This is a genomic window from Bacillus sp. HMA207 (genome assembly GCF_003402455.1).
Taxonomy (GTDB): Bacteria; Bacillota; Bacilli; order Bacillales; family Bacillaceae_G; genus Bacillus_A; species Bacillus_A cereus.
The window spans coordinates 3800210-3857880 of record NZ_BEZT01000001.1; the positions used below are offsets into that span (position 1 = coordinate 3800210).

A 57671-nucleotide genomic window follows, 5' to 3' on the forward strand; every position below is an offset into this window, starting at 1 on the left:
TGCTTTTATTGTAGTATGGACTTCTATTATATTTTATACGCAAATATATAAGCGAACTAATGACTCCAAGAAAAGAGCCAACCATCGCACCACTAGTAATAACAGCATTACTCTTATCCCATGATACTAGTATGTAAGCAATTATTAACATAAAAAACACACGTACAAATTGCTCAATGACCTGTGATCCCCCTGTTGGTTTCATATCACCGAAACCTTGAAAATACCCTCTATACACCGCCATGTATGGCGCAATGAGTAATGCTAATGAAGTGATAAGCAACGGCATTCTAGTTTCTTGTCCACCAAGCATATTTGCAATTTCAATAGAAAATAATACAATGACTAAACAGCCGAAAACGCCAAATGCTATCCCAATAATTGACGCTGATTTAAATAATTTCGCAATTTCCTTTTGCTTATTTTTTTCGTTCAACTCTGCAATTAGTTTCGAAATTGCAAGTGGAACTCCGGCTACCGATAATGTAAGAGCAATCATATATACAGGAAAAACAAGGCGGAAAATACCGAGCACTTCATCTCCTGCAATATTTTGTAATGGAATTTGAAAAAAACTACCCAGCAATTTCGACAAAAAAGTTGTAATGGTTAAAATTGCTGCTCCTTTTACAAATGTTTTATTCATATTTTTTCTCTTTTCTTTTATACATATACTCTCAAACATATTGTTTTAAACGATAGGAATTCACTTTATCCCATTGGTTATCATAACAAATTTATTATAGGTTGAATACTTGGTTTTTTTTTCAAAATAGAAAAGAGAACCCATTTAAGCCTGTCTCTTCACAATATTTTTTCTAATTCCTTCCATTATATATGTACACACTATAACCGTTTCTGTTACGCAAAAAGAGCCCTTCCTCTCTATCACTGCGATACATATTACTAAAAACATTATAAAAATATCCCACAACTCTACATTATAATTTATGTAAGATTGTGAGATATTCTAATTACCATCTAAACACTTAAAATTTTCAATTGCTCTTTCTGTTCATCGCTTGCCATTACTGCGATTGTTTTTTCAATACTCGGATGTACTTGCTCAAGCTTTACACTTGCTCCTACTTTATTTGATTGCTCAACAAAATTTAATAATGCCATAGCTCCTGATACATCCATATAACGCACATCTTTCATACGTAAAACAACCGGTGACTTCACATCTTGTAAAGTAGAGAAAATACGATCTACTGATAGGAAAGAGAGCGGTCCTTGAATTGTGTACGTTTCTTCTTTTTCTTTTACGATAGAAGTTTTGCGTTCTTTACATTTCACCATATATATGATGAACGAAAGAATAATACCGAATGCAACAGCAATCATTAAATCGAACTTCACCGTTACAATCATCGTTACGAGCATAACAACGACATCACCTTTAGGAGCGACATGCATCTTTTTCATGCTTCCCCAATCGAACATTCCAATACCAGTTAAAATTAAAATACCTGATAATACAGCAAGTGGAATATATTGTACGACCGAACCAAGACCCATAATAAAAATAAATAAGATAACACTATGCATACATGCCGAAAGTGCCGTTTTACCGCCACTTCTTATATTCACGATAGACCTTACAGTCGCACCTGCACCTGCTAATCCGCCAAACAATCCGCTCATCATATTACCGATACCTTGTCCGACCAGTTCTTTATTACTTTTATGACGTGTACCTGTCACATTGTCCATTACGACCGATGTTAACAACGAGTCAATCGATCCTAATAAAGCAATACTAATCGCTGGCAAAATAAGTGCTGCTATTCCTGTTCCACTTAAAGATGGAATATGAAGCGTAGGCATCGCTTCTGGAATGGTTCCAATCTTTTCAATTACTTTATTTAGTGAAAGATTTCCGATAATCGGTAACTTTACTGTAAGTCCTTCGAGTAAGGAAGAAAATAAAGGAAGCAAAGCTGTCACACCGACTAGTGCTACTAAACTAGACGGAATCGCCTTAATCCATTTACCAGAAACAATCATTACAATAATCGTTAACACAACAAGTAAAAAACTATTTTGTACGTGCTTTATTTCGCCTAAAATAATGATTAATGCAATACCATTCATAAATCCCGAAACGACAGGATACGGAATATATCGAACGTAAGAACCGAGCTTACATACACCGAATAAAATTTGAAATAACCCTGCCATCATAAAGGCAATAAAACTTGCCTCTAACCCGTGCGTCGCAATAACTCCTGTTGCAATAACGGTAATTGGTCCAGTTGGTCCTGTTACTTGCCCAGGTGTCCCGCCAAATAACGCTGCGAATAAACCTGCAAAAATCGCACCATACAATCCAACAAGCGCTCCCTCAGACGTTCCTGTCGCAGCAATACCAAATGCAATCGCAAGTGGTAACGCAACAATCGCAACAGTAAATCCTGCTAAACATTCCTTTGCTATTTTTTGAAACATAAAAAAACCACCTTTGTATAAAGTCCATGTTCCATTGTACACCTAAAAAGATACATTCGTTAGCTCACTTTTTACATTCTCGTGACGTAAACGTATTCAACGAAAAGTTTTCCCCTTATCTTTGGAAACAATTGCAACTATGCTATAATGAACAAATTAAATCTTTTACTATATACTTGGAGGCACTATGCTAACTTTTGAAGAAAAATTATCGATTATTGAATCTTTCCCAGAACTAGAAAGAAAGAACGTATCATTAAAACGTGTAAACTTCCACTTTGAAGAAAGTCGTTTAGATAAAAAGAACGTTGTATTTCATTTACACCCAAATGGAAATGGATTTGTATATGCAAGCGGTATTAAAGGTTATAAAACAGATGATAAAGGCATGGTTAACATCCGTGAGTTTTCAGCAGAGGAGTTACGTTCAGTAATTGAGAAATCAATTGACCTTCTATCACAAGAAGAAGTAGTAGCACCTGTAGAACCTGCGAAAGAAGAAGAATGGCAGAACGAAGATGGTCATATTCTTACTCTTATTTCAGAGGATGACATGTGGAACGTGTACGCTGGTGTAAACTTAGACGGTACATTCAACTCTTATCCAGAAGCTGCGGAATACCTTGATGAAGAAGGCTTTTCACGCAAATAAAAATAGAAACCTATTTTATTCAACGACTTTTATAGTAATCAAAGAAGACACTTAAGGTGTCTTTTTTTGTTATATAAACTCCTTTCTCACACTATCTCTATTAATTTTCATAAAATGATTCAGAGGAGGTTTATATGAATACAACTGCTAAATTAATAACTTGGAAAGAACATGGCGATATGATTATTCTAGAATGTGAATTAAATGGAAAACGCTTCGAGATATCAACATATAAACAACGAATATATAATGCACACCTTTTATCAGCTGACGTTTATATTCGTTTAGACTCATCTGATAATATAATTGGAATAAATATTTATAAAAAGTAAGAAAAGCCCCCTATTCGTAGGCGGGCTTCATCTTTATTACACAATATTAGAGTATACTCTCTTTTTTTTCATACAGTTTATGTAATTATACATATTCATCAAAAAATACACTAAATGAATATTACATGTAGTAAAATATAACTTGTGGGCACGTTCTATAAAGCAGATTCTTTTAAAAGGCGTAACATATCAATTATTATAGGGGATGTGGCGTCACTTCGATATTGATCTCAAATCTCTTGTCTTTTGTGAACTAACAATCTAGTGTATATAGACGATTCTGCTTTATAGTGTGTGTTTACACTCATAACAAAGGGGTAATGGTAATACGGATAGATTCCGATTCGTATGAAATGAAATGGTTCAAGTCGGAGAAAGGCACCTTAGGGTGTCTTTTCTTTTTGTATTACATTCACTTTGTGTTTCCACCTTATTTCAAATGCGCTAATTAACCTTCACCAAGAAGAAATGAGAATTAACAAAGATATTGTTTCTTCTGTTTAATACAGAAGAATGCAGGATACCCCATAGATATGGGGCATCCTGCATTTTCTATTTTTTCGCACCTTTCAACGACTCCCTCAGTACAAACTTCTGCAACTTCCCGCTCGCATTACGAGGGAGTTCATCTACAAATAAATAATGACGCGGACGTTTATAATCTGCTAGTTCATCACTTTCTTTGCAATACGTTTCTAAATCAGCTTCTGTTATTGTTTCATCTTTCTTCACAATAACTGCCACAACACGCTCTCCCCATAATTCATCTGGCTCACCAAGTACCGCCACATCTAATATACCTGGATGACTATGAAGGAAATCTTCAATTTCACGAGGATAAATATTTACGCCACCGCTAATTACCATATCATCAACGCGATCAGCAACGAATAAATAACCGTCTTTATCAAAATAGCCTAGATCACCAGAATGATACCATCCTTTATACATCGATTTTTTATTCGCTTCTTCACGATTATGATAGCCAGCCATCATAGTTGGGCCGCGTAAAATAATTTCTCCCACTTCATAAGGAGGTAATACATCATCTGGTTCTGCCGGTGCATCCTCGTTCGGTTTCACAATACGAACTTCATGGCTAAAACATGGCGTGCCTGCTGAACCAGCTTTCGTAATTTGATCCTCCTCTACGAGAAATGCAACAACTGGCCCCATTTCTGTCATTCCGTATATTTGAACAAGATCAATATAAAGACGTTCTTTACATTCCTTCACTAACGCCGGTGCCATTGCTGCTCCGCCATATATACCGATTTTCATTGACGTTAAATCATACTGAGCTAAATCTTTTTGCAACAACATATTCCACATCGTCGGCGCTGCAAAGAACGTCGTAATCTTTTCTTCTTGAATCGTATGTAATACTGTTTCTGTATCAAAATGATGCAAAATAACATTCTTTCCGCCAACTTGAATGCGTGGTATGATTCCGGCATTTAATTCACCACAGTGATATAAAGGCGCCACGACAAGCCCAACACTATCTCTATTATATTTAAGGAAATACGTACAAATCATACTATGCTCAGTCATTTCGCGATGACGATGTAATACGCCTTTCGGATGCCCAGTCGTACCGCTCGTATAAAGCATTGAACAATAATCCATTTCATCAATTTCGATATTTACTTTCTCAGAAGATGCTTCATTCACTTTTTCATGGTAGGAACTTGCATAGGAAGGTTTATCGTTTTCTATAGACCAAAAAGATGTATTTGGAAAATCTCTTTCAATTATAGCAACAGTTGACTCAACTGCTTTTTCAAAGACAACGACTTTCGAGGATGCGTCCTGAAGAATATAAGATACTTCTTTCGCCTTTAAGCGGAAATTAATCGGGTTAAAAATCGCACCAATTTTCGCACAGGCTAAGTAAACGTTTACAAATTCATGGCAATTATATAAGTAAACAGATACCGTATCTCCCTTTCTTACTCCTTCTTCTAATAGAGCGTGCGCTGTTTTATTTATTTGTTCCTCCCACTGTTTATACGTCCAGCGAATATTTTTTTCAGGTTCCACTAACGCCTCTTTATTTGGATACTTACCAACTGATAAATCAAAAATTCTCCCTATCGTCATATACATGCCAACAATTTCCCCCTTTTCTCTTTCATAAATCTATCATTTCGTCCATAAGTAGACATTGTCCTCTAATGATTTGACTAATTTTTCTGATTATTATCGACATAGTTTTACATACGGTACCGCTAGACGGTAAATGAAATTATATCGGCGATTTTTCGAATATATCAACTTACCGACAAAAACTGACAAGATATAATCGGACCGCCCGTTACTGCAGGATAAAAAAGAGGTTGTTCCGACTCGGAACAACCTCTTTCTTCTTATGCAAATAGCTCTTCTAAAATTTTCAGTTTATCTTCTGTATATTTCACAAAGCCATCGTTATATGATTTTGGATCTTTCGGATTTGCGAAGTGAGTAATTGCTCCCGTCTTCGGATGAACAAATTTACTTGATGCACCACAACCAAGTCCGATAATTGATTGTACTTCTTCCATAATGACAATGTTGTAAATACTTTCTTGCGTCGGCATTGCATAACCAACGTTCTCTAAGTTACCTAAAATATTCTTTTGACGATATAGGTAATATGGTACGTAATTATGCTTTTGCGTCCACTCTTCTGCTTCGTGCATCATCGCTGTAATTTCTTCGCGACCTGCTACTTTATATTTACGTTTGTTTTGCGTCATTTCAGAAGCACGTTTAAATGATAACGTATGAACTGTTAATGATTCTGGCATTAACTTTTCTGTTTCATCTAACGTATGCTTGAAGATATCTAACCCTTCACCAGGAAGACCAATAATTAAGTCCATATTAATATTGTTCATTCCCATTTCACGAGCTAAATGGTATTTCTCAATTGTTTCTTCTACAGTATGATGACGTCCAATTGCTTTTAGTGTCTCTTGATGGTATGACTGTGGATTAATACTAATACGGTCAATGTTCCATTTATTTAACACTTCTAGCTTTGCTGGCGTGATCGTATCTGGGCGACCTGCCTCAACTGTTACTTCACGCACATTTTTCACATCTGGGAACGCTTCATACATTTCTTCATACAGCATATCCATCTCTTCTGCTGTAATACTTGTAGGTGTACCGCCGCCGTAATAAATCGTCGTAACTTTTACACCTTTTTCTTTTAAAAACTTACCAATTTCACGAACTTCATAATGTAAACCACCTAAGAACGAATCAACAGATCCTTGGCGTCCATTAATTGCATAAGCCGGGAATGTACAGTATGCACATTTCGTTGGGCAGAACGGAATACCGATATAAATACTTACTTCTTCTTTCAAACGGTATAAATCCGGAACAACTGCTAATTGGCAATCAACAATGCGCTGAAGAAGTTCAATTTTCTCTTCATGAATTAAATAACTTTCACGAAGTTCTTGATGCGCTTCTTCTTTTGACATACCATTTTGAAGCATTTTGTGAAGAAGTTTCGTCGGACGTACTCCCGTTAAAATACCCCAGCTTTGTTCAATACCAGTTAACTGCTGAAGAACAGAAAGATATACATAAGAAACAACGTGCTTCACTTGCTTCATACGCTCTTTTTCATCTGTGAAAGCAGATAAATCTTTCGAGAATGTTTCTTCATACACATTTCCTGTGCTAACATCCGTCAATTGAGCAGATGCTTTCACATTATCCTCAATGTGTATATCAACGATCAGATTTGCTTCCTCTTGTTCAAATCCAATCGTACTATCTTCAAAAAATAAGCCGCCAATATTTTGTAGCGGACGTAAAAAACGATCATCTTGTAACGTTTTAATTGAAATTAACAACATTATCACCTTTTCATTTGCAAACTCTCTTTAGTTTACTTGAAGGGCGTTTACAGGTCAATACAGAAGGTTTTACCTGTTTCTCTTACATTTTTTCAAATAATTCTTTTTATGAATATTGCTCATGTATATAGACATCATGATTTTCTCTTGTTAAAATTTATTAGTGTTAAAATCGATACATAGTGAAAATACAATATAAAAAGGAGGACTGTTAACACTAGATTCCACAATCTAATGTGTTAAAAACAAATATGAAAAAGAAATTTTATAGTGTTTTAACTCTCTCTCTTGCATTACAAACTGTTCTTGCACCTACTTATTCATTTGCAGAGAGTGCTGAAAAATCTGCCGAAGTATATACGGAGGATCAAGTTTTTAAAAGTATTAAAGAACATGTTAATGAGCATAGTACTCATGAAGAAGATATCGAGGTTACTGGCCAATTCCTACTATACACTTCAAAAAAACATTCATTATATACCGCGAATGATTTAAAAAACAAATCGAATATCGAGATTACAGAACAAGTCGTAACGGCGACAAAGAAAAAAGGAAATGCTTATTACATAACGACGTCAACTGGCGCTGGATGGATAGATAACAATGATAATAGCTTAGAAGTTCAAGAGATTCATAAACTATCTAACCAAAAATTAATCGTAAAAGAAGAAGCTTCCATACATGCACTTCCGTTCCAATCGTTTAAAGAAGAAGGAAAACTAGAGCCACAAGTCATAACTCCTACTGAACAAGCTGGAAATTGGTTTAAAGTCCAAATAAATGAAACAGCAAAATGGATTTATGCACCTTCTGCTACATTTGAAGGTACAAAAGCTTCATTATTAAAAAACAGTCGTACTGCTAAAAATAGTTTATTGAGATCGCCAGAAGCTCTACAAACAAACAATATTTATGGCGTTACATTTAAAGAAATGATTGTCCCAAAAGGAAATGACGATATTCGCCCTGGCTACCCGATGGTGCCTAAATATATTACGATTCACGAAACGGCTAATACAGCGAAAGGTGCTAATGCTCTGAATCATGCAAAATTCTTAGATAATCAAGCACGCGGAACAGCTGATCGCGCTGCATCTTGGCATTTCACAGTAGATGATAAAGAAATTTATCAACATCTTCCAGTAAATGAAGTTGGATGGCATGCTGGAAATAAAACTGGAAACTATGAATCTATCGGAATTGAAATTGCCGTTAATCAAGATGGAAACTATGAAAAAGCGGTAGAAAATGCACGTAAATTGGCAGCTTATTTAATGAACGACTTAAATATTTCTCTAGATAAGGTCCAAAAACACCAATTTTGGTCAGGAAAAAACTGCCCTGCGTTTATGATTCAACGCGGACAATGGGATGCTTTCTTAAAAGGAACTGAAACATACTATAAGGAAAACCAAAAAAATCCCGTAACTGATGACATTACAGGTGGATGGTATGAACAAGACATTCGTCAATTAGCAGCTAGAGGCATTATGCAAGGAGAAGGGAACGGCAAGTACTTCCCAGAACGTCTTGTAACGCGTGCTGAATTTGCTACATTAATTACTCGTGCTTTACAATTACCAAGTGGAAATGCTAATTTCACAGACTTAGAACAAGTACACCCATCTTTAAGAGACGGTATTAATCGTGCAGCAAGCGCAGGCATAATCCGCGGACGTGGTGATAATACATTTGATCCAAATACTACAATTACACGCGAAGAAGCTGTTATTATGATCGATCGTTCTCTAAAACACGCTGGTATTTTTGCAAAACAAGTTGAACTACCATTCGTAGACCAAAACTTAATTTACGCTAAAGAAGAAGTACAAAGAGTGTATGGATATGGAATTGTAAAAGGTAATGAATTTAATCAATTCGTACCAAAAGGACCATCACAACGTGCTCACGCAGCTGCATTTATAAACAGAATGCTTAGCGTAATTGAAGCTTAACATATTTATCATTCCATATAGATATTTTCATTTTATCTGTATTCACTTAAAAGGCATCAGAGATTATATATCTCTGATGCCTTTTATACATCCGTTAACTATTTTTAGCCATGAATCTTAAACGTATTCCTAGTAACAGAAGCATAAAACCGATGAATGGAACGTAATTCGTATTGTGTCCTGTAGCTGGAAGTTGTTGATTATTAGAAGAACCTTGTCCTTTTTCTGGTAAATTAGGTTTTTCTACTCCCTCACCTGGCTTCTCTGTTCCTTCACCTGGTTTTTCTGTTCCCTCACCTGGCTTCTCTGTTCCTTCACCTGGTTTTTCTGTTCCTTCACCTGGCTTTTCTGTTCCTTCACCTGGTTTTTCTGTTCCTTCACCTGGCTTTTCTGTTCCTTCACCTGGTTTTTCTGTTCCTTCACCTGGTTTTTCTGTTCCTTCACCTGGTTTTTCTGTTCCTTCACCTGGTTTTTCCGGACCTTTTTCTGTATCTTTTTTATTTGTAATTTGAAGTTTTACAAATTCAATTTTTTCATTAGAAATCGTAAATTTCATTTCCTTATCGGATAAAGTATATCCTTCTGGCGCTTGGATTTCTTTTAAAATATAATCTCCTGGTTCTAACTTCTGAGAAATTGCTTTACCGCTCTTATTTGTTGTTAATGTGTCAATTTTTGTTTCGTCTTTCCAAATTTCAAACACTGCGCCTGCTAATATTTTATTTGTATTATTAGCGTCTACCTTTGTAATTTCTAATTGACCTGTAATTTCTTCTTTCACTTTTTCATTCATAACTTCTTGTTTTACTACTTCATTTGCTACAACATTTACTTCTACTGTTACTTCTAACGCTCTATAACCTTCTGGTGCTTTCGTTTCTTCTAACGTATACTTTCCTGGCACTAAGCTTTCGAATTTCACAACACCGTCTTTACTCGTTGTTTTCGCTTCTCCAACTACTTGACCAGCTTCGTTCTTTAATTTAAATTCCGCACCTTCTAAAACTTTTCCACTCTCTGCATCCTTTTTGATTACTTGTAAGCTTCCTAGTTCTTTTGCGTTTTCTATTTGTACTTCTACTACTTTATTTGCTTCCACAACGACTTCAATTTCTTCTTTTAGTAGTTTATATCCTTGTGGTGCTTTCATTTCTTTTAATGTGTACTTTCCTGGTTCTAATTTCTGAGAAATTACTTTACCAGTTTTATCTGTTCGTAATGTATCTACTTTCTTACCATCTTTATACACTTCGAATTCTGCACCTGATAACAATTTCGTTTTATCATTCGCATCTACTTTTACAATTTCGAATTGACCAAGGCTCTTACCGTTCGTTACTTTTACATCAATAACTTTTTCACCGTCAACTGTTACATGAATTATTTGTTTTGTTAACTCATAACCTTCTGGTGCTTTTGTTTCTTCTAACATATATTCACCTGGCACAAGTCCGTCTACTTTAACCGTTCCAGACTTATCTGTTGTAATTCCTTCTTTTACAACATTTCCTTTCGCATCTTTCAATGTAAATTCTGCGCCTACTAAGCGTTTCGTTTGATCTTTATCATCCATTTTAATAATTTGTAGAGAACCTAAGATTTTTTCGTTTTCTGCCTCTACTTTTACTACTTCTTTCTCATTTTGAATTGTTACTTTCCATTCTTTATTTGAAAGTTTGTAGCCCGCTGGTGCTTTCGTTTCTTTCACTGTGTATTCACCTAGCGGTAATTTCGGTGACATCACTTTTCCACTCTCATCTGTTTTCAGTTCCGCTACCTTTTTACCATCTTTATACACTTCGAATTCTGCACCTGATAACAATTTCGTTTTATCATTCGCATCTACTTTCACGATTTCGAATTGACCCATTACTTTTTCATTCATGACTTCTTGTTTTACTACTTCGTTCGCTACAACGTTCACTTCTACTGTCACTTCTAGCGCTTTATAACCTTCCGGCGCTTTCGTTTCCTCTAACGTGTACTTTCCTGGCACTAAGCTTTCGAATTTCACAACACCGTCTTTATTCGTTGTTTTCGCTTCTCCAACTACTTGACCAGCTTCATTTTTCAGTTTAAATTCTGCACCTGCTAGAACTTTTCCACTCTCCGAATCCTTTTTGATTACTTGTAAGCTTCCTAGTTCTTTTGCGTTTTCTACTTGTACTTCTACTACTTTGTTTGCTTCCACAACGACTTCAATTTCTTCTTTTAGCAATTTATATCCTTGTGGTGCTTTCGTTTCTTTTAATGTGTATGTTCCTGGTTCTAATTTCTGAGAAATTACTTTACCAGTTTTATCTGTTCGTAACGTATCTACTTTCTTGCTGTCTTTATACACTTCGAATTCTGCGTCTGATAATACTTTCGTTTTATCTTCCGCATCTACTTTCACAATTTCGAATTGACCTGTTACTTTTTCGGGGATCTTTTTATTCACCACATCTACAGTCACTACTTTATTAGCCTTTACATCAACAGAAACTGAACTAGATGATAATTCATATCCTTTCGGTGCTTCTACTTCTTTTAATGTATAGCTTCCAACTGGAAGTTGTTTCGATAAGGCTTCGCCTTTATCACCTGTAACAATTGTTTCCACAACATTACCATCTTTATCGATAACATCAAATTTTGCACCTGGCAGAAGTTGACCAGATTCACTATCTTTTTTCAATAATTTAAATTGGCCATTCTCTACTTTTTTCGTATTCTTCATAACAAGTTCAATTACGTTTGTATTATCAATTGTTACTTTGACTGGTGTATCAACTTTTATATATCCTTCTGGTGCATTTATTTCTTTTACAAAATAGTCACCAAGTGGTAAATCTTTAACTTCCGCAATACCCTTTTCGTTTGTTGTAACAGTAGCCACAACGTTATTATCTTTGTCTATAACATCAAATTTTGCGTCTTTTAAAACAATGTTTTCATCGTTTTCATCAACTTTTTTAATTTGTAAATGTCCTTTTTCAGCTGCTGGTTTATTCCATTTTGGCCAGTTAAATTTAAAGTTATGAACCTCAAAACCATCTCTTTGGTGTAATCCTCCAACATAGGCTTGTCCATTAATAGAACCACCTTTTGTTTCTACAACTGCATTAGGTGCAAACACACTACCTACTACACCATAACCTTTAGTTGTTATCTTTGTAGCATTAGGAAATACCCAAATTACCTTACTAGCTAACTCAGTAAAAGATGAATTAGGGTCATATGCTTGAGATGTATTAATTAAATCCGTCGCCATCCCAGTATTTCTTGTATCATACAAAATTGCACCGCCACCAAAACTCACTTCTTCTGCATCTGAATAAATAACAATAAAATCTTTATTCTCTACATTCGGAAGAAAAACGTCTTTTACATCGAATGCTTTCTTTCCCGTCTGACCTGAAGAGACATAAATATTAGGGTTGTTTGCATCTTCACCGATTCCAAAGCTCATATTAGGTTTTGGCTTATCAGTGTGTAGTTTACTTGCATCCCCAATTACACCATCAACGTCTTTTCTAAATTCTTTAAACTTAGCATCAATCTCCGCTTGCTCTTTATAAGAGATACGGTCATACGATGTTTTCATTGCGCCATCTGGGTCACCGTCTTTTGTCATCGCCACTGTTCCATCTTGAATAATTACCTGTCCTGCTCCAGCTTTCGTAAATTGACCGCCTAGTAATAATGATGGATATCCTTCATCTACCCAAGTTGCTCCAGCTAAGTTATTTGCTCCAGTTGCAGCCGCTACGACTGTATAACTTGATGCGTTCATATTTTTCTGAACAGCCATCGCACCTTCAATATCCGCACTCGTTGCACTATGATCTCCAAAAATGATGGCGTTGTAATAAGATACATCACCTAAACCTTTTAATTCTGTTGTAGCTGCCTCTGCTTTAAATGGTAAATGGATTAAAAAATTCATACATATTAGTAATACAACTATTAAACTACTACTTAACTTTTTAATTTTTTGATTAAATGATTTCCTCAAGAAATTCATTCCCCCTTTTAAACTTCCTAAAACCACAAAAAGAAGTACATTTCATATGTACCAGGTCTTACTCACATTAACTTAAAATAATCCATTTAAATACAACAAAGGAACGCTACAACTACTTAATAAAATTACTACAATTCATTTTTGAAATAATACGTGAACTAAACTGTCATGCGGAAATACTTTTACGTATGGGAGCCCAATAAAATTAATCTGAAGAATATTTCATGTGGTGTAACTATTTTGACAACATCATCCACTTTACATTAGTTTTCTGAAGGATTCAAGTGAATTGTATGAATCCCATACACAATTCACAATTTAAAACGTTTCTATTCCTTTTAATAAGCTCAACAAAAAAACGTAGCCAAAAAGCTACGTTTTTCTTTCATCGTTTCGGTGTATTTTTATGATTCTTCAAAAACGGAAGCGGGAATTGCTTACGGAAATGCTCTTTAATCATATACTCTACACCGTTTTCGCTATTTGAACGTGTAATCCAATCTGCTGCTTGCTTTAATTCTACAGGCGAGTTCCCCATCGCTACCCCAAGTCCCACGTTTTCAATAACCTCTAAATCTTCCATACTATCTCCAATCGCAACCATTTCATTTAGCGAAATATTTAAATGCTCTCCAAGCAATTGTAGTCCACGTAATTTTGATACATTTTGCGGTAAAATTTCTATTCGTTTTGAATCACATTCAACATACTCTACATCTTGGAACGCTTTTCTTAATGTGTTCAGTCCTCTTTCTTTTTCACCTTTACTTTGGAAAATAACATCAATTTTTGGCGCTGCTACCGGATGGTCACGAAGCGCGTCACCTAACGAATCTACAAATTGAACTGGATAAAATAACGGATCTGCGCTTGATAATACAGTGCGCGCAATTAAGTTTGGTGTATTTCTCTCACGATTTCCTATCGAAAACCGTTCATGAGAAATGCGTACGTTACAATCAAAGTGCTCTAACACTTGCACAATATTAAAAGTCTTCTCTTCAGATAATCTTCTTTGAACGTACGGCTTATCTAACGTTGCTGAAACGAAAGCACCACCATGTGTCACTAATATAGAATCTAATTTTAACGCCTTTGCTACTTTATGAGCGGATTGAAAATTACGACTCGTAAATAACGTAACGTATACATCTTTTCTTTTCACAAATTCAATTGTTTCTCTTAATCCTTTTGCAATTTTTCCATTGTTGTATAGTAGTGTCCCATCTATATTAAGAGCTAGTAAGCGATAAATCATGTCGCACTCCCCCTCTTCGCTGTTGTACTCTATCCATAATTTATGAAATAAATGTAGCAAATAGAACGAGTTAGAATTACTACTGAAAATTTGGTTTACTATATACATATACACTTAGCAAAGGAGATAGTACAATGCAGGCACCTCCTTCTTTTTATGAAGGCGATACGTTAGAAGTCGCAAAAAAATTACTCGGGCAAAAACTTGTTCATATTGTAGACGGAATAAAGCGAAGCGGAATCATTGTAGAAGTAGAAGCATATAAAGGCCCAGATGATAAGGCCGCACATAGTTACGGAGGCAGACGGACAGATCGCACAGAAGTTATGTTTGGTGCACCAGGGCATGCTTACGTATATTTAATTTACGGTATGTATCATTGCTTTAACGTTATTACAGCGCCAGTGGGCACCCCGCAAGGTGTTCTCATTCGAGCCCTTGAGCCAGTAGATGGAATAGCAGAAATAAAACTAGCGCGCTACAATAAGACCGAAATTACAAAAGCGCAATATAAAAACTTAACAAACGGTCCTGGCAAACTATGCCGTGCACTCGGAATTACTTTAAAAGAACGCGGCGTATCGTTACAAAATGATACGTTACATATTGAATTAGTTCCAAAAGAAGAACACATATCATCACAATATAAAATAACAGCAGGACCTCGTATTAATATCGACTATGCAGAAGAAGCTGTACATTATCCGTGGCGTTTTTATTATGAGGGGCATCCGTTTGTTTCAAAGAAATAAGCGATATCAACGATTTTTCAAATATATCTATCGTAACTTACAATATATCAACGATTTTTCGAATATATCTATCGTAACTTACAATATATCAACGATTTTTCGAATATATCTATCGTAACTTACAATATATCAACGGTTCGACAAGAAATATCGATTTATCGACAAATAATAACATTACGAATAAAAGAAGACTGTTCCAAAATGGAACAGTCTTTCCCTCTTACTCTGCACCTTCCGCAGTTGCAATATTATCCTCTAAATTTTCTCTTGATAATTCAGCCGCCATAAAATCAGCTGTTTCTGGAAGTGCTAAATGCATATGAGCTTTTTGACAAATTTGGATCGTACAGTTTTCTATAACATAGTCGAAAACATGTCCGCCCCCGCTTCTTTCATCATCAATGTAATGTAAGTGGAATCCAGCTACCCCAATACCTTGTGCGTAATCTGGTGTCCAAAATCCAGCAAGCGTACCTTCTGTATTTTCAAATGAAAAGATTGGTTGTGATTTCGTCACTTCAACGAGCGGTGTATACGGTTTTTCTTGTCTTGGAACAGTTCTCGTCCTTACTTCACGGAACGTACCGTCCATTCGAATACCGTAAAACAAGTTTTTACTTGGCATTAATTCATGTAATAACGCTTCAACTTCTTCACGATTCATCGGACGCTCTACCGTATAACTCATTTCTTTTTCAAAAAACGTTACAGTCGCAAATGGCGTTGTTTCTTCTGGCTCTACTTTTTCTGCTGAACCGTCTGAACGTAAATGATAAAATTCATTATCAAATGCAATCATTTCACCATCTAATTGATCAAATGTGCCGATGCCGAAATCACCATGTTTTTTCAAATCTTCAAAGCTAATTACACCATCATATATACCATCTAATAGCGCAAGCATTGTAGATGTTTGATATACTTCATTACTCGTTTTCGTTTTTTTCGCATCAATATCAATTAATTGCGCAACAGTCATCTCAAATCTGCCTCCATTAGTTTAATTGGTTTGGTAATAATTTTTCGCTTAATTTAATGTTGTCACGATAGTCAATTGGAATATCAATAATGACAGGACCATCTGCTGCTAGCGCGGATTTTAACACACCTTCTAATTCATCAGGCGTGTTAACACGAAGACCTAACGCCCCGAAACTTTCCGCATATTTCACAAGATCAACATCGCCAAACTCTGTAGCTGATGTTCTGCCGTATTTCATCATTTGTTGGAATGCAACCATATCATATGTGCCGTCTCTCCAAACAAGATGGACGATTGGAGAATTTAAACGTACCGCCGTTTCTAACTCCATCGCAGAGAATAAGAAACCACCGTCACCTGATACGGAAACTACTTTTTTACCTGGTTCTACTAAAGTAGCTGCGATTGCCCAAGGAAGTGCAACACCTAGCGTTTGCATGCCGTTACTAAATAATAATCTACGTGGTTCATAAGAACGGAAACATCTCGCCATCCAAATAGAATGGGAACCGATGTCACATGTAACGGTTGTATCGTCACTAATTAAAGAACGAAGTGTACGAATCACTTGAAGTGGATGCGTAACACCTTCTGAAGGACGATTTGGAACTTCTGCTTGTTCTGATAATTTTGCGCGTAATCGTTCTAATACCGCTTCTGATTTCGTACTTAATACAAGTTTCGGTAATTTCTCCGCGATGCTATTTACCGTTAAGGCAATATCACCAATTAATTCACGCTCTGGTTGGTAATCATGGTCGATATCTGCTTGATGGTCGTCAAGATGAATAATCGTTCTGTCGCCAAGTTTATTCCAAAACTTTGGATCATACTCGATTGGATCATAACCGATAGAAATCACAAGGTCTGCTTCTTCTAGTAAAATATCACCTGGTTGGTTACGGAATAATCCAACGCGGCCGAAGAAATGATCTTCTAACTCACGTGAAATCGCACCAGCTGCTTGATATGTTTCAACGACAGGAAGTTCTGTATCCGCAATTAATTTACGAACAGCTTTCGTCACTTCATTTGTGCTCGCTCTCATACCGAGTAAAATAACTGGTAATTTCGCTGATTTTATTTTGTCTACTACATATGTAATATCATTTGTGGGAGCGATTCCAAGTTGTGGCTTAGAAAGCGCACCGATAGACTCTACAGTTGTTTCCGCAGTCATAACGTCTTGCGGAAGACTTACTAAAGTAGCTCCCGGATTTGTGGAAGTCGCACTTCGGAATGCATTTGATAATGCTTCTGGCACATTATCAGGATGCTCTACTTCTACGCTATATTTTGTGATTGGTTCGAATAGTGCAGCATTATCCATAGATTGATGTGTACGTTTTAATCGATCCGTACGCGGAACTGCACCAGCTAAAGCAACAACGGGATCACTCTCCGCATTCGCAGTAACAAGACCTGTCGCTAAATTTGATGTCCCTGGTCCTGAAGTTACAAGACATACGCCCGGTTTTCCTGTTAATCTACCAATAGCAGCTGCCATAAATGCTGCATTTTGTTCATGACGACAAACAATTAACTCTGGTCCTCTTTCTTGCAATACATCAAATACAGAGTCAATCTTTGCTCCTGGAATACCGAAAACATGTGTAACACCTTGTTTAATTAAACAATCAACAACAAGATCTGCTCCCTTTGTTTTTGTCTTCACGTCGTTTGCTTTTACACCTGTACTCAAAACTAATCATCCCTTTATTTCATAATGTGTGTAATAAAGATTTTAATTTCACCTAGTTAATTAATGTGGTGAAATATCATTTATCATTATATTACAAATGCATTATTTTTCCAACAATATGAATTCGACATTATTTTGACAAGATTTAAAGAATGCGCTTACAACCTTTTGTTTATCTTAAAATAACATTTTTATATCTCTTCTAAAAATGTACAAAAATACTTCCACCTATTCACATTATTAACAAATTTATAGTACCTTGCAAAGAACAATAGTAAGTGATATATTTGTAAATAATGTAATACCCATTATTTGGAATGTTATTCACGATTAGTATATCTCCTTTCAAAAAGTAGATATAGATTGTGTGTGCTGTTTAGAAAAAAGATAGGATTTTCAGCCATAATTCATCATTTTATAAAGGAAAGTGATTGTTATGAACAAAAGTGAATTTTTAGAGCAACTTAGTTCTTCCCTACGGAATATGCCTAATTTAGAAAAGGAGGATATTATCTCGGAGTACGAAACTCATTTTATTAGTGGTAAACAAGATGGAATATCTGAAGAGGAAATTTCTAAAAAGCTAGGAAACCCTAAAACTATCGCTAAAGAACTTAATATTTCATATGTAATAAGTAACGCTGACAATAGGCGCAGCCTAAAAAATATTATGACAGCACTGTTTTCTGTTATGAGCTTAAGTGTTTTAAACTTTATATGTATCATTATCGCCTTTTTCGTATTACTCTTTCTATTACCACTTCTTCTAGCACTTATAATTGCTACACCATTATTAATTATTTCACCTATCTTATTAATAGGATTAGGATTCTTTAAAGGGTTTCATCAAATCAGTTATTCCGATGTTTATAATGTATTTATAGCTTTTTGCATCGGCTTACTAATATCCGTCATATCTTATCAAATGATAAAACATATATACTCACTTTTAGTTAAGTATTTAAAATGGAATTTAGCTATTTTACAAAGATACTAATCAATGTAAAAGGAGATTAATATGAAAAAGTATATTTTATACCTACTCACGTTACTTACAATTTTATTTCTATCAGCTTGTTCAAACAGTGTACAACCTAGGGAAGAAAACGATGTACAATCTATTAAAGATGTTGCTATTAAAGTTCCAGAAAATATATTTAGTTCCTCAAAGAAAAATGAAACTATTAATGAAGACGAAATGAAGCAAAATATAAAAACTTATTTAGATTATAGCGGAGAGTTATACGAAAACATCGTTCCACTTTCGTCAGCCATGTCTGACGAGAAGGTTACTGAGTCCGACCGGGATAAATTACAAAAACTAATAGATTTAGCTCAACAAAACGATGCGAACTTCCATCATTTTATTAGTAACAATACGATTCCTGCTGATTACAAACAGCCTTCGAAGGAAATTCATAATTATATTTCAGCATCTACAGCACTTTCAGTAGAATTAGATCAGGAAATAGAAAAATTCGCTCAAGATGGTAACTTATTCAAAACTGATTTCTCTTTTACAAAGCGCTTTGAGAAAGTTAATGGTAGGAAGCAAAAAGAAATTGAAGAGTTTTTGAAGGAGAAAAACATTAAAACGGAGTATTTCAAAAAATAACAAACAAAAAAGACGTGTGTAGAGATAATAAACTTGTTTACTTCTTATAGGGCTAACGAAGTAGTTTAATGGAAGAAGAATTTATAGTGAGTGTTATAATAATCAATAACTTAAGCAAAGGGGGCAGCATTTTTGCACAAACTCAATGCATTAATACCAGAGCTATCAGTTTCAGATATGGAGGAAAGTTTAAATTTCTATTCGGAAATTCTCCTGTTTAAAATTGAATATCAAAGACCAGAGGATAAGTTTGCTTTACTGTCTTTAAATGACTGCCAGATTATGATTGAAGAAGTAAATGGTCATTGGAGTACTGGGGAGTTATCTTATCCCTACGGAAGAGGAATCAATTTTCAAATTATCATAAATGATATTGATTCACTATATGATAGTTTGAAAAAGAACGAGTATCCAATTAAATTTGATATTCAAGAGAATTGGTATAGAGCTGATACTAAATTAAAGGGACAAAAAGAATTTTTAATTATGGATCCTGATGGTTATCTATTAAGATTTGTTCAAAATTTAGTTGAAAAAGATGTTGAGGCAGATTAAGCTATGTAAAACAGGATAAAAATTTAGTAAATGGAGCAAGCTACTTTTTTTCAATAAGCGGCATTAGTTGAAGAAAAATTAACCAACTTTATTATTTTTATAAATTAAAGGCTACAACAATTAAATTTAGTTTTAAATAAATTTAAAACCACCTACAAGTTAATTTTAATAGGTGGCTATTACATTTCTTATACTAAAATTAAACACCTTTATTGTCACTGAAAAAGACGCCCCTATACTAGGAGCGTCTTCTCTCATTACGCTTGTTGTTGCGCGCTATATAATTCTTCAAGTGGCTTCATGATAATTTTGTTAACGTCACCGATTACAACGTTTAGGCGTTGCTCAGTTTCCATTAGTTTTGTAATTTTAGCATCTTGTTGAATGCGAGCTACAACTTCTTGTGCTTGTTGGTTGTCTTCTTCAGTGATTTCTTGGCCTTGCATCATTTTTTGTTGTAGGCTAAGTTGCATTGTACGGAACTCATCGAATAAGTTCTTTGAAGCTGTGTCAGCTTGAACTGCTGCGTAGCTCTCTTTTAAAGTTTTGAAGTCTTCGTTTTCAGCGATTGCTTTTTGTAATTCATATGCAACATCATGAATGTTCTTTGTCATTTTATTTTTCCTCCTTTAGAAGGCTAGCGCTTTTCACTCGCACTGCCTTTTACGTGCATTTACATACGCACCTCTTCTTACCATATCAAACTATGCAAGAGATGTGAAGAAATTTCACTTTTATTTCTATGTACTCACCTTATTATCTAAGAAACAATAGTAACAATCCTTGTACGAGCCCGATCATTCCGCCTAATAACGCTCCTAAATACGTAATCATTTTCAATTCATTTTTCGTAATAGACAGAACTAAGTCTTCTAATCTTTCTGTTGAGAATGTAGACACTTCTTGCTGGACAATTTCCGCAAGGTGTAGATTATTTAGTATACTCTCTACATTTTCTGTTCCCCACTTTAAGCCTTTCGCTACTGCACTTGGAACCACTTTTTCAATAATTGTTTCTCGAACTGGTTCACATACTTGCTGAACAGATTGATTTAAAAACTTACTCACTGTTTCCTCTACTTTAACTGCTGACAGCACGGAGCTTACAATCATTTCTTTCTCCACAAATGCTTCTAATTCTTTTACATCTCTTCCTTTTAACTTTTCCCACTCTTTTTGTAGTACGTCAGTTAAAAGCTGCTTTGTAGCATCTTGCCCTAAAAACTTAATAACTTCTGGCTGCACACGATCCACAACACTTACATTTCCTAAAAACATCCCAACTAAGTTAAGTAGCGTTCCACGAGAAGCAAAGAAATCATCAATCATTTTTGAAAGACGCGCTTTCCCTTCTTCACTTTCAAAAAAGCTAATTCCTCGCTCTAAAATAAACGCCGAGGCATTCGGAATCGCATTCTCTATCTTTTCATGTACAGAATGAGGTAAAGCCTGTTCCCATGTATATGTATAATACTCTGCTAAAAATGCATGAATTTTTTCTGTAATCACATATTCGATTTTTCGAGTCGCTTCTTCTTCTACATGCGCTACATTCCATTTTTCTAACATATATCGCAGTGATTGTTCATTCGTAATTACTTTATCCACTTCCACTTGCGCCCAGTGGATTAAACCTTTTTGAAACTCTTCATTTGTTAGCTTTTTTCCGATTCCTTCTGGTGTTAACAAATGTTCTACAACCATTTTTCCTAATTGAACAGCAAGTTCATCACGACGCTTCGGAATTAACCCTGGTGTAAATGGAACTTGAAACTTTCCGATATAAATAGGACGATGAGGACGAAATAACATTTTTATCGCTAAATGATTCGTGTATCCCCCAATAATTGCTCCGAGCCCTGTCGTCGTTAACATATTTAACCATATATTCATTACAATCAACCTTTCACTTCTCCAAAACTATAGCATATCATCATACGGACAAAAGTATAATGGTATAAAAACGTATTTGCAATATATAGCTTCGCCTATTATGCAAATAGTAGTAAAGGAGTGATTTCGTTGGTTCTCGGCCTTTTAACTTCTAAACTTCATTATGAGCAAACGTATTACACCGAAATCGCTAAACGCGCTCGGCTTTATCATAATGTCGTTGCCCAGTTTACGCCATTTTGTATTGATTCTAAAACAGACCTTGTTTCTGGTCTTATTTACGATACAGATACAGGAAAATGGAAAGAGCAAACATTCCCTATTCCTTCTTATATATATGATCGTTATTCTTTTCACGAGGAAACAGACTTTGAAAAAGCAAAATCAATTATTCACTCTTTGCACAACCGTCCTTCCACTACCTTTTTAAATAACACACTTATTAACTTAAGTGAACTACATGATTTATTTCTCACTAATAAAAAACTGTCTCCTTATATACCCAAATTTGAAGTGGCAACGATACAAAACATTTTCAAACTGTTGTTAAAAACTAAAGATATTATTATACGCCCCACTAATATACATTCTAAAGATAACTTATATCGAGTCGCTTACAAAAATAAAACGTTTCATATCGATACAGTAAATGAAAAATACCATACTTCTCTTCCAATCAAGCGGACAGATGAATTTATATCTTGGTGTAAATCTAACATACGTTCATCACGCTACATAGTGCATACCATGCTACAACCACCAAATCAATTAACATACCCACTCCACATTCGAACCATTTTGCAAAAAAACAAAGAACAAACTTGGAATATTATCGGTCAATTTATACAAAAAAGTTCATTTCCTAATCAACTTTTACCCTCAGCAACAGACGATGATTCATTGCATTCATTTTCAAAAATTAAATACGTACTATCTAGTACAGGTGTGCAACTATTGCAAGACGCTTTACACGACATTATAAATGAAGTATTCCAAACACTAGATCAGTCTTATTCTTCATTATTCGAACTAGAACTTTCCACAATTATGGATCAAAAAGGCGCAATTTGGCTTATGTATGTCAACACGATTCCTCCTTACGAACAATACATTCGTCATAGTGATTCATTAGCTGAAAAGATATTTCACGGACCACTTAAATTCAGTCGCTTTACACCATAATGAAAGGAGGTAAACCTATTTTGAAAGAGCATATATATACATTAAATATTTCAGATGACCATCCAAATAGCATTACTTTACCTTACGTTTTTTCTATTACACCGCCTATTACATCTCTCTCCTTCGGCATACGTCATATTGCAAGTGAAGAGGTGAAAATTCATTATTCCTTTACTCGCGAAATTATTATCGGAAAGCATATTGCCGAAAAACTTTTACTGCCTCAATCAACTACTATTCATGCATTTACACAAAACCAAACAATTATTTTCGGACCATTAATCGGCATTTTTACAACTGGCTTTAATGATGATTCTTCTAACCCTTTAGGAAATCGTTCAATTGCTCTGAGTGAGTTGTTAACACCACCATTCTCATTACGACCGTTCGTATTCGTCTTTGGCGTTCAACATATACACTGGGAAGAAGAAACGATTGAAGGATATTTCTTTCAAGAGAAACAATGGATAAAGAAAAAAGTCCCTTTACCAAATGTCATTTACGATCGCTTACCGAATCGGCAAGCGGAAAATTATAAACCAATTGTCAGGGCAAAAAGAAAATTAGAACAAGACTACTGCATTCCATGGTTTAACCCAGGTTTTTTCAATAAATGGGAAGTTCATCAACTTCTTACGAAAGACGAATCAATTAAACCCTTATTACCAAATACAGAAGCATTTCAGCATTTTGAACAAGTAGAACGGTTTCTTGGCACGTATAAATCAGTGTACATGAAACCAATACACGGGAGCTTTGGTAGAAATATTCATCAAATATTTTATTCTCAAACAGAGAATTGCTACTACTGTCGTTATCGCGAAAATGAAGAAAATAAACTGAGAAAGTATCAATCATTAGAAACGCTTCTAAACCATGTATTAAAAGGACATGATTTAAAAAAGTTTATCGTACAGCAAGGTATTTCGTTACTTCGCTTCGATGGGCAACCTGTTGATTTCCGCATTCATACAAATAAAAACCATTTCGGTAATTGGATAGTTAGTGCAATCGTCGCCAAAATCGCCGGCAAAGGCAGTTTAACAACGCACGTAAATAGTGGCGGTGATACAAAATTATTACAAGAGCTTTTTCCAGATTCAACGAAACAAGTTCAAATTGAAAATAAATTAAAACATACTGCCTTACAAATAAGTTACGCGCTCGATGAACAAGTAACTGGAAATATTGGAGAAATCGGTTTTGATATCGGTTTAGACACAAAGGAAAATCCGTGGCTCTTTGAAGCCAACTCTAAACCTGGGCGAACTGTATTCCAAGATAAAAAATTAAAAGAGCAAAGTGAACTGACGCGCCAGTTATTTTACGAATATGCCGTCTACTTAACTGAACATTCTTTACGTGATACAAAAGAAAAAATGTCTCAAATAAAATCAGGGGCTTCATCAAACACCGAACATATCCCTTCTCCTATGATTCACTCACAAATACAAAAACAAAAACTTCCACCTAGATAATAAGGTGGAAGTTTTCTATTTACACAAGTTTTACTACAACCTCAGTTTCCACGTTACATACTCTGCAATAAAAAATATGATTGCAATATTCATTTGAATTATTATGCGTTAAACCATCTACTGCACTTAATAATTCTTGATCCATATAGGCACTATAATCGTCTATGTAATCTACAGACTTCCCATAATCTTGGAGTATACTTTGGCAATTTTGACAAGAATATGTTTGTGATTCTAATGCGTTGCAAAGCGGGCAAATTCCCATCATGATTCCTCCATACGTTATCGTTTATAAGCCTCTCTTTTTTAGAGTGAAGAGAGCAACCTATCCAGACATAGGAGCGCCCACTCCATCCCTACTTAAAAATAGAACTATGAAGTTGCTACCGATTTCATTTTTATTTCAATAAATCATAAATAAGAAGCTAATAATTAGCCTACAAGTAGCAGGCTACAATGAAAAAATTATATTTAATATCCTCCTTAGTTTGGCCTGTTTTCTTAAAAATACAACGATTACTCTTATTTCATAATTTACGAAATCAATACGTTTTTTTGACAAAATTTACAAATTATTATTTTGTATATCTTTCTAGGTAACATCCATACTATGAGTACAAACTTAATTACCGATGGATTAGCGCCAACCGGGGCGATAATCTGGTTCAACTCCAGCTAGTCCAACCAAAAAAACTTTTATAACTCTAAGGAGGATATATTCCTATGGCAAACCAAAATTCTTCAAATCAATTAGTAGTACCAGGTGCAACAGCTGCAATCGATCAAATGAAGTACGAAATCGCTCAAGAATTTGGTGTACAATTAGGAGCAGATTCTACGGCTCGCGCTAACGGTTCAGTTGGTGGAGAAATCACAAAACGTCTAGTTGCAATGGCTGAGCAAAGCCTTGGCGGATTCCACAAATAAATATATATGGCAAAAAGGTCTCAAGGCATATGCCTTGAGACCTTCCTTAATTTATTGCAACATTTGTAAAAACTTCTTCGTGCGCTCTTCTTTTGGATTTGTAAATACTTCTTCTGGTGTACCTTGTTCGACAACGACACCACCATCCATGAAAATAACACGGTTCGCAATTTGATGTGCAAAACGCATTTCGTGCGTTACAATAACCATCGTCATGCCCTCTTTAGCAAGTTCTTTCATTACTTTCAGAACTTCTTGAACGAGTTCAGGATCAAGCGCTGACGTCGGCTCATCAAATAGTAACACTTCCGGCTCCATCGCAAGTGCGCGCGCAATTCCAACGCGCTGTTGTTGTCCGCCTGATAATTGGAACGGATACAAATCCACTTTATCTGCTAAACCAACTTTTTCAAGGAAATAGTTTGCTTTTTTCTTCGCTTCTTCTTTCCCCATCTTTTTCACTGTAACGAGCCCTTCCATTACATTTTGAAGTGCTGTTAAATGCGGGAATAAATTATGGTGCTGGAATACCATACCTGTTTGCGTACGAAGATTAACAATATCTTTCTTCGTTACTTTTTGAGAGAAGTTAAGCTCTTTATTACCGATACGAATATTACCAGCGTTTGGCGTTTCTAATACATTGAGACAACGTAAGAATGTCGTTTTACCAGATCCAGACGGCCCAATAATAACAACAACCTCGCCCTTCTCAACTGTTAAATCTATATGCTTTAGTACGGTATTATCTCCGAAACTTTTTTGTAAGTGCTGAATTGAAATCATAAAAACAAAAACTCCTTTTGTAAAAGGATTATTTTAATGTGTAGCGTTCTGAACGCTTTTCTAACATCTGTTGTACGATTGATAATAAGAAACAAATAACCCAATAAATAAGACCTGCTTCAAAATAAACAATTAAAAACTCGTAGTTCATCGCCGCAATTTCCTGCGCTTTTCGGAACATTTCTGTTACTAAAATTAACGATGCTAATGAAGTATCCTTCACTAAGCTAATAAATGTATTCGAAAGCGGCGGGATTGATACGCGCGTTGCTTGTGGTAAAATAACACGTTTTAATGCTTGTGGATATGTCATCCCAATTGTATAAGCTGCTTCCCACTGCCCTTTCGGAATGGAAAGGATAGAAGCACGAATAATTTCAGATGCATATGCACCGACATTTAATGAAAATCCAACAACTGCTGCTGTATATGGCTCAACTTCAATATTAAGAGTTGGAAGACCATAGAAAATAATAAATAACTGTACAAGAAGTGGCGTTCCGCGAATGATAGATACATAGATACGAGCAATCCATTGTAAAATACGACTACCTGAAATACGTGCGAGCGCTGTTAACGTCGCAAGTATAAGACCGATAATAAATGTAATAAGCGTTAATGGAATTGTTGTAAAAACAGCTTCCTTCAGCATAGGCATGAAGGAAGACTGCATAATATCTATCCAAGTAGACAATCGATCTGAAACTAATGCACTACTTAGATACATTTTCACCGAACCATTTTTTCGTTATTTTGTCATACGTACCGTCTTTTTTCATATCTTCTAACGCTTTATCTACTTCTTGTACAAGCTTATCGCTACCTTTACGGAATAAGAATCCACTTTGTGAAGCTTCTTTTTCTGTATCTACAATTTTAATTTTTGCATCTTTTTTCGTTTCTAAATAATTTAATACTGATAACTTATCATTAATTGTAAAATCAACGCGTCCTGAAGCTAATAATTCTGCCGCTTGGCTAAATCCTTCTACACCTTCGATTTCTGCACCGTTTTTCTTAGCAATATCTGCATAGTTACTCGTTAAAGATTGTGCTCCTTTTAACCCTTTTACATCAGCAAATGTAGCAGGCTTATCTTTATCTTTTGCGATAACTAATGCCGCTGAAGATGAAATATATGGTTTAGAGAAATCGTATTTCTTTTGACGATCTTCACGAATACCAACTTCGTTTGCAACCATATCGAAACGTTTTGCATCTAGGCCAGCAAGTAAGCTATCCCATTGTGTTTCTTTAAATACAGGTTTTACACCTAAACGTTTTGCAACTTCTTCTGCTAATTCAACATCGAATCCAGTTAATTTATTGCTTGAATCGTGGAACGTAAATGGTGGATATGTACCTTCTGTACCAATTACAAGTTCACCGCTTTGTTTAATCTTTTGTAACGCGTCTTGACTAGCTGTATCTTTTTTCTCTTCTTTACCGCAGCCGGCTACAATCCCGATCGCTAATGTAGTTACTGCAAGCACTGAAAATAATTTCTTCATGATAGTAATCCTCCAAGTATTCTGATAGGAATTTAAAAACTATATTGATTGTATGCAATCTTGAACAATTTTTCAATGAAAATGTTCTTATTTAGTTTATCCTTTTTCTTCATAATCAAACAAAAGGGAAAAATAACGCTACATACAAAAAATAAGTAACATTTTTTAATATAGCATTTATGGAGAAAAAGGTAAAACAATACTTCTTATTTAACTGTCGTAATTCGCTAAAGAGTCGACATGTTCATCAATAAAAAAGAACTTGTGAAAATCACAAGTTCTCCTCCATGCATATTAAGCACTCTGATTGCCTTCCATTTGCGTTTTATACATATCGTAATAACGCCCGCGCTTTTTCATGAGTTCATCATGAGAGCCTTTTTCTAAAATGGTTCCTCTATCGAGCACAATAATTTGATCTGCACTTTTAATCGTTGAAAGGCGGTGAGCGATAATAAATGTCGTTCTTCCTTTTTTTACAACTTCTAGTGCTTGTTGAATCATCGCCTCTGTTTCTGTATCAATACTAGACGTTGCTTCATCTAAAATTAAAATAGCCGGATCAAAAGCGAGCGCCCTAGCAAACGAAATAAGCTGACGTTCTCCAGTGGAAAGCGTACTTCCCTTTTCTGTAATTTCTTCATTTATATTGTTCGCAAATCTTTCAGCACCAACATCACGTAACGCCTTTACAATGCGCTCTTTTGAAATTTTTTCATTTTCTAAGCTTACATTGGAAGCGACCGTCCCACTAAAAAGAAACGGGTCTTGCAGTACGATTCCCATATGTTCACGGGTTGCTTGTTTCGGCATCTCTTTTACATCGTGACCATCAATCGTAAGCTTTCCTTTTTCAAACTCATAAAATTGAAAGAGTACATTCATGATAGAACTTTTTCCTGATCCAGTATGACCGACAAGTGCCACTGTCTCGCCTTGTTTCGCTTCAAAAGAAATATTTTTTAACACTTCATCTTTTCCATTATAAGAAAATGATACATTATCAAATTTTACATTTCCTTTTAAACGAGGCATACGTTCTTCTTCTACCGGTTCCCCTTTTTCCTCTAACAATTCAAAGACACGTTCTGATGCAACGCGCGCTTGCTCTAAGTTTGCAAGCTGGTTCACCATATTCGTAATTGGCGAGAATAATCGTGTTAAATAATCGACGAACGCATACAGTACCCCAAGTGAAATAATACCTGTAGCACTTAATGACGCACCGCCGAAATACCAAATTACTCCTGTGAAAGCGATATTTCTTAATACGGCTACTAAGTTATGCGAAGTTGCTGCATTTAAATTTAAAATTTTATTTTGATACTTAAAATAATCGCCATTTAATTCTTCAAATTCTTTTTTCGTTTCACGCTCTTGACGGAACGCTTGAATAATTGGCATCCCTTGAATGGATTCATTCACTGTTCCGTTAATATCAGATAAACGAGAGCGCATTTTATGATTGTATACAGACGCGTATTTTCTATAAAGAATCGCCCAAACAATTAAAATTGGGATAATTAATAAACATAATGAAGCGAGCTTCACATCTAATAAAAATAACGCAGCGAATATCCCAATAATATAGATGATACTAGAAACGAATGTTGCCAGCACCGTTACATATAAATCACGAATGGCCTCTGTATCATTCGTCACACGCGAAACAATTTTCCCCGCCGGTAAATGATCAAAGTACCGAATTGGCAACGTTTGAATATGAGAAAAAACATCTTCCCTCATAATTTGAATAATTTTGTTCGCTGCCTTTTGCAAGAAGAACTGCTTTCCGTATGCAAATAATGACACGACTACTAATAAAGTGAAATAGCCACCACCAAGTAATAATAGACGGTTTATTTCTGGCTTATAAAATGCAAATACTTCTTCCTTTGTTAATGCTTTCGCTTTATAAACTTGCACCGCCTTACCATTTTGAACGGTAATCATATCCCCTTTTACAGTCCGTGACCCTTCCGCATTTACTTTATTCGGTACAAAATAATATTGAAAACCGACTTGCATCACACGTACTTCTTTACCTTTTGTCTCGCCTTGTTCAAAGCGATCACTTCGCTTATAAAAAGCGCCATTATACGAAACAGCTTCTTCACTCTGTTCTGTTTCATACCAAGGTTTCTCTATCCCGACGATATGATCATCAATCATCGTTTTAGCAACGAAAGGACCAGCAAGCTCTGCGATGACGAAAATAAATAACATTAACATCGCAGCAAAAATCGTCCCTTTCACTTTCATCGCGTATTGAAACAATCGTTTTGAAACGCTCATATTTTCACCCCACTATCCGCACTTTCACTTTCACCTTGTTGTCTTTCAAACTGTTCAGCATACCAGCCTCCGCTCTGGATAAGCTGAGCATGCGTACCTTCTTCTATAACTGCGCCTTCATCCATAACGAGAATCCAATCCGCATGTTGCACTGCAGATAAACGATGCGTCGTAATAATCGTCGTCTTTCCACTTCTTTCCGTTCTTATATTTTCAATGATCGCTGCTTCCGTACGAGCATCTACAGCTGATAAAGAATCATCCAAAATTAAAATTTCTGGATTTTGAATAACAGCTCGTGCAATCGAGATCCTTTGTTTTTGCCCTCCTGATAAAGAAACACCTTTCTCTCCAACGAGCGTTTCTAACCCTTCTGGTAAAAACTCTAAATCCTTTTTAAACGCAGCAATTTCAATTGCTTTCTCTAGTTCTTCTTCAGTCGCTTCCCTATTTCCGAATAAAATATTTTCTCGCGCTGTTTTTGAGAACAAAATATGCTCCTGCGGTACATAACCAATCCAGCCGAGTACATTTTCATTCGTCATTTTATCTAATGTCACATCAGAAACTGCAATATCTCCATCTCCAAGCGGATATTGGCGAAGAAGCTGACGTACAAGCGTCGTTTTCCCGCTTCCTGTTTTTCCGACAACCCCTAGCGTTTCTCCTTGCTTTAATGTGAAAGAAACCTTTTTTAAATTTTCTTCAGTTGATGAAGGATATGAGAAAGACACATCATCAAACTGAATATAATCCGGCTCTTGCACAAGCTTTGGATGTTTCGGATTCTTTACATCTGGCTCATACGCTAACGTTTCATTCACACGGTCAAGCGAAGCATTTCCTCTTTGCATAACATTAATTAGTTCCCCAATTGCAAACATCGGCCAAATCATCATCCCTAAATACACGTTAAAAGAAACGAGTTCACCAAGCGTCACCTTTGACTGGAACACAAGGTATGCACCGTACACTAAGCCGATTAAATAACTAAGACCGACAAGCATTTTCACAGTTGGTTGGAATAATGCATCAATCTTTGCTACCTTCATATTTTTTTCGTAGACGTCATCTCCTAAATGATGAAATCTTTCCTCGTCTGCATTCTCTTGTACATATGCACGAATAACACGCACACCAGCGATTGATTCAAGCACTTTATCGTTCATATCACCAAACGCATCTTGCGCAACGGTAAATCTTTCATGCAATTTCTTTCCATATATATTCATCGCATACGCCATAATTGGAAGCGGAATAAGCGCTGCAAATGTAAGCTCCCAACTAATTGTAAACCCCATCATAAAGACAATCGTAAGCATATATAAACTAGAATCCACAAGCGTTAATATACCAAAACCAGCTGTCATAGCGATTGCTTTCAAATCATTTGTCGCTCTCGCCATTAAATCACCAGTACGATTTTTTTGATAAAAAGTCGGCGTCATCTTAAGTAAATGCCCCATAAATTTAGAGCGCATCGTTTTCTCAAGTACGAATGCACCGCCAAACAATTGATGTTGCCATACGAAAGTGAGGCCATATCCAACGATCGTAACCCCTATTAAAATAAGAATAGACTGTATAATAGCTTCGTTCGATAACGTTCCTGTTTTTATATTATCTATCGTAACCCCTAACACTTTCGGGGGAATCACTTCAACTATATTCACAATTAAAAGAGCTCCAATGGCAATACTATATCTCTTCCAGTGCTCCCTAAAAAACCATTTTAGCTTTAGTAATACTGATAACAATGTAACCTCTCCCTTCTCGTTCTCGTTTACCTCTCATTTCTTTATCCACTATCCAGACCTATCACATTTACATTTCGTAACCCATACAATCTCATCACATTTTTCCACCTTCCAAAGTTTTTTATCGGAACTAAACAAGGGAAAATAAACAAAAAAAAGCATACCGCCGCTTGACGATATGCACAGGAATGCATAAAAGCGTACGTTACGATATACGCAACGTACGCTTCTTATAAGACAAAGATGCCCTATATATCCGTACGGGTTGCGTAATGATATGAATGTTTTCTGCCATTTAACAGAGCTAAGCCCATTACATTTACGATTACAATCATTACGCACACCCCTTTCATTTATTTTCCATTTATAATCTTACAACTTTATTGAGTATTCTGTCAATTATTTTTTCACACTTTAAATAAAAATATATGATACACCATTTTGAAATAAGGGAATGTTCTGTAAGAAAGGGCATACAAAATAAAAAAAGAATAAGAAATCGTTTTCACAAACATTTCATTTGAAAAATGTTATCAAACCCCCTACAATCACCTTATACTCACTCTTACAAGTTGCTATTTTAGGAGGACTAATCATGACAACTAGCAATACGTACAAATTTTATTTAAACGGAGAATGGAGAGAAAGCTCTTCAGGAGAAACAATCGAAATTCCATCTCCATACTTACACGAAGTAATTGGACAAGTACAAGCAATTACTCGCGGAGAAGTAGATGAAGCAATTGCATCTGCAAAAGAAGCTCAAAAATCATGGGCCGAAGCTTCCCTACAGGATCGCGCAAAATACTTATATAAATGGGCTGATGAGCTCGTAAATATGCAGGATGAAATTGCCGATATCATTATGAAAGAAGTCGGTAAAGGATATAAAGATGCGAAGAAAGAAGTTGTTCGTACAGCTGACTTCATTCGTTACACGATCGAAGAAGCTTTACATATGCACGGAGAAAGCATGATGGGCGATAGCTTCCCGGGCGGTACAAAATCTAAGCTTGCGATTATCCAACGCGCACCACTTGGTGTTGTATTAGCAATCGCACCATTTAACTACCCAGTAAACTTATCTGCTGCAAAACTTGCACCAGCATTAATTATGGGTAACGCTGTTATTTTCAAACCAGCAACTCAAGGTGCAATTAGTGGTATTAAAATGGTTGAAGCACTTCATAAAGCTGGCCTTCCAAAAGGTCTTGTAAACGTAGCTACAGGACGCGGTTCTGTAATTGGTGACTACTTAGTAGAGCACGAAGGCATCAATATGGTATCGTTCACAGGCGGTACAAACACAGGTAAACATTTAGCGAAAAAAGCTTCAATGATTCCACTTGTATTAGAACTTGGTGGTAAAGATCCTGGTATCGTTCGTGAAGATGCTGACTTACAAGATGCTGCAAACCATATCGTAAGCGGTGCATTCTCTTACTCTGGTCAACGTTGTACAGCTATTAAACGTGTACTTGTACACGAAAACGTAGCGGACGAGCTTGTTAGCTTATTAAAAGCGCAAGTAGCTGAACTATCAGTTGGATCTCCAGAACAAGACAGCACAATCGTTCCATTAATCGACGACAAGTCTGCTGACTTCGTTCAAGGTTTAGTTGACGACGCTGTAGAAAAAGGTGCTACAATCGTTATCGGTAACAAACGTGAGCGTAACTTAATTTACCCAACATTAATCGATCACGTAACAGAAGAGATGAAAGTTGCTTGGGAAGAGCCATTCGGCCCAATCCTTCCAATCATCCGTGTTTCTTCAGATGAACAAGCAATTGAAATTGCTAACAAATCAGAGTTCGGTCTGCAAGCAAGTGTCTTCACTAAAGACATTAACAAAGCATTTGCAATTGCTAACAAAATCGAAACTGGTTCTGTACAAATTAACGGACGCACAGAGCGCGGCCCTGACCACTTCCCATTCATCGGTGTAAAAGGTTCAGGTATGGGCGCACAAGGTATTCGTAAGAGCCTTGAGTCTATGACACGTGAAAAAGTAACTGTATTAAACTTAGTTTAATCTTATAAAAAGAAGCTGATCTATTTTTAGATCAGCTTCTTTTCTATATAAATACTTCCGAAAAACGGAGTATTTCGTTCTACTTCCGATTTGGTTTTCCAAATCGAACTAAAACATGCCATAATAATTTTAATTCCTGAAGCACTTCTTCATAAGTTCCACGATCACTCCAAGATAATGGATTGCGTTTCAAATCCACTACAGCAGAGCCAATTATATTTGCATCGATGCAATGATTCCGTGCAATACGTCTTGCTAAAGATGGCATTTTTGAACCTCTAAAATCCATCGGAACTTCGTCTACCGCAAGTACAAAACCGATGTGCCAATACAAATCAATCGCATACTTCAGGCAAATTTCTTCTAAAACTCTTCCTACATCCGTACCCTTAAATGAAGGATCTGCAACAAGCGCCTCCACGTCTTCTTTAAGAGAAATCTCTCCATGAATCTGCGCTTCAATATAATGATTAAGATTACGGGCTGGCTCTTTGCTTACTACATCTATAAACGGCCTTTTCAGGTTAGCCAGTAAATGATTAATTAATATTGTTGGAGTCAAATTTCCTTCACCAATTGCAAAATCTCTTACAAATGTCTCTTCCAAAAGAGCAGCTAAAATCATATCAAACTCCTCATAAGTCCCCTTTTCTTTCGGATCTTGATGCGAATCTAAATACGTATATGTAGAGCGCGAAGAAACTTTTGGAGATAAGAGAAAATAACAGGAACCAAAACGCGGAGCCGGCCCATCTGGATGTAACATTAAATTTAGCGCTCCATATTTTGGCCGTTGATTATTTGTTACGCCTTCTAATTGATATGCTCCTCCAAATATTCTTTTTTCCCAAAGGTCACGTTCACCACCAGGGTAAGCAGATACGCTTCCATTAGATAGCAATGTTTCAAACTGACTTTTATATACTCCTTGCTCAAACAGTGCTTCAGCAACACTTTTCATATTCGAATCTAGTCTGTCTGGATGAAAGTGTAAAGCAATCCTTGCATGAGATTTTAAATTAGCGACAGCTTCTTCAAATATTTCATCTGTAATATTAGACATTTTAAGTATATGATTAATCGTTGCTTTAGCCCCACGTTTTTCGTTCTCTGCATATTTTGAAATATACTCTAAAGCAAATAATTGAGATCTTAATAATTCCATAATCCAATCTCCCCTTTAATTGAACTGCCCTTAAACACTTCAATTAAAAGCTTATTCTTTCCTTCTTATGAAACGAACCTCATTTATTAAAAAAGTAATTTACTAAATCTTAATTATGTATACACGCATTTTTCATAGGCAAATGTACACATTCTACAGAAATTTGATACCCTAGCCATCGCTCAGCGATATGTTCAAATGATAAAACAGATCCCGTTGTAAAAAAGCGATGCTTCGGATTCAGATTGTCAGACAAAATTCCTTTGTGCTGTAAAATGGTACTTAACTCTATCGCTGTTTCTTCTGCAGAACTAATAATCGTTATGTCTTCTCCTAGTTCCTTTTTTATATAGGACTCTAAAAGTGGATAATGCGTACATCCAAGAATTAACGTATCTATATCTTCTTTCGTTAATGGAAGTAAAGCTTGTTTCACTTGCTGCGTGACATATGCTGTATCTTCTAATTGATTTTCTACAACTGTGGCTAAAGTCGGGCAAGCATAGCTATGCACTTCCAAATATGTATCCAGCTCGTGTAATGCTTTTTCATACATATTAGATTTTATCGTACCTACAGTTCCAATTACCCCGATTTCCCCTTTCTTTGTAACTTTAATTGCCGCTCTTGCTCCTGGATGTATAACGCCAATAACTGGAATGGAAAGTGCTTCTTGCAGCGCATTCAATGCAGCAGCTGCAGCAGTATTACATGCTACGACTAGCGCTTTTAATGGAAACTGTTTGAGGAACTCAACCATTTCAAATACGAAAGATTGCACCTCCTCTACACTTCTTGGCCCATACGGACAACGCTTATTATCACCAATATAATAAATGCTTTCTTTAGGCAATTGTCTTATAATTTCGCTCGCAACTGTTAATCCTCCAACTCCCGAATCTAGCACACCTATTACTGAATGTTTATGACATACAGACATTTACTTCATCCCCTTTTCAATCATCTAGCGCTAATAACATGTATTATATTACGAAAATTCAAATATCACATAACAATCCCTCTTACTTTTAATCACAAACTCTTCTCTATAATCTGATTATTACTATATCCATTGACGTATAAAAATTCATTTGTTACTCTTAAAGACGTTAATTTAATATTTAAATCCTCATTCGTATCTCGGTGAGGTAGAGGTTGCAATCATTAAGAGTATCATTTCAGGAGATGTAGTGGCATTGATGAAGGAATGAGAAAGGAATGGTTGCCGAAGTAAGTCGTGTCCACCATGCACGCTTGCTGGGTCTGCATTTAATAAGTGCAGAACTGTCACAAACGTTTCGTTTGTGGAGAGCTATCGAGAGGTATGTCGTGGGTTTCTTATAAGATAGAAAGCATGTAGCGGCAAATTACGTGCTTTTTTTGTTTTGTTTGGGACTTCTCTTCCTGACTCAGGAAGACATACATATCTCCTCGCTTGACTTGGTTATACTAACTTTGGAGGTATTTTCTATGCAACAAAAAAAATGGGGCTTTTGGGTACTAACAGCTTTCGTTGTCGGTAACATGGTTGGCGCTGGTATTTTCATGGTGCCAAGTACGTTGGCACAAACAGCAAGCCCACTCGGTGTCACTTTAGCTTGGTTAACTACAGGGTTTGGTGTTTTAATGCTAGCTCTTGTTTTCGGTAATTTAGCAATTCGTCGTCCTGATTTAACGACAGGGCCACAAAGTCATGCATATGCTTTATTCTCAACACCAAAAAAGAAAAAAATGGCTGGCTTCAGTATGGTATGGGGATATTGGGTTGCAAACTGGGCAAGTAACGTTGCCATCATTACATCATTTGCGGGATATTTATCACTCTTCTTCCCAATTATGAAAGATACGCGACTACTATTTTCAATCGGCTCGTTTAACGTAGAAGTCGGAAAACTAATTACATTTACGATTTGTTCCATCTTACTTTGGGGAACTCATATTATATTAACAAACGGTGTAAGCGGAGCTGGAAAACTAAACTTCTTAGCAACAACAACGAAAGTAACTGGATTCCTTTTATTCATCGTCGTTACGTTATTTGCATTCGAAGCTTCTAAGTTTGGACAATGGTACACACCGATGATTGATAAATCAGGTGCATCACACGGTCTTCTTTCACAAGTGAATTTAGCTGCTCTTACAACACTTTGGGCGTTTATCGGAATTGAATCAGCCGTTCTTTTATCAAACCGTGCTGTTTCTCCAAAAACGGTAAAACGCGCAACAGTTGCGGGATTACTTATTACAGTTGCCATCTACTTAGGAATCACAATTTTAACAATGGGTGTACTTCACGTTGATAAATTACAAGCTTCTGAACGTCCATTAGCAGATGCACTAAACGCTGCAATGGGTCACGGCGGCGGGAAACTGATGGCATTACTTGCTCTTACTTCCCTGTTCGGTTCTATCTTAGGCTGGATTTTATTAAGCTCAGAAGTACCTTATCAAGCAGCAAAAGAAGGTTTCTTCCCTTCCTTCTTCACGAAAACAAATAAAAAAGGAAGTCCAATTTACTCATTACGATTAACAAACATTATGTCGCAAGTATTCCTATTCTCAACATTATCAGGAACCATTGCGGAAGCTTATACATTCGTTATTACCGTATCAACACTGGCCTACCTCATTCCATATCTCGTTTCACCAATCTTCCAGTTAAAACTAGTCGCAACTGGTGAAACATATAAAAATGAAATGCGGGCAAGAATTACAGATGGCATAGTCGCAGTTATCGCACTTTGCTACGCACTATGGGTTATTAAAACCGGCGCATCCGATATAAAAACGTTCCTTCTCGGAATTGGTTTATTCGTAATTGGATTTGCTTTCTATCCATTAATGAATCGTGATCAGAAAAAAAATAACGAAAAGAAAAACGGGCAAGTTGCATAACGCAATTTGCTCGTTTTTTCTTTTGTAAAACATATATAATAGAACAAAGAGGTGAAAAACATGTCAATCGAATCGCTATGGAGCAGTCGCTTCCAACAACATATTCAAAATATCATTACATACTTTGCACGTATGATTAACGGTTTACTATATAGCTTTATCTTTATTTCATGCGTTGGTGCATATTATTATGCTCAGTTTCTAAAAGCATCTCCTTCTAAAGGAATATCTTTAATAATTATAACGATTGTACTTACATTCATTATAACGAGATGCCCTATCCGTACATTTATTCAAAAACCTGATGCTGTCTATTTACTAGCACTAGAAGAGAAATTAACATCTTATTTCAAAAAATCTCTTCTATACAATTACATCATTCAGCTTTTCCCATTGTTATTTACGTTCCTTATTCTCGTTCCACTTGCTATGCAATCATTACAATTAACGGTACCTTTTTTATGTACAATCTTTATCGTGTTAATGATTACGAAAGCCTGGAACATGTACATACATTGGATGTGGCGTGATAGTCACGAAAAAAATATATGGCTAATCATTTGTATTACTTGTAACGCCCTAATCATTTACATGCTGTTTTATTCCGCAAATGTTCTCATATTGGGCGGACTACTCTTACTACTTGCTTTCCTACTTCTATATACGAAAAAACAGCCTACAAAACGAATACCGTGGGATTACATAATCGAGCAAGAAGAAAAAATGAACGTTCGTTTTTATCAATTTGCTAACATTTTCACAGATGTTCCGCAACTGAATAAACAAGTAAATAAAAGAAAATGGCTTACAAATTGGATTGAACCTTTATTACATAAAAAACGAGCAACTTTCTTCTACTTACATACACTAGCATTTTTACGTGGAAATGATTATTTCGGTATATATATTCGCTTAGGATTGATCGGTGCTTTCGCCTTATATTTCATACCAAATATATACGTAAAAGGCGCTATCGCTTACATCGTTTTATATATGATCTCTATGCAGCTTCGTTCACTATGGAAATATTTTTCGGGAAATATTATTGTAGCATTATATCCAACCCATACTGAAGAAAGGATGAAGCAATTTCTTAGCTTAATCTTTATATCGCTAAGTATTCAACTCATTGTATTTTCAATTGTTATACTCATTGCTACAGGACAATTTTTACATAGTCTTATCATTATGATTATCGGATTAATCTGGATCAAATTTATTATTGTACCAAAAACGAAGCAAAGAATTTCCGCATTTTAACGAAAAGAATTATCTAAAAAGCCAAGGAGAAAATAAATTTTCTCCTTGGCTTTTTTATTTTTTAATGTTAAACCTATCGTTCATACTTAATTAAAAACTTTAGGTATGTTACTCCTGTTTTTCTTAAGCATAGGGTGCTATACAAACTCCCTTTCTTCCCCTTGATGTTTTAGGGTTTAATTATGATTTTTACATACAAAAATCATAATACATGTTTACATACTAATAAAAAGGGTATCTATTAAATTAACAGAGTAAAGGAGGGGCCTATATTGTGAATAAAAAAATGGAGCAATTGAAGCACCATGTTACGGATAATCAACGCAAACATGCTTTAACAACAAATCAAGGGGTAAAAATAGCTGAAGATGAATTTTCTTTAAAGATGGGCTTAAGAGGCCCAACCTTAATGGAGGATTTCCACTTTCGCGAGAAAATGACCCATTTTGATCACGAACGAATTCCCGAAAGGATTGTTCATGCACGCGGGGTTGGCGTACATGGTTATTTTCAGCTTTATGAATCGTTAGAAGCCTATACAAAAGCAGATTTCCTTACTAATCCTTCAAAGAAAACACCTGTATTTGTACGGTTCTCAACCGTTCAAGGTTCTAAAGGATCCAACGACACAGTAAGAGATGTACGTGGATTCGCCACAAAATTTTATACAGATGAAGGAAACTATGATTTAGTGGGTAATAATATGCCAGTATTCTTTATCCAAGATGCTATTAAATTTCCTGATTTTGTCCATGCAGTTAAACCAGAACCACATAATGATATTCCTCAAGGAGCTAGCGCTCATGATACCTTTTGGGACTTTGTTGCGCATAATCCTGAGTCCACTCATATGGTCATGTGGCAAATGAGCGACCGAGCTATTCCGCGTAGTTTACGAATGATGGAAGGTTTTGGAGTTCACACATTTCGACTCATTAACGCAGCAAGAAAAGCCCATTTCGTAAAGTTTCACTGGAAACCTACCCTCGGGGTTCATTCATTAGTATGGGATGAAGCTCAAAGGATTGCTGGGAAAAATCCTGATTTTCATCGTCAAGATTTATACGAAGCAATTGAAAAAGGGGATTATCCTGAATGGGAGCTTGGATTACAATTAATTCCAGAAGAAGATGAACATAAATTTGATTTTGATATTTTAGATCCAACGAAATTATGGCCAGAAGAAGAAGTTCCCGTAAAATTAGTTGGTAAAATGACATTGAACAAAAATGTTGATAACTTCTTTGCTGAAACAGAGCAGGTAGCTTTTCACCCTGGTCATGTCGTACCAGGTATTGATTTTTCAAATGACCCTCTTCTGCAAGGAAGATTATTCTCCTATACAGATACACAATTATCTCGTTTAGGGGGCCCTAATTTCCATCAAATCCCTATCAATCAGCCCGTATGTCCTTTTCATAATAATCAACGTGATGGTATGCATCAAATGCAGATTCATCGCGGTCAAACAAGCTATCATCCTAATGGATTAAATAACAATCAACCTGCAACCGTCCAAGCCGAACAAGGAGGATATGAACATTATCAAGAAAAGATTGATGGGCATAAAATTAGAGGTCGCAGTAAAAGCTTTCTTAACTTTTATTCTCAGGCTAAACTTTTCTACAATAGTATGAGCCCTATTGAAAAGCAGCACATAAAAGAAGCTTTTTGCTTTGAAGTTGGGAAGTGTAAATCAGACATAGTGAAGGCAAATGTAATTGCTCTCCTAAACCACGTCGATCGTCAATTAGCACAAGAAGTCGCTAACATTATTGGAGCTCCTTTACCTAAGGAAAATCACGAAGTAAATTCAGATGCAAAATCACCTGCACTAAGTATGTCCAATACTATTTTTAAATCTGATTCCAAAAATGTTGCAATTCTATTAAATGGCGACCCAAGCGTCTCCCTTCTGTCCGAATGGATTCAAGCTTTTGCACAGCATCGTATTAACTATAGCATCATAGATAATAAAATTTATCAGTTCAATGCTTCCATTAAAGTAACTGATACTTATACAACAACAGACTCCTCCCTTTTTGATGCAGTATTAGTGTTTAGTAGTGAGTCTGTCATTCACCCCCCTGTTTTAGAATTTGCAGAAACTACTTTTAAACATTTTAAACCGATAGCTCATGTCCTTAGTAATCCTCATGCTTTGGACCATAGTAAGATTAAACTGGATGGAGCAGGAGTTTATAACTTAACAAACACTTCAATTGAATCATTTATAGAAGGCATTGCCCAAGGAAGATTCTGGAGCCGATAATATAATATAAGGAGCGGATTAGAATGAGTAAAAAAATTGCTATTTTAATAACGGATTATTTCGAGGACACAGAATACACAGAGCCAGCAGAAGCTTTTAAACAAAAGGGATATGAATTAACAACTATTGAAGCAGAAAAAGGTAAAACGGTACACGGTAAGCAAGGAAAAAGTGAAGTCGTGATTGATAAAAGTATTGATGATGTTTCTCCAGAGAACTTTGATGCCCTCTTCATACCGGGTGGATTTTCTCCAGATATACTTCGTGCAGATGAACGTTTTGTTCGCTTTAGTAAAGCATTTATGGATGCGGAAAAACCTGTTTTCGCTATTTGTCACGGACCTCAGCTACTCATCACTGCACAAACACTTGAAGGACGTGATGTCACTGGATATAAATCTATTGAAGTCGATTTGAAAAATGCCGGCGGGAACTTTCATGACAAAGAGGTTGTCGTATGTCAAAATCAGCTAGTAACAAGTAGACAGCCAGAGGACATCCCAGCGTTTATTGAAGAATCGTTGCGTATATTAGGATAACTACCCTCCTTTTATTTACATGAAAATAGTTAATCATTGGGGTTTTATTCATCCCCTACTGATTAATTAGCCCTCACCAACTGGTCGTTTACAGGCAATCCGACCACCACAAATAGCAAGATAAATAAAAAGAGGGGAATCCAAAAGTTCAGTTTTAATAATCTTTTGGATTCCCCTCTTTTCTCGCCCAAAAATTCCTTATCACTTTTCATAGGCAGTTCTCATATAGTGAAAATGACTATATAATTCCTATCCATAAGTTAAATAATGATTTCGCACATATATAAATACAAAAGATGGGAGCCTTATTTATGAATAACAATCCACCTTCAACGCCCCCAAATCCAACGGAAACGAATAATAATGAAGTGAGCTTACAAACGTTACGCGTTATTGGGCTAATTGTACTGATTAGTGGCTACATATTAGTAACGCTTTCTGAAGTAGGCACATTAAAAAATCTTTTGCTACAGCCTAGTACTACTCCAAATTTAGCTGAAGTTGATCCGTTCTAAAAATTATATAAAAAGCGAATCCCAGTATAACTGGTTCGCTTTTATATAGTTTCATCCAATTTGAGAAACATTTCTCTCATCCTCATACTTCTCTTTCCCTATCGCTTTCATAAATAGTAAAATACTGCTCATACCAACGATAAAGTACAGAGCACTCATGCCCCAAGATGCAATAAATGAACCTAGCATAACACCTAATGCCCCGTTCATTTTTGCCACTTGAAAGACCATTCCGTTAATCGCCATATAAGAACCTCTTGCCTCATTTGGCACCATATCTGCCATAATAGATTGACGCACTGGCACATACATCATCTCACCTACCGTTTGGAAAAGCCCTGCAATTAATAAAATCCATAAGCTATTGCTCGTTCCGAGTATTGTAAATCCAATTGTATAAATGAATAAACCTACATATAAGATTTTCAAATCGTTGAAGCTTTTCAGCATTTTAATAAGAAGTGCTGAACATAACACAACTAAAATTGTATTCTCTGCAGAAATCCAGCTCAGCATGCGAATCCCTGTTAAATCAAACGTAACACCATTCCCGAATAAAAAGTGCACCGTTTCAAATTCCTTCTGCAAGCGAACACCTAAATAATTATTAATTTGAAACTCTAAAGACAATGTACATATACTCGCTGCACAAAAAATTAAAAATGCTTTATCTTTCATCACGACTTTATAACTATCTGCCATATCTTTTAATACATTTTTCTTCTCCACCGTTTTTCGTGCTACATACACTTCTTCCATATACACAGCCATCACATATAAAGTAATAATTGCAACAAGCGTTAATACGATAAACAATTGCAATCTATAGTTTTCAAATAGTAACCCACCAAATATTGCTCCAATCGCAATGGATAAATTAATAGCCCAATAATTAATGCTGTACATTACTTTTCGATTTTCAGGTGTACTCACATCAATTAACATCGCCTCTGTCGCAGGATTCATAAGTCCAGATCCTAAACTATTCACTAGCATAAAGATAAATGTTAACCACGGTGAATCTACATAATCCGAATTCGCAACTCCCATACAAGCAATAGAAATGACTTGTATACTTTGACCGATAATCATAACCTTTTTACGCCCAAGCCGGTCTCCAACATATCCACCGTATAAACCAATTACTAATGAAGCTATGACATTAATGAGTAGTAACGCACCAGCAACCGCACTACCTAACTTTATTGAAAAATAAATCGCCATAAATGGAAAAATCATCGTGGACACAGTACGTGTTAAAAACGAAGTTATAATTCTAATTTTTATATTTCGATGCATACTCCAAAATCCCATTGTTTCCCCCTCCTTATGCTTACTTATTTTACTTTGAAAAAAAGGAAGAAAAAGGTTAGAATATTCTAAAGAGTTTCCCCTTTTATGATAGAAGGAAGTGTATATATGAAAATTATGGACTATTACATTAGACTAAGACTACATGCACAAGATCAACAACATATGCGAAATAGCTTACAAGAATTAGCTGATGTTTTATATTGCAGTACGAAAAACGTAAAGATTTTATTAAAGAAAATGAGTGAGGAACAATTAATTCGCTGGACTCCAGGACGAGGCCGCGGAAATAAAACGGAAATTCTATTTATACATAATTTCGTAGAAGCGATTGAGTCCTATACAGATGAACTGTTAGCGCAAGAAAAATTAAAAGATATCTTTCTTCTTTTAAAAGAACCCCTCCCCCTCGCACTTCAAAAAAAGATAGAAAATAAACTACATCATCATTTTGGATACGAACCTTCAAATGATATGTACGACGTATTAAAGATTCCTATATCAAGAAAGATATTCCCATTAGATCCGGCTTTTGTGGCTGTAACTACAGAGAGCCATCTTACGAGTCAAATTTTTGATACGTTAGTCGTCTATAACGATGTTACTGAAAAAATGGAACCACACATTGCGCATACGTGGGAATTAAGTGAAGACGGGCTTACGTGGACTTTTTATTTACGAAAGGATGTATATTTTCATAACGAAACAGTTTTAACTTCTAAAGATGTACAATTTTCATTTGAAAGACTAAAAGAAGTTCACTCTCCTTTCGAATGGTTAACAGAAGAAATTGTTCAAATTGAAACGCCATCACCACTGCAAATTCGATTTCATTTAGCAAAACCAAATTTATTTTTCTTACACTATGTAAGTTCCATGCAGCTCGCAATTTTACCGCGTGATACGAGTATTCAAAATCATCATTATATAGGTACTGGACCTTTCAAACTTGCTCATTACTCTGAAGATAATATCGTACTCGAAGCGTTCACTCATTATTTTAAAGAGCGCGCATTATTAGACCGTATTGAATTTTGGGGTATTCCTGACCATGTGCAAATAGATGCTGATTATGAACTACCAAACGAAGAGGAAAATGAAAGGCATGATATACAAATAGAAGAAATAGGTTGTATTTATGCTAGCTTCAACTTTACAAAACCTGGTCCTCATCACGATATTTACTTTCGAAAGGCTTGGAGAGAACTATATGATGTTGAAACGATACTTCGTAGCATAGAGGGTAGACGAACAATTGCTGCATCAAGCTTCTTCCCTGATAGAAGCCGCCTTGCAACAAGAAGATCCTACTCTTTAGAAAAAGCAAAAGAGTATTTGAAAAAGAGTACATATAATGGAGAAACGATACATATTTACTTCTTCGCATTTAAAGATAGTGCAAATGATGCATATTTCTTAAAAGAACGATGTGAAAGTTTAGGTATACAAGTAGAGCTTCACCCATTTCCCGTTTCAGATTATATAGATCGCTCTATTGATAAACATGCTGATATTATTTTCATGGGAGAAGTCTTTGCTGCCAATCATGAAATTGCATTCTTAAATGTATTTAAAAATAAAAGTTACTTCGTAAATCGGTTCATGGACCCGCACTACGAAAAACAAATTAACTGTTTACTAGATACATTTTTACTAGAAGAAAATAAAGAAAAGCGTTATGAACTCATGTATGAGATTGAAGAGTTTTTACAAGCAGAACACATCATTTTATTTAACTATTACGTTTTAAAAAGAAAAACATACCCTTCTTCTTTAAAAAACGTAACAATTGATTCATTTGGTTGGGCAAATTTTGCGAAGTTATGGATACAGCCATCCACGTATTAAAGTGTGAGTTTTTATAAAAGGAGAAGGTACTACATCCTTAGTAGTACCTTCTTCACATACTATTATTTAATTACTCCATCTAAATGATCTTTCAAGTTCACTAAAAACTTCTCTATATCCGGATTCTTCACCACATCATAACAAGCAAAACTCTTTAACGGACTCATACCGAGAAACTTTTGCACGCGGTGTAAATGACTAAGCGCTGATTCTAAACTTTCTCCTTCAAAGAACTTCGTCTTATCTCCAAATGCTTTTTCAGGTGCATTCCAAGTTGTAGAGAACATATACTCTTTCTCTTTTAATAAACCACCTGTTCCATATTCATCTGCACCTTTAAAGAACAAACCGTATTCATATACTTCATCCATATACGTTTTAAATAAGCCCGGTACACTAAACCAATAAATCGGTGTTTGATAAATAACAACATCGGCCCATAAAAACTTATCTTGTTCTTCTTTAATATTGTAACCATCTTGAATCGTTGTTGTTTTCACATGATGATTCTCGCCTAATACAGTAACCATATAATCTACTAACGTTCTATTTAATCGTCCTTCCTTTGTACCGTATTTTTCATGTCCATTTATAATAAATATATTTTTCATCGTTTTTCTCTCCCCTATATGATCTACTCTTCGGCTATTAAGCCGAGTTGCTGCTGTAGTGTAAGATTATCTTCTAAATGCCAATCTTCCGTTATCTTTCCGTCTTTCACATGTAAAATATCAATTGCAAAAAAATTAATTTTCTTACCATTATGCATTCCTGTAAAAAAAAGACGGGCTGTTACTTTATCACCAACAACTAATAAGTCTTCAATCTCACAATGTATATCAGGCACAACTTTACGAAAATTTTGCGCTGCAAACTTTAATCCTTCAATGCCTTGTGGTCGCCCTTTCGGCAATGTATTATCGAAAAAATTTTCAGTAACAGTCTGCGGAATAAGTTCCTCCTTACCTGTATCCCAAAATGCATAAAAACGCTGCGCGGCATGAACCATTTCTGTCGCTTCTTTTTTACTTAGTGAGGGATCAATTGTCATTGCTTTTGGCCTTGGCATTTCTTTTAATAACTGAACTTCACCTTTTTGTTCCGCGCCGCATGCTACAAGCACAATACAAATAACAAACAAACTAAGAAATCCAAGTAACTTTTTTATCCCCATGGAAATCACCACCTCCTTATATAAATCCTTTTTGTTCCGTATTGCTATTGTATATGCACTAACTTCCTTTATGGAAGTAGTGATATTTTTTTCATATAGTTACCAAAAGTATAGTTTTGTGATACTATAAAGCAAATTCATCAAAAAAAATTTTATGGAGGCTAGTTCCATGAACAATATAGATCCAGTTGAATTAACGAAAGGTTTACCTGGCATACCTTGTCCTATCGCTAAAACGCTTGATGTAATTAGTACAAAATGGACGTTTTTAATCATTCGTGATCTTCTTATCGAAGGAACATTACGCTTTAGTGATTTACAAAAATCAATGAATGGGATTAGTCCAAAAACATTATCGCTTCGACTAAAAGAATTAGAGTCTCAAGGCATTATAACGAGAAAAGTATATCCAGAAGTTCCGCCTCGTGTAGAGTACACATTAACGGATAAAGGAAAGCAATTAGAGGGGATTTTTATTGAATTAAAACGGTTTGGGTTAAGTTTATAAAACAAAAACCCCTTACAGTCGTAAGGGGCTTCATTACTTCGCAAAACTTTCAGCCAACTGTTTCTCTCTCCACATAAATGTAATAGCGAGACCAACTATTAAAACAACTCCTGAAAATGCATATGGGTAATGAATGTTCATATCAAATAATATTCCGCCCATCGCTGGTCCTGCGATATTTCCTAAACTCGTATAAGTCGAGTTCATCCCAGCAACGAATCCTTGCTCTTTTCCAGCTGCTTTTGATAAAAACGTCGTTAAAGCTGGACGAAGTAAATCAAATGCTAAGAAAATGAAGCAAGTAACGAGAAGTACAATCCAATAATTAAAGACTACAGTTGAGACGAATGCTAATACTGCACCTACAATTAAACATATTTGGATTAATACTTTCTCACCGAACATGTCTACCAATTTGCCAAACATAAATACTTGCACAACTACCCCAAAGATTGAACTGATTGTAATAATTGCTGCAATATCTTTCGGCGAGAAACCAAATTTATGATCTGAGAATAAGCTAAACACAGTTTCATACGCCGATAATCCGAATGCGAGTACAAATACGATAATAAATGCAATTGCATACATTGGATGTAATGATTTCTTTAAATCACCAATAAAACTTGATTCTTTCGTATTAGAAGAAATCTCTGCAAGTTCTTCTTTCGTTAACGGTTCTTTTAAAATAAAGATTGAAATCACACATGCTATAAAAGCAATTGCTGCTGCAACGAAAAATGGCACACGTATACCGTATTCTGCAATAAATCCGCCGATTCCAGGCCCTATAATGAATCCAGTACTAATAGCCGCAGATAAGTATCCCATCGCCTTTGGACGTTCCTGAATAGATGTAATATCCGCAACATATGCCGTAACACCAGGCATAATAAAAGCAGCACTAATTCCGCCTAATACCCTTGCTACATAAAGCATCCATACATCTTTTCCTAATCCAAAAAGAAGCTCTGAAACACCAAAAATAAATAATCCAATGATTATCATTTTCTTTCTACCGTAAAGATCAACCCACCGGCCTGTAATAGGTGAAGTAATGAGCTGTGCCATTGCAAACACTGCAACGAGATATCCCATCGTCTTCCCTGTTAAATGCATATCATTCATAAAGGACGGCATAACCGGAATGATTAATCCAATCCCTAAAAAAGCGATAAATATATTACTCAAAAGAATGACCAATACCATCTTTTGTTCTTTTATCGGTTTCTTCACTTTCTAACACCTCTTCCCGTAAGTTCCTCTCAAAAAATAATGCCCAAGAAGCTTTTTCTTTATCCTGCTCTTTGCGGGCTAGTAATGAGTGAGGATGCCTCCACTCATTAGAATTTCACTCTATCCTTCCACACATACATAAGCATTAGGTGAATGACTATCATTCAGTTTTCCTCAAAAATGAACCTACCTTTTCAGACAGGTTCATCTTACTACTTCTTTATATGTAGTGCATGTGTTAAAAAATCTAGTACTTCTGCCTTTTGCAAATCCACTTGCTCATCATCTTTATGATCATATAAATAAACTTGTTCCGCTGCTGATTCAACTAGAGCGATAAATAACTTCGCTGTTCGCTCTGCGTGAACCGAATCACGAATTTCACCAGCTTCTTTCGCCTCACTTAAAAATTCGCTTAACCACATATAAAGAGGCTCATACACAGCTTCCCACTCTTTTATATGTTCTGTAGATGCAAGACCTGCATACATTAAAGCTTGTATTTCACGATATTCCTCTATAAATTGAAACACCGCATCGATTACTTGTGCCACTTTATTTGAAAAAGGTACATCTTTTTGTACTTTCTCTTTCACTGCAAGTATCATCTTTTCAACCATCACTTCTGCTATTGCAGGCATAACAGATAGCTTAGAAGGAAAATATAAATAGAAAGTTCCTTGCGCAATGCCAGCTAATTTCACGATATCAGAAATCTTCGTTTTTTCGACGCCCTTTTCCTGAAACACTTCAATAGCTGCATAGACAATTTTCTCTTTTTTATTCATCATCTAAACCCTTTCACACGCATATTGAATGACTGTCACTCATTTTATAAGATAATTGATTGTACTGTCAATGATAGTGAACTCTAAGAGGAAATCATTTTTTTTATAATAAAATCTCCTAATAAACAATTAGGAGATAGAAATACAATATATCTTTAAGAAAGTGCCTTTAATCCTGTCACTCCACATACAATAAGAAACACACTAATAATACGCGCTTTACTTTTCGACTCCCCAAACAAGAACATGTTTAATAAAACGGCACCTGCTGTTCCAATACCGATCCAAACCGCATACGCGACACTGACTTGTAAAAATAAGAAAGATGTATACAAGAATGCGAAGGATGTAGCAAACCCGCCTATATAAATCGCACCATTGGCTAATGTTTTATCTTTACTATACATTTTAAGTCCTATCACACCGACTATTTCACTAATTGCAGCACAAAATACGAAAAACCAACCCATCTTTAAGCAGCTCCTTCCACAGTTTCTTCTTTATTATCAGCTAGCTTTAAACCGATAACGCCAGCTACAACCATCACGATAAAGAATAACTTCCCTACACTGAAACTTCCGCCGAAAAGAAATACATCCATCAAGAAAGTACCTACCGTACCAGCTCCGGCGAAAACAGCATATACAGTCCCGGTTGCAAGATGTTCACACGCTTTAGAAAGGAAGTGAAAATCAACAGCGATAACTCCTAAAATAATAATCCAATGCCACCAAGTATTAGCCGTATTAAAACCAAACACCCAAAAAATTTCAAAGATACATGTTAATATGACATATAACCATGCTCTATTTTTCATACCTCTCACCTCTTATGACTGACTTTCAGTCATTTTTATTTTAAAAAAATATACTCTTTCATCAATACTATATAAACCAATATCATCCTCATTTACCATTGTATTTGTTCCATTTTTAAACTAACTACATCCTTTTACACGAAAATGACTGAATGTCATTCATGTATATTGTACATGAACATTTTAAAAACTGTCAATGGCGAAAGTTTATTTAAAATTTCTTTCATCTGATTTGTATATTTCTTAATAATCTGTCAATACTGCTAGTAACATAATATTTTCTCCACTCCCCCTTGGAGAGATCCCTTGAATGGAGCAGTTAGCTTTTGCTAGCTGCTCTTTTTTATTTATCCGCACACTATGATGAAATACTCATAGATCAAATCCATTTTTCATCACATAACAACATCTATTTATTTTCCAATGAGCTTTTGTAAGCACGAATTTTATTCTCGAGCATCTTCTCTGTAACTTCTAAGTTTTCTCTTTGAATCTGAATAGATTTCCTATGATCTTCTAGGAGCTGTAAACGAGCTTCTGTTGTATGCTCCCCTTCTGTATATAATCTAGCGTATTCTCTTATTTTCGCTATTGGCATTTGCGTTTGTTTTAATTTCATTACAAACTGCAACCACTTTATATGTGACTCTTCGTAAAGTCGATTTCCATTTGTATCACGATTTGCAATTAATATATTTTCCTTTTCATAATAACGTAGTGTATGTGTGCTCACGCCTAATAATTTTGCTACCTCGCTAATTGTGTACATACTAAAACTCCCTTCACATGCTTACCCTCATATATTTTATAACCGTATCAAATTTATAAAAAACGTTTGACTTAGAGTATACTCTAACAAATACAATCTAACCATAAATGAATTTGAATTTAGGGGGATTTTATATGAAATATACTGTTATTACTGGCGCAAGTTCCGGAATTGGTTATGAAGCAGCTTTAGCATTTGCATCTCGCGGAAAAAATTTAGTACTTGTAGCTCGAAGACAAGAAGAATTAAACGAATTAAAATTGAAAATTAACGAAATGCATCCAGAATTGGATGTTGTCATTCGAAGAACTGATTTATCTGTTACTGAAGATGTTTATAAACTTTATGAAAGCCTACAATCTTTTCAAATTGAAACGTGGATTAACAACGCAGGTTTTGGTAATTTCGCCTCAATTGCTGAACAAAATTTAAATAAAATCGAGACGATGTTGCATGTCAATATAGAAGCACTAACAATACTCTCTTCTCTTTTCGTTCGAGATTATTCAAAGGTTGACGGAACACAGCTTATTAACGTTTCATCGGGCGGCGGATACACGATTGTTGCTGATGCTGTTACGTATTGCGCTACAAAATTCTATGTAAGTGCATTTACAGAAGGGTTGTCTCACGAATTGAAGGAACAAGGCGCAAAACTGCAAGCAAAAGTTTTAGCTCCAGCTGCAACTGAAACAGAATTTGCAAAGCGTTCATTTGATATTGATGAATTCCAATACGATAATGTTGTACCGAAATTCCACACTGCAAAACAAATGGCACAATTTATGCTCGATCTTTATGATAGCGATAAAGTTGTAGGGCTTGTCGATGGTTCTACTTATAACTATGAACTTAAAAACCCCATTTTTAAGTTTGCAGTAAGAAAAACGAATTCAATTTCTTAATTTCCCCTAAAACATAGATGCCCACTATTACGTAAATAATAGTGGGACTTTTTCTGTCTGAAAAATTCACCCAACATACCGAATCATCGCCACCTCATCACAATAATCAACCTTTGGACAATGCCTACAATCAATCCATACTTTCTCTGGCAATGCATCTCTATTCACAAAATCAAACCCGCACTTTTGAAAAAATTCCGTTTCATATGTTAAAGAAATAACTCTACTCACTTTTATTTTCGCAGCTTCATTCATGACATGATTCACTAACATACGTCCAATCCCTTTTCCTGCATATGTATGCGAAACGACTAACGACCGGACTTCTGCTAGGTCCTCCCCTAATACATGTAAACCAGCAACTCCAACAATTCTCTCGTCTTCTTTCATAACATATAAACATTGCAAATATTGATAAAGAGACAAAAGAGAACGTGGTAAAACAACTCCCTCTTTTGCATAAACCTCAATAAGACTATAAATTTCTTTCACATCACTCGTCACCGCATTACAGATTTTCATATTACATCCCCTTGCCCCTCAATATTAATATTTATAACTTAAAATGAATTTTAATTCATAATTTTATATAATAATACATCTCTCTTTTCTCCTCGTCAATCAATTTATACAAACAAAAAACCAAGCAATCTAATCGATGCTCGGTTCCTCATCTCGTATCGGCAATATTGTTGAATATTTAATTTCACGAAGTGCCAAACTCGTCTGTATACGTGTAATACCAAGCTTATTCAGCTTTCTAATAAACTGCTCTAGTTCTTTACGATCACGATTTGCAACCTTTAATAAATAATCGTACTCCCCTGTTAAACAGTGACATTCTAATACTTCCGGCATCGATTCTAATTCTTTCTCCAACACTTCCAGCTTGTCAAATTGATGAATATTTGTACTCATAAAAATAAAGCATAATAAATCAAACCCAAGCTTTTCTTGATTTAAAATTGCAACTTGCTTATCGATGAACCCTTCCCCATCTAACCTTTTTATTCTTGCATGCATCGCAGCCGGTGATAAATTAACGCGACGTGCCAGCTCTGCATTACTTACTTGTGACTCCTTCTGCAATATATCTAAAATTTGTACATCCAAATCATCCAACACTTTAATAACAGACGACTCCATTACAATTCCCCCTTTTTTCTTACCGATGATTATTCGAAAAAACACCTTATAATTTATCCAAAACTGAATATCATTCTGTAAATATCATTCACAGATAAAAATTTTATCGAGTTTTTACCATTATACAAAAGAATATATTACATAATAAAGAAAAATGCTAAAATTATTTACAATTCGTATTGATTATAAAAAAGGGGATTTTAGCATGCCTTATTTTTACGTCTTTTTACTATTACTAACGAGCTTATTATGGGGAGGAAATTTTGTCGTTGGAAAATCACTCGTCGATCATGCATCGCCGATGACACTGACAAATTTAAGATGGATGATTGCGATTGTTTGTTTATTACCAATGGTATGGTTTAAAGAAAAGAAAATCCTTCCACCACGTACCGCAATACTTCCTTTAATATTGATGGGAATTTCAGGGGTCGCTCTTTTTAACATTTTTCAATTTTTAGCATTAGAAAAAACATCCGCTACGAATGTAGGTCTTATCTCTACATTGAATGCAATTTCAATCGCATTATTTTCAGTATTATTTCTAAAAGAAAAAGTAAATACACTTCAAATCCTATCCATGATTCTTTCATTCTTCGGGGTTATCCTCGTCCTATTAAAAGGTGATTTCTCGCTTTTATTTTCACTACATTTTAATAGCGGTGATTTATGGATGATTGCAGCAGTTTGTATTTGGGGAATCTATTCTGTTTGTAGTAAATGGGCAACAAAAACAACTACACCACTTATGGCAACGTTGTACTCTGGTATTTTCGGCGTTATTTTATTACTACCGTTTAACATAGGTAGCTTCACTGTTTCAAATATAAATACTTCTTTCATCACATCACTTTTATATACTGGGCTTATTTCGACAGTTCTTTGTATGGTATTTTGGAATATTGGCGTACAAAAATTAGGCGCAACTACATCAGGTATTTTTCTAAACTTCAATCCAATTTTCACAGCCATTTTAGCATTCATATTTCTCGGAGAAGAATTAACGTGGATACAAATTTTAGGGACAATTGTCGTTGTAACAGGATGTTATTTATTTTCTCATTTCAAAACTGTTGCCGTTCAGCCAACTAGACCTTTAATACGAAAACATTCTTAATGAAAAAACATCGTCATCTGGGTTGGCGATGTTTTTATTTATTCTTCATTTCTTTTATATACTGCTTTTCCTCTTCTGGCGATAAACGTTCCGTCGCCTTACCAGTATCTCCACCTTGAAGGCTCCATAAAAAGTTATGCTCCTCAACAGTTTGAGAAAAATCTCCTTTTTCCCATCTATTTATAATAGAAAGTAACTTCATTTTATATTGAAAACCTGTACTATTTTCAATATCCCTTTTTACATTAGAAATTTCCTTTTTTGTCATTTCTACAAATCCCCATTTTTCAGAGGATTTTACCTTTTGGTGCACCATTTTATGCATAGTAAAAATAATTTCACCTTCACTAATTTGCGGGGCTTCTTCTGCAGCTTTTTTCTCTTTTTCGTTTGCCGCTCGCTCGGTTTGAATATTTTTATTTTCTTTTTCCACATATGCAAGCAATTTCTTTCCGCCAACTATAGAAGAGATGATTACCATAATGGTAATACATATACCTACAATCCATTTAAAAAGCATTAGCTCTTCATCGCTTCCCTAACAATATGACTATCTACATATTGCTTAAACTTCACGATTTTTCCATTTTCAAGCTGCCATACATGAACAAATTCTGCTTCAAATGATTTTCCTGTTTCTTTATAAACTCCAGAATACATACCTTCAGCAATAATTACATCTTTTCCGTTTACTTCATGATATGTATTTACACTTGCTTTATAATCATCCCAGTCTGATCCTAAACGGCTAAATACATTTTCCATTATAGCTTCTACGCCTTTATATGTTCCGCCGTACGGGAAACCTTCTGCCTCTGTCCATTCCACTTTTTCAGAGAAGGCTTCTGCTAAATGCTTTGCATTCGAAGACGCTGATCCTTCATACGTGCTTTGAATAATTTCTAAATTTGATTTAGGCATATTACTTCCTCCCGTTTATTTATTTTTACACAAGACGTAACTGACATAGTTACATCTTGTGTAAAAAAATATTTAAATTGTTTTACTCTTAATCTATTTGTTGTAATCATTATAGTTACAATACTTCTTCAAGTCAACAATTATAAATAAAATTTACTTCGTTTTCATTACTTTCTCTTTTAAGAAACGATCTACATATCCTTCTGCTTTTACTACGAATAAATACGCACCCATTGATAATAATGCAAGATCTAATTCATATCCTGGATTCTTTCCATCTCCTAATAAACCTGCTGCTCCATTTACCTTTACGATAGCTCCAGCTAAAATAAGAGCGAATAACAATCCTACATATCGTACACCTAAACCGATAATTAATAATATACCACCAACTAATTCTACAGTTGCTACGCCGTATGCAAGGCCACCTGGTAAACCGATGCTTGTAAACCATCCTGCTACATTATCGATACCTGATTGAAACTTTGCTAAACCGTGTGCAAAGAACGTAACTCCTAACACGATACGAATAATTAAATTCCCAATATATTGATTCATTTTGAACTCTCCTTTTTGTTTTGTTATGGTGAACTTTTATTCACAAGTCAAAACAATACGGTATTTTATTTCATTCGTCAAATACTTTTTTAAAGAAAACAAAAAACATTATCCCTTTCACGGATAATGTTTTCTTACAAAATAGCGCTAATTCAAGCTTTTATTCTATCGCATAAAAAAAGTTGAAACATTTTTCCAGCGCCAATATAGGGCAGCAAAGAAACGTCCTCTTCCACAACCATTCCAACAACATTCACTTTCTTATCTACAAGTAAATCATGTGTGGCAACTTGCATCTCCCCTGCATATCTACCGTACAATTCATTATCAATTGTAATACTGCCTTTCTTTCTTACAATTGTATGCATCGGCTGTAACACCACTCTATTTCCTTCCCTTGATTCTACAGATCGAATAACATCACGAGCTGGATCTAGTCTATTTGTATGCACTTGCTCTACCACTTTTAATACTTCTTTATCAGTTATAAATGATTTGTAACGCAATGGAATAATCCCTCTACTTGCACTAGCTACTTCTTGCATACTTTCCAAACTTGCGCTTATATCTCCAATCAATACTTTATCAACACCACAATCTTGAACAAGTTCTAAGTACGCTTCAAGCGGGCGCATATTGCGATGTTTTTCTAACGTTGGTAACCCTTCATATAACGGACCTCGTTTTTCCGCATCTCCTGGAATAAATGCCATCGTCTTTATTCCACACTTCTGTAAATATTGATTTTGCTTTTGTAAGAAGGACTTTGCTAGTCCTGTCTCTGGACGTGGGTAAAAATTATGCCATGCTTCTACATTCTCTACTCTTATATGTTCTGCAAGTAATTCTTTCCAAAATGGCTTTGTAATCGTACTCGCATTTAAAGCTACTTTCATCTTATGAGATACGCTTGCAATTTCTTTTGGCGCAATGCCGTAATCCATTCTTAAACCGGTAATGCCCCAGTCCAATAGTTCTTCCACATTTTCATATGTTAGCCCTAAATGGTGTAACGATTTTGGAGAAACATCAACCATTAACTCCATTTCATGTGCAAGAGCTTGTTTCCCTAATATTTGAATTAACTCTTTATACGTATTTGGATCATCTTCTGGAATGTGCAGTGATGTAAAAATAGATGTAAACCCATTTTCCTTCGCTACTTTTAGCCACTCTTCTTGTTTCTCTACTCGTTCTTTTGAAAGATAAATGGAAACTCCGATCATATAAATCTCCCTTTCTATTAATAGAAAAAGAGAAAGGAATCCCTTTCTCTATATGTTTTCTGCCATTTCTTCTTTAAATCCGAAGAAGTACGTAAAGATAAATCCGAAAGCATATGCAATTACTAAACCTAAGAAATATAGTAAATATTTATTGTCAGCAATTAATGGAATTAAAGATAGCCCTGATACGCCAATTCCAAGAGAAGCTGTTTGCATAACTGCTTGGAATGCACCACCGACAGCCGCTCCTAAACAAGCAGTAATAAACGGTTTCCCAAGTGGTAATGTCACCCCGTATAATAACGGCTCACCAATTCCTAAAAAGCCAACTGGCAATCCACCTTTAATTACATTTCGAAGTCGCTTGTTTTTTGTTTTCACATAAATCGCAATTGCTGCGCCCACTTGGCCAGCACCAGCCATTGCGAGTACTGGTAATAAAGGTGTTACCTGTGTTTGATTAATAAATTCCATATGAATTGGTGTTAAACCGTGATGCAATCCGACCATAACGAGCGGTAAAAATGTTCCTGCAAGTACTGCGCCAGCAAATGCTCCGCCAATATTTAAAATAGCATTAATTCCGCTCGTAATACCATCTGATAAGAAACCTGCTAATGGCTGAATGGCTAACATCGTTACGATACTTACAACTAATACAGTAATGAGTGGCGTCACGATTATATCAACTGCATTCGGCACTGCTTTTCGAACTTG

Annotated in this window: 53 protein-coding genes and 1 riboswitch (2 of these 54 running past the window's edge); of the genes, 20 read left to right on the plus strand and 33 right to left on the minus strand. The window is 35.6% G+C overall.

Translation table 11 applies throughout. The annotated features are described in order from the left end of the window. Window positions 1-646: the beginning of a putative polysaccharide biosynthesis protein gene (locus HMAS_RS19665; RefSeq protein WP_116344982.1), read on the minus strand. 875 nt of this gene lie to the left of the window's left edge; 646 of the gene's 1521 nt are visible here — the first part of the coding sequence; the start codon lies at window positions 644-646; the stop codon falls past the left edge of the window. A gap of 335 nt (window positions 647-981) precedes the next feature. Next, window positions 982-2451 (minus strand): SulP family inorganic anion transporter, encoded by a 1470-nt coding sequence (locus HMAS_RS19670; protein ID WP_070179147.1) that lies wholly within the window; start codon window positions 2449-2451, stop codon window positions 982-984. 187 nt (window positions 2452-2638) lie between these two features. Between HMAS_RS19670 and HMAS_RS19675 the strand changes: the two genes are divergently transcribed. After that, window positions 2639-3103 (plus strand): hypothetical protein, encoded by a 465-nt coding sequence (locus HMAS_RS19675; RefSeq protein WP_000954998.1) that lies wholly within the window; start codon window positions 2639-2641, stop codon window positions 3101-3103. A 134-nt stretch (window positions 3104-3237) separates the two neighbouring features. Beyond that, window positions 3238-3435 carry a hypothetical protein gene (locus HMAS_RS19680; protein ID WP_001098262.1) on the plus strand — a complete coding sequence of 66 codons (198 nt, stop codon included), beginning with the start codon at window positions 3238-3240 and terminating at the stop codon, window positions 3433-3435. Between the two features lie 552 nt (window positions 3436-3987). Here the strand turns inward: HMAS_RS19680 and HMAS_RS19685 are convergent. Next, window positions 3988-5544: a fatty acid--CoA ligase gene (locus tag HMAS_RS19685; protein ID WP_044307489.1), complete on the minus strand. Its 1557-nt coding sequence runs from the start codon at window positions 5542-5544 to the stop codon at window positions 3988-3990. Between the two features lie 260 nt (window positions 5545-5804). Continuing rightward, the gene (locus tag HMAS_RS19690; protein WP_002164625.1) at window positions 5805-7295 is read right to left on the minus strand and encodes a coproporphyrinogen III oxidase; all 1491 of its coding nucleotides are present in this window, start codon (window positions 7293-7295) and stop codon (window positions 5805-5807) included. Between the two features lie 251 nt (window positions 7296-7546). On the opposite strand from HMAS_RS19690, the gene HMAS_RS19695 reads away from it, so the two are divergent. Then, window positions 7547-9250: an S-layer homology domain-containing protein gene (locus HMAS_RS19695; RefSeq protein WP_044307491.1), complete on the plus strand. Its 1704-nt coding sequence runs from the start codon at window positions 7547-7549 to the stop codon at window positions 9248-9250. Window positions 9251-9344: 94 nt separating this feature from the next. Here the strand turns inward: HMAS_RS19695 and HMAS_RS19700 are convergent, their stop codons facing one another. Further along, entirely contained in the window at window positions 9345-13247 is a 3903-nt protein-coding gene (locus HMAS_RS19700) for a SpaA isopeptide-forming pilin-related protein (protein WP_116344983.1), read from the minus strand. 394 nt (window positions 13248-13641) lie between these two features. Further along, window positions 13642-14514, minus strand: a complete 873-nt coding sequence (locus HMAS_RS19705) for a Cof-type HAD-IIB family hydrolase (protein ID WP_000640415.1) — start codon at window positions 14512-14514, stop codon at window positions 13642-13644. Between the two features lie 134 nt (window positions 14515-14648). On the opposite strand from HMAS_RS19705, the gene HMAS_RS19710 reads away from it, so the two are divergent. Then, window positions 14649-15266 carry a DNA-3-methyladenine glycosylase gene (locus HMAS_RS19710; protein ID WP_001148783.1) on the plus strand — a complete coding sequence of 206 codons (618 nt, stop codon included), beginning with the start codon at window positions 14649-14651 and terminating at the stop codon, window positions 15264-15266. A gap of 220 nt (window positions 15267-15486) precedes the next feature. On the opposite strand, the gene alsD is transcribed toward HMAS_RS19710, so the two are convergent. Together alsD and alsS are read right to left on the minus strand one after the other, a co-directional pair. Next, window positions 15487-16245, minus strand: coding sequence for an alpha-acetolactate decarboxylase (gene alsD, locus HMAS_RS19720; protein WP_000215024.1), 759 nt, complete (start codon window positions 16243-16245; stop codon window positions 15487-15489). A gap of 16 nt (window positions 16246-16261) precedes the next feature. Then, window positions 16262-17950, minus strand: a complete 1689-nt coding sequence (alsS, locus tag HMAS_RS19725; protein WP_025709959.1) for an acetolactate synthase AlsS — start codon at window positions 17948-17950, stop codon at window positions 16262-16264. A 436-nt stretch (window positions 17951-18386) separates the two neighbouring features. On the opposite strand from alsS, the gene HMAS_RS19730 reads away from it, so the two are divergent. The 3 genes from HMAS_RS19730 (at window position 18387) to HMAS_RS19740 (ending at window position 20120) form a co-directional block, all read left to right on the plus strand. Then, window positions 18387-18947, plus strand: a complete 561-nt coding sequence (locus HMAS_RS19730; RefSeq protein WP_025709958.1) for an HAAS signaling domain-containing protein — start codon at window positions 18387-18389, stop codon at window positions 18945-18947. A gap of 21 nt (window positions 18948-18968) precedes the next feature. Then, entirely contained in the window at window positions 18969-19565 is a 597-nt protein-coding gene (locus HMAS_RS19735; protein WP_025709957.1) for an NDxxF motif lipoprotein, read from the plus strand. A gap of 132 nt (window positions 19566-19697) precedes the next feature. Next, window positions 19698-20120, plus strand: coding sequence for a bleomycin resistance protein (locus HMAS_RS19740; RefSeq protein WP_000549334.1), 423 nt, complete (start codon window positions 19698-19700; stop codon window positions 20118-20120). 257 nt (window positions 20121-20377) lie between these two features. Here HMAS_RS19740 and HMAS_RS19745 read toward each other — a convergent pair whose 3' ends face one another. Together HMAS_RS19745 and HMAS_RS19750 are read right to left on the minus strand one after the other, a co-directional pair. After that, on the minus strand, window positions 20378-20734 hold the full coding sequence (locus HMAS_RS19745; RefSeq protein ID WP_000164614.1) for a YlbF/YmcA family competence regulator: 357 nt from the start codon (window positions 20732-20734) through the stop codon (window positions 20378-20380). A 142-nt stretch (window positions 20735-20876) separates the two neighbouring features. After that, window positions 20877-22013 carry a DUF445 domain-containing protein gene (locus HMAS_RS19750; protein ID WP_025709955.1) on the minus strand — a complete coding sequence of 379 codons (1137 nt, stop codon included), beginning with the start codon at window positions 22011-22013 and terminating at the stop codon, window positions 20877-20879. Window positions 22014-22142: 129 nt separating this feature from the next. On the opposite strand from HMAS_RS19750, the gene HMAS_RS19755 reads away from it, so the two are divergent. After that, the gene (locus tag HMAS_RS19755) at window positions 22143-23195 is read left to right on the plus strand and encodes a YheC/YheD family protein (protein WP_000242827.1); all 1053 of its coding nucleotides are present in this window, start codon (window positions 22143-22145) and stop codon (window positions 23193-23195) included. Between the two features lie 20 nt (window positions 23196-23215). After that, window positions 23216-24673, plus strand: coding sequence for a YheC/YheD family protein (locus tag HMAS_RS19760; protein ID WP_000658062.1), 1458 nt, complete (start codon window positions 23216-23218; stop codon window positions 24671-24673). 19 nt (window positions 24674-24692) lie between these two features. Here the strand turns inward: HMAS_RS19760 and HMAS_RS19765 are convergent, their stop codons facing one another. Then, window positions 24693-24938: a hypothetical protein gene (locus HMAS_RS19765; protein ID WP_000510476.1), complete on the minus strand. Its 246-nt coding sequence runs from the start codon at window positions 24936-24938 to the stop codon at window positions 24693-24695. Between the two features lie 458 nt (window positions 24939-25396). Between HMAS_RS19765 and sasP the strand changes: the two genes are divergently transcribed. Beyond that, a complete protein-coding gene (gene sasP / locus HMAS_RS19770; RefSeq protein WP_000013338.1) occupies window positions 25397-25600 on the plus strand; it encodes a small acid-soluble spore protein, SasP family in 204 nt (67 codons plus the stop codon). A 51-nt stretch (window positions 25601-25651) separates the two neighbouring features. Here the strand turns inward: sasP and HMAS_RS19775 are convergent, their stop codons facing one another. The 5 genes from HMAS_RS19775 to HMAS_RS19800 all read right to left on the minus strand — a co-directional run bounded on the left by HMAS_RS19775 (window position 25652) and on the right by HMAS_RS19800 (window position 31949). After that, the gene (locus HMAS_RS19775) at window positions 25652-26386 is read right to left on the minus strand and encodes an amino acid ABC transporter ATP-binding protein (protein ID WP_000623610.1); all 735 of its coding nucleotides are present in this window, start codon (window positions 26384-26386) and stop codon (window positions 25652-25654) included. A 28-nt stretch (window positions 26387-26414) separates the two neighbouring features. Then, window positions 26415-27113 (minus strand): amino acid ABC transporter permease, encoded by a 699-nt coding sequence (locus HMAS_RS19780; protein ID WP_000281497.1) that lies wholly within the window; start codon window positions 27111-27113, stop codon window positions 26415-26417. After that, entirely contained in the window at window positions 27100-27897 is a 798-nt protein-coding gene (locus tag HMAS_RS19785; protein ID WP_000732840.1) for an amino acid ABC transporter substrate-binding protein, read from the minus strand. Before HMAS_RS19785 ends, HMAS_RS19780 begins: the two co-directional genes overlap by 14 nt. Window positions 27898-28191: 294 nt before the next feature. Continuing rightward, entirely contained in the window at window positions 28192-30192 is a 2001-nt protein-coding gene (locus HMAS_RS19795; protein WP_025709954.1) for an ABC transporter ATP-binding protein, read from the minus strand. Next, entirely contained in the window at window positions 30189-31949 is a 1761-nt protein-coding gene (locus tag HMAS_RS19800) for an ABC transporter ATP-binding protein (protein WP_000953782.1), read from the minus strand. The genes HMAS_RS19795 and HMAS_RS19800 overlap by 4 nt, the downstream gene beginning before the upstream one ends. A 595-nt stretch (window positions 31950-32544) precedes the next feature. Between HMAS_RS19800 and gapN the strand changes: the two genes are divergently transcribed. Further along, the gene (gapN, locus tag HMAS_RS19815; protein ID WP_000213634.1) at window positions 32545-33984 is read left to right on the plus strand and encodes an NADP-dependent glyceraldehyde-3-phosphate dehydrogenase; all 1440 of its coding nucleotides are present in this window, start codon (window positions 32545-32547) and stop codon (window positions 33982-33984) included. A gap of 79 nt (window positions 33985-34063) precedes the next feature. On the opposite strand, the gene HMAS_RS19820 is transcribed toward gapN, so the two are convergent. Then, a complete protein-coding gene (locus tag HMAS_RS19820) occupies window positions 34064-35149 on the minus strand; it encodes a DUF3626 domain-containing protein (RefSeq protein ID WP_000422025.1) in 1086 nt (361 codons plus the stop codon). 109 nt (window positions 35150-35258) lie between these two features. Further along, the gene (gene racE / locus HMAS_RS19825) at window positions 35259-36089 is read right to left on the minus strand and encodes a glutamate racemase (protein ID WP_000109669.1); all 831 of its coding nucleotides are present in this window, start codon (window positions 36087-36089) and stop codon (window positions 35259-35261) included. 201 nt (window positions 36090-36290) lie between these two features. Beyond that, window positions 36291-36472, plus strand: a riboswitch (Lysine riboswitch). A 147-nt stretch (window positions 36473-36619) separates the two neighbouring features. On the opposite strand from racE, the gene HMAS_RS19830 reads away from it, so the two are divergent. The 5 genes from HMAS_RS19830 (at window position 36620) to HMAS_RS19850 (ending at window position 42630) form a co-directional block, all read left to right on the plus strand. Further along, window positions 36620-38044, plus strand: coding sequence for an amino acid permease (locus tag HMAS_RS19830; RefSeq protein WP_001186301.1), 1425 nt, complete (start codon window positions 36620-36622; stop codon window positions 38042-38044). Window positions 38045-38104: 60 nt separating this feature from the next. Then, window positions 38105-39304, plus strand: a complete 1200-nt coding sequence (locus HMAS_RS19835) for an ABC transporter permease (protein WP_000021359.1) — start codon at window positions 38105-38107, stop codon at window positions 39302-39304. Window positions 39305-39578: 274 nt separating this feature from the next. After that, complete coding sequence (locus HMAS_RS19840; RefSeq protein WP_025709952.1) at window positions 39579-41576, plus strand: catalase; 1998 nt, start codon at window positions 39579-39581, stop codon at window positions 41574-41576. Window positions 41577-41599: 23 nt separating this feature from the next. Beyond that, window positions 41600-42115 carry a type 1 glutamine amidotransferase domain-containing protein gene (locus HMAS_RS19845; RefSeq protein ID WP_000037522.1) on the plus strand — a complete coding sequence of 172 codons (516 nt, stop codon included), beginning with the start codon at window positions 41600-41602 and terminating at the stop codon, window positions 42113-42115. Between the two features lie 311 nt (window positions 42116-42426). Continuing rightward, window positions 42427-42630, plus strand: a complete 204-nt coding sequence (locus tag HMAS_RS19850) for a hypothetical protein (RefSeq protein ID WP_001063866.1) — start codon at window positions 42427-42429, stop codon at window positions 42628-42630. Between the two features lie 51 nt (window positions 42631-42681). Here HMAS_RS19850 and HMAS_RS19855 read toward each other — a convergent pair whose 3' ends face one another. Then, window positions 42682-43944: an MDR family MFS transporter gene (locus HMAS_RS19855; RefSeq protein ID WP_000508230.1), complete on the minus strand. Its 1263-nt coding sequence runs from the start codon at window positions 43942-43944 to the stop codon at window positions 42682-42684. An 84-nt stretch (window positions 43945-44028) separates the two neighbouring features. On the opposite strand from HMAS_RS19855, the gene HMAS_RS19860 reads away from it, so the two are divergent. Then, complete coding sequence (locus HMAS_RS19860; protein WP_116344984.1) at window positions 44029-45789, plus strand: SgrR family transcriptional regulator; 1761 nt, start codon at window positions 44029-44031, stop codon at window positions 45787-45789. Window positions 45790-45851: 62 nt separating this feature from the next. Here the strand turns inward: HMAS_RS19860 and HMAS_RS19865 are convergent, their stop codons facing one another. Both HMAS_RS19865 and HMAS_RS19870 read right to left on the minus strand, forming a co-directional pair. After that, window positions 45852-46400: an NAD(P)H-dependent oxidoreductase gene (locus HMAS_RS19865; protein WP_000789190.1), complete on the minus strand. Its 549-nt coding sequence runs from the start codon at window positions 46398-46400 to the stop codon at window positions 45852-45854. A 23-nt stretch (window positions 46401-46423) separates the two neighbouring features. Further along, the gene (locus HMAS_RS19870; protein WP_000511570.1) at window positions 46424-46963 is read right to left on the minus strand and encodes an ester cyclase; all 540 of its coding nucleotides are present in this window, start codon (window positions 46961-46963) and stop codon (window positions 46424-46426) included. A 169-nt stretch (window positions 46964-47132) separates the two neighbouring features. On the opposite strand from HMAS_RS19870, the gene HMAS_RS19875 reads away from it, so the two are divergent. Next, window positions 47133-47471, plus strand: coding sequence for a winged helix-turn-helix transcriptional regulator (locus tag HMAS_RS19875; protein ID WP_001059472.1), 339 nt, complete (start codon window positions 47133-47135; stop codon window positions 47469-47471). A gap of 33 nt (window positions 47472-47504) precedes the next feature. Here HMAS_RS19875 and HMAS_RS19880 read toward each other — a convergent pair whose 3' ends face one another. From HMAS_RS19880 to HMAS_RS19900, 5 genes are all read right to left on the minus strand, one after another. Further along, window positions 47505-48707 carry an MFS transporter gene (locus HMAS_RS19880; RefSeq protein WP_000742952.1) on the minus strand — a complete coding sequence of 401 codons (1203 nt, stop codon included), beginning with the start codon at window positions 48705-48707 and terminating at the stop codon, window positions 47505-47507. Between the two features lie 212 nt (window positions 48708-48919). Then, complete coding sequence (locus HMAS_RS19885) at window positions 48920-49498, minus strand: TetR family transcriptional regulator (protein ID WP_002023345.1); 579 nt, start codon at window positions 49496-49498, stop codon at window positions 48920-48922. A gap of 152 nt (window positions 49499-49650) precedes the next feature. Further along, window positions 49651-49965 (minus strand): DMT family transporter, encoded by a 315-nt coding sequence (locus HMAS_RS19890; protein ID WP_000539671.1) that lies wholly within the window; start codon window positions 49963-49965, stop codon window positions 49651-49653. A 2-nt stretch (window positions 49966-49967) separates the two neighbouring features. Next, window positions 49968-50312, minus strand: a complete 345-nt coding sequence (locus HMAS_RS19895; RefSeq protein WP_000796022.1) for a DMT family transporter — start codon at window positions 50310-50312, stop codon at window positions 49968-49970. A gap of 409 nt (window positions 50313-50721) precedes the next feature. Continuing rightward, window positions 50722-51081, minus strand: a complete 360-nt coding sequence (locus HMAS_RS19900) for a MerR family transcriptional regulator (RefSeq protein ID WP_000288066.1) — start codon at window positions 51079-51081, stop codon at window positions 50722-50724. Window positions 51082-51215: 134 nt separating this feature from the next. Here HMAS_RS19900 and HMAS_RS19905 point away from each other — a divergent pair, with 134 nt between their 5' ends. Then, window positions 51216-51986 carry an SDR family NAD(P)-dependent oxidoreductase gene (locus HMAS_RS19905; RefSeq protein WP_025709950.1) on the plus strand — a complete coding sequence of 257 codons (771 nt, stop codon included), beginning with the start codon at window positions 51216-51218 and terminating at the stop codon, window positions 51984-51986. Window positions 51987-52052: 66 nt separating this feature from the next. On the opposite strand, the gene HMAS_RS19910 is transcribed toward HMAS_RS19905, so the two are convergent. After that, window positions 52053-52508, minus strand: coding sequence for an N-acetyltransferase (locus HMAS_RS19910; protein WP_000686669.1), 456 nt, complete (start codon window positions 52506-52508; stop codon window positions 52053-52055). A 129-nt stretch (window positions 52509-52637) separates the two neighbouring features. Beyond that, window positions 52638-53132: an Lrp/AsnC family transcriptional regulator gene (locus HMAS_RS19915; protein WP_025709949.1), complete on the minus strand. Its 495-nt coding sequence runs from the start codon at window positions 53130-53132 to the stop codon at window positions 52638-52640. Between the two features lie 205 nt (window positions 53133-53337). On the opposite strand from HMAS_RS19915, the gene HMAS_RS19920 reads away from it, so the two are divergent. Then, entirely contained in the window at window positions 53338-54249 is a 912-nt protein-coding gene (locus HMAS_RS19920) for a DMT family transporter (RefSeq protein ID WP_001146239.1), read from the plus strand. Window positions 54250-54283: 34 nt separating this feature from the next. Here the strand turns inward: HMAS_RS19920 and HMAS_RS19925 are convergent, their stop codons facing one another. The 5 genes from HMAS_RS19925 to HMAS_RS19945 form a co-directional block, all read right to left on the minus strand. After that, a complete protein-coding gene (locus HMAS_RS19925) occupies window positions 54284-54769 on the minus strand; it encodes a PRK06770 family protein (protein ID WP_000897989.1) in 486 nt (161 codons plus the stop codon). After that, window positions 54769-55170, minus strand: coding sequence for a nuclear transport factor 2 family protein (locus HMAS_RS19930; RefSeq protein WP_001126697.1), 402 nt, complete (start codon window positions 55168-55170; stop codon window positions 54769-54771). The genes HMAS_RS19925 and HMAS_RS19930 overlap by 1 nt, the downstream gene beginning before the upstream one ends. Before the next feature lie 153 nt (window positions 55171-55323). Then, entirely contained in the window at window positions 55324-55728 is a 405-nt protein-coding gene (locus HMAS_RS19935) for a DoxX family protein (protein WP_001077751.1), read from the minus strand. Window positions 55729-55880: 152 nt separating this feature from the next. Then, complete coding sequence (locus HMAS_RS19940; protein WP_025709948.1) at window positions 55881-56954, minus strand: DUF871 domain-containing protein; 1074 nt, start codon at window positions 56952-56954, stop codon at window positions 55881-55883. A 48-nt stretch (window positions 56955-57002) separates the two neighbouring features. Next, window positions 57003-57671: the 3' portion of a PTS transporter subunit EIIC gene (locus HMAS_RS19945; protein ID WP_000711297.1), read on the minus strand. 696 nt of this gene lie beyond the right edge of the window; 669 of the gene's 1365 nt are visible here — the last part of the coding sequence; its start codon lies off the right edge, out of view — the gene reads right to left on this strand; its stop codon occupies window positions 57003-57005.

What these genes read in the sequence shown, in the direction of transcription:
- HMAS_RS19670 (WP_070179147.1), bottom strand. Translation starts at nt 2,451, where the DNA reads ATGTTTCAAAAAATAGCAAAGGAATGTTTAGCAGGATTTACTGTTGCG.
- HMAS_RS19675 (WP_000954998.1), top strand. Translation starts at nt 2,639, where the DNA reads ATGCTAACTTTTGAAGAAAAATTATCGATTATTGAATCTTTCCCAGAA.
- HMAS_RS19680 (WP_001098262.1), top strand. Translation starts at nt 3,238, where the DNA reads ATGAATACAACTGCTAAATTAATAACTTGGAAAGAACATGGCGATATG.
- HMAS_RS19685 (WP_044307489.1), bottom strand. Translation starts at nt 5,544, where the DNA reads ATGTATATGACGATAGGGAGAATTTTTGATTTATCAGTTGGTAAGTAT.
- HMAS_RS19690 (WP_002164625.1), bottom strand. Translation starts at nt 7,295, where the DNA reads ATGTTGTTAATTTCAATTAAAACGTTACAAGATGATCGTTTTTTACGT.
- HMAS_RS19695 (WP_044307491.1), top strand. Translation starts at nt 7,547, where the DNA reads ATGAAAAAGAAATTTTATAGTGTTTTAACTCTCTCTCTTGCATTACAA.
- HMAS_RS19705 (WP_000640415.1), bottom strand. Translation starts at nt 14,514, where the DNA reads ATGATTTATCGCTTACTAGCTCTTAATATAGATGGGACACTACTATAC.
- HMAS_RS19710 (WP_001148783.1), top strand. Translation starts at nt 14,649, where the DNA reads ATGCAGGCACCTCCTTCTTTTTATGAAGGCGATACGTTAGAAGTCGCA.
- alsD (WP_000215024.1), bottom strand. Translation starts at nt 16,245, where the DNA reads ATGACTGTTGCGCAATTAATTGATATTGATGCGAAAAAAACGAAAACG.
- HMAS_RS19730 (WP_025709958.1), top strand. Translation starts at nt 18,387, where the DNA reads ATGAACAAAAGTGAATTTTTAGAGCAACTTAGTTCTTCCCTACGGAAT.
- HMAS_RS19735 (WP_025709957.1), top strand. Translation starts at nt 18,969, where the DNA reads ATGAAAAAGTATATTTTATACCTACTCACGTTACTTACAATTTTATTT.
- HMAS_RS19745 (WP_000164614.1), bottom strand. Translation starts at nt 20,734, where the DNA reads ATGACAAAGAACATTCATGATGTTGCATATGAATTACAAAAAGCAATC.
- HMAS_RS19750 (WP_025709955.1), bottom strand. Translation starts at nt 22,013, where the DNA reads ATGAATATATGGTTAAATATGTTAACGACGACAGGGCTCGGAGCAATT.
- HMAS_RS19765 (WP_000510476.1), bottom strand. Translation starts at nt 24,938, where the DNA reads ATGGGAATTTGCCCGCTTTGCAACGCATTAGAATCACAAACATATTCT.
- sasP (WP_000013338.1), top strand. Translation starts at nt 25,397, where the DNA reads ATGGCAAACCAAAATTCTTCAAATCAATTAGTAGTACCAGGTGCAACA.
- HMAS_RS19775 (WP_000623610.1), bottom strand. Translation starts at nt 26,386, where the DNA reads ATGATTTCAATTCAGCACTTACAAAAAAGTTTCGGAGATAATACCGTA.
- HMAS_RS19780 (WP_000281497.1), bottom strand. Translation starts at nt 27,113, where the DNA reads ATGTATCTAAGTAGTGCATTAGTTTCAGATCGATTGTCTACTTGGATA.
- HMAS_RS19785 (WP_000732840.1), bottom strand. Translation starts at nt 27,897, where the DNA reads ATGAAGAAATTATTTTCAGTGCTTGCAGTAACTACATTAGCGATCGGG.
- HMAS_RS19795 (WP_025709954.1), bottom strand. Translation starts at nt 30,192, where the DNA reads ATGAGCGTTTCAAAACGATTGTTTCAATACGCGATGAAAGTGAAAGGG.
- gapN (WP_000213634.1), top strand. Translation starts at nt 32,545, where the DNA reads ATGACAACTAGCAATACGTACAAATTTTATTTAAACGGAGAATGGAGA.
- HMAS_RS19820 (WP_000422025.1), bottom strand. Translation starts at nt 35,149, where the DNA reads ATGGAATTATTAAGATCTCAATTATTTGCTTTAGAGTATATTTCAAAA.
- racE (WP_000109669.1), bottom strand. Translation starts at nt 36,089, where the DNA reads ATGTCTGTATGTCATAAACATTCAGTAATAGGTGTGCTAGATTCGGGA.
- HMAS_RS19830 (WP_001186301.1), top strand. Translation starts at nt 36,620, where the DNA reads ATGCAACAAAAAAAATGGGGCTTTTGGGTACTAACAGCTTTCGTTGTC.
- HMAS_RS19835 (WP_000021359.1), top strand. Translation starts at nt 38,105, where the DNA reads ATGTCAATCGAATCGCTATGGAGCAGTCGCTTCCAACAACATATTCAA.
- HMAS_RS19845 (WP_000037522.1), top strand. Translation starts at nt 41,600, where the DNA reads ATGAGTAAAAAAATTGCTATTTTAATAACGGATTATTTCGAGGACACA.
- HMAS_RS19850 (WP_001063866.1), top strand. Translation starts at nt 42,427, where the DNA reads ATGAATAACAATCCACCTTCAACGCCCCCAAATCCAACGGAAACGAAT.
- HMAS_RS19855 (WP_000508230.1), bottom strand. Translation starts at nt 43,944, where the DNA reads ATGGGATTTTGGAGTATGCATCGAAATATAAAAATTAGAATTATAACT.
- HMAS_RS19860 (WP_116344984.1), top strand. Translation starts at nt 44,029, where the DNA reads ATGATAGAAGGAAGTGTATATATGAAAATTATGGACTATTACATTAGA.
- HMAS_RS19865 (WP_000789190.1), bottom strand. Translation starts at nt 46,400, where the DNA reads ATGAAAAATATATTTATTATAAATGGACATGAAAAATACGGTACAAAG.
- HMAS_RS19870 (WP_000511570.1), bottom strand. Translation starts at nt 46,963, where the DNA reads ATGGGGATAAAAAAGTTACTTGGATTTCTTAGTTTGTTTGTTATTTGT.
- HMAS_RS19875 (WP_001059472.1), top strand. Translation starts at nt 47,133, where the DNA reads ATGAACAATATAGATCCAGTTGAATTAACGAAAGGTTTACCTGGCATA.
- HMAS_RS19885 (WP_002023345.1), bottom strand. Translation starts at nt 49,498, where the DNA reads ATGATGAATAAAAAAGAGAAAATTGTCTATGCAGCTATTGAAGTGTTT.
- HMAS_RS19890 (WP_000539671.1), bottom strand. Translation starts at nt 49,965, where the DNA reads ATGGGTTGGTTTTTCGTATTTTGTGCTGCAATTAGTGAAATAGTCGGT.
- HMAS_RS19895 (WP_000796022.1), bottom strand. Translation starts at nt 50,312, where the DNA reads ATGAAAAATAGAGCATGGTTATATGTCATATTAACATGTATCTTTGAA.
- HMAS_RS19900 (WP_000288066.1), bottom strand. Translation starts at nt 51,081, where the DNA reads ATGTACACAATTAGCGAGGTAGCAAAATTATTAGGCGTGAGCACACAT.
- HMAS_RS19905 (WP_025709950.1), top strand. Translation starts at nt 51,216, where the DNA reads ATGAAATATACTGTTATTACTGGCGCAAGTTCCGGAATTGGTTATGAA.
- HMAS_RS19910 (WP_000686669.1), bottom strand. Translation starts at nt 52,508, where the DNA reads ATGAAAATCTGTAATGCGGTGACGAGTGATGTGAAAGAAATTTATAGT.
- HMAS_RS19915 (WP_025709949.1), bottom strand. Translation starts at nt 53,132, where the DNA reads ATGGAGTCGTCTGTTATTAAAGTGTTGGATGATTTGGATGTACAAATT.
- HMAS_RS19920 (WP_001146239.1), top strand. Translation starts at nt 53,338, where the DNA reads ATGCCTTATTTTTACGTCTTTTTACTATTACTAACGAGCTTATTATGG.
- HMAS_RS19925 (WP_000897989.1), bottom strand. Translation starts at nt 54,769, where the DNA reads ATGCTTTTTAAATGGATTGTAGGTATATGTATTACCATTATGGTAATC.
- HMAS_RS19930 (WP_001126697.1), bottom strand. Translation starts at nt 55,170, where the DNA reads ATGCCTAAATCAAATTTAGAAATTATTCAAAGCACGTATGAAGGATCA.
- HMAS_RS19935 (WP_001077751.1), bottom strand. Translation starts at nt 55,728, where the DNA reads ATGAATCAATATATTGGGAATTTAATTATTCGTATCGTGTTAGGAGTT.
- HMAS_RS19940 (WP_025709948.1), bottom strand. Translation starts at nt 56,954, where the DNA reads ATGATCGGAGTTTCCATTTATCTTTCAAAAGAACGAGTAGAGAAACAA.